Source organism: Streptomyces sp. NPDC056479 (genome assembly GCF_042795335.1).
Classification (GTDB): domain Bacteria; phylum Actinomycetota; class Actinomycetes; order Streptomycetales; family Streptomycetaceae; genus Streptomyces.
This window is the reverse complement of sequence record NZ_JBHTRZ010000007.1, coordinates 57,672-114,201: the sequence shown is the minus strand read 5'-3', so window position 1 is coordinate 114,201 and position 56,530 is coordinate 57,672. Positions and strand designations below refer to the sequence as shown.

General features: G+C 67.2%; 54 protein-coding genes and 1 tRNA gene (2 of these 55 only partly in view). 12 read left to right on the top strand and 43 right to left on the bottom strand.

The features are described 5' to 3' along the window. The 3 genes from ACFQ6S_RS26840 to ACFQ6S_RS26830 all read left to right on the top strand — a co-directional run. Positions 1-914: the 3' portion of a sensor histidine kinase gene (locus ACFQ6S_RS26840; protein ID WP_383414806.1), read on the top strand. Its footprint begins 337 nt before the window's first position; only the last 914 of its 1,251 coding nucleotides appear in the window; its start codon lies off the left edge, out of view; its stop codon occupies positions 912-914. Then, entirely contained in the window at positions 911-1,552 is a 642-nt protein-coding gene (locus ACFQ6S_RS26835) for a response regulator (RefSeq protein WP_383414804.1), read from the top strand. Before ACFQ6S_RS26840 ends, ACFQ6S_RS26835 begins: the two co-directional genes overlap by 4 nt. Before the next feature lie 146 nt (positions 1,553-1,698). Beyond that, the gene (locus ACFQ6S_RS26830; protein ID WP_383414801.1) at positions 1,699-3,525 is read left to right on the top strand and encodes a glycosyl hydrolase family 18 protein; all 1,827 of its coding nucleotides are present in this window, start codon (positions 1,699-1,701) and stop codon (positions 3,523-3,525) included. 73 nt (positions 3,526-3,598) lie between these two features. On the opposite strand, the gene ACFQ6S_RS26825 is transcribed toward ACFQ6S_RS26830, so the two are convergent. The 17 genes from ACFQ6S_RS26825 to rpmE all read right to left on the bottom strand — a co-directional run bounded on the left by ACFQ6S_RS26825 (position 3,599) and on the right by rpmE (position 18,816). Continuing rightward, positions 3,599-4,045: a DUF2550 domain-containing protein gene (locus ACFQ6S_RS26825; RefSeq protein WP_062717680.1), complete on the bottom strand. Its 447-nt coding sequence runs from the start codon at positions 4,043-4,045 to the stop codon at positions 3,599-3,601. A 162-nt stretch (positions 4,046-4,207) separates the two neighbouring features. Continuing rightward, positions 4,208-4,582, bottom strand: a complete 375-nt coding sequence (locus tag ACFQ6S_RS26820) for a F0F1 ATP synthase subunit epsilon (RefSeq protein WP_383414797.1) — start codon at positions 4,580-4,582, stop codon at positions 4,208-4,210. A 130-nt stretch (positions 4,583-4,712) separates the two neighbouring features. Next, positions 4,713-6,149: a F0F1 ATP synthase subunit beta gene (gene atpD / locus ACFQ6S_RS26815; protein WP_383414794.1), complete on the bottom strand. Its 1,437-nt coding sequence runs from the start codon at positions 6,147-6,149 to the stop codon at positions 4,713-4,715. Continuing rightward, the gene (locus ACFQ6S_RS26810) at positions 6,149-7,066 is read right to left on the bottom strand and encodes a F0F1 ATP synthase subunit gamma (protein ID WP_383414791.1); all 918 of its coding nucleotides are present in this window, start codon (positions 7,064-7,066) and stop codon (positions 6,149-6,151) included. Before ACFQ6S_RS26810 ends, atpD begins: the two co-directional genes overlap by 1 nt. A gap of 21 nt (positions 7,067-7,087) precedes the next feature. Next, positions 7,088-8,677, bottom strand: coding sequence for a F0F1 ATP synthase subunit alpha (gene atpA / locus ACFQ6S_RS26805; RefSeq protein WP_383414788.1), 1,590 nt, complete (start codon positions 8,675-8,677; stop codon positions 7,088-7,090). Positions 8,678-8,808: 131 nt separating this feature from the next. Further along, positions 8,809-9,624 carry a F0F1 ATP synthase subunit delta gene (locus tag ACFQ6S_RS26800; protein ID WP_383414786.1) on the bottom strand — a complete coding sequence of 272 codons (816 nt, stop codon included), beginning with the start codon at positions 9,622-9,624 and terminating at the stop codon, positions 8,809-8,811. Further along, a complete protein-coding gene (locus ACFQ6S_RS26795) occupies positions 9,621-10,166 on the bottom strand; it encodes a F0F1 ATP synthase subunit B (RefSeq protein ID WP_383414783.1) in 546 nt (181 codons plus the stop codon). The genes ACFQ6S_RS26800 and ACFQ6S_RS26795 overlap by 4 nt, the downstream gene beginning before the upstream one ends. A 42-nt stretch (positions 10,167-10,208) precedes the next feature. Next, the gene (gene atpE, locus ACFQ6S_RS26790; RefSeq protein ID WP_024884520.1) at positions 10,209-10,439 is read right to left on the bottom strand and encodes an ATP synthase F0 subunit C; all 231 of its coding nucleotides are present in this window, start codon (positions 10,437-10,439) and stop codon (positions 10,209-10,211) included. Positions 10,440-10,515: 76 nt separating this feature from the next. After that, positions 10,516-11,337 (bottom strand): F0F1 ATP synthase subunit A, encoded by an 822-nt coding sequence (gene atpB, locus ACFQ6S_RS26785; RefSeq protein WP_383414779.1) that lies wholly within the window; start codon positions 11,335-11,337, stop codon positions 10,516-10,518. A 225-nt stretch (positions 11,338-11,562) separates the two neighbouring features. Beyond that, positions 11,563-12,009, bottom strand: a complete 447-nt coding sequence (locus ACFQ6S_RS26780) for a hypothetical protein (RefSeq protein WP_383414776.1) — start codon at positions 12,007-12,009, stop codon at positions 11,563-11,565. A gap of 317 nt (positions 12,010-12,326) precedes the next feature. Continuing rightward, the gene (locus ACFQ6S_RS26775) at positions 12,327-13,658 is read right to left on the bottom strand and encodes an MraY family glycosyltransferase (protein ID WP_383414772.1); all 1,332 of its coding nucleotides are present in this window, start codon (positions 13,656-13,658) and stop codon (positions 12,327-12,329) included. 140 nt (positions 13,659-13,798) lie between these two features. Beyond that, positions 13,799-15,037, bottom strand: coding sequence for a serine hydroxymethyltransferase (gene glyA, locus ACFQ6S_RS26770; protein WP_383414770.1), 1,239 nt, complete (start codon positions 15,035-15,037; stop codon positions 13,799-13,801). Between the two features lie 74 nt (positions 15,038-15,111). Continuing rightward, complete coding sequence (locus ACFQ6S_RS26765) at positions 15,112-15,792, bottom strand: protein-tyrosine-phosphatase (protein WP_383414767.1); 681 nt, start codon at positions 15,790-15,792, stop codon at positions 15,112-15,114. Continuing rightward, positions 15,789-16,436 carry an L-threonylcarbamoyladenylate synthase gene (locus ACFQ6S_RS26760; RefSeq protein WP_383414764.1) on the bottom strand — a complete coding sequence of 216 codons (648 nt, stop codon included), beginning with the start codon at positions 16,434-16,436 and terminating at the stop codon, positions 15,789-15,791. Before ACFQ6S_RS26760 ends, ACFQ6S_RS26765 begins: the two co-directional genes overlap by 4 nt. 52 nt (positions 16,437-16,488) lie before the next feature. Beyond that, complete coding sequence (prmC, locus tag ACFQ6S_RS26755) at positions 16,489-17,328, bottom strand: peptide chain release factor N(5)-glutamine methyltransferase (RefSeq protein WP_383415848.1); 840 nt, start codon at positions 17,326-17,328, stop codon at positions 16,489-16,491. Positions 17,329-17,417: 89 nt separating this feature from the next. Continuing rightward, the gene (prfA, locus tag ACFQ6S_RS26750; RefSeq protein WP_383414762.1) at positions 17,418-18,494 is read right to left on the bottom strand and encodes a peptide chain release factor 1; all 1,077 of its coding nucleotides are present in this window, start codon (positions 18,492-18,494) and stop codon (positions 17,418-17,420) included. 103 nt (positions 18,495-18,597) lie between these two features. Next, positions 18,598-18,816: a 50S ribosomal protein L31 gene (gene rpmE, locus ACFQ6S_RS26745; protein ID WP_356589154.1), complete on the bottom strand. Its 219-nt coding sequence runs from the start codon at positions 18,814-18,816 to the stop codon at positions 18,598-18,600. Positions 18,817-18,968: 152 nt separating this feature from the next. Here rpmE and ACFQ6S_RS26740 point away from each other — a divergent pair, with 152 nt between their 5' ends. Next, positions 18,969-19,436, top strand: coding sequence for a hypothetical protein (locus ACFQ6S_RS26740; RefSeq protein ID WP_383414759.1), 468 nt, complete (start codon positions 18,969-18,971; stop codon positions 19,434-19,436). 23 nt (positions 19,437-19,459) lie between these two features. Here the strand turns inward: ACFQ6S_RS26740 and ACFQ6S_RS26735 are convergent, their stop codons facing one another. The 9 genes from ACFQ6S_RS26735 to ACFQ6S_RS26695 form a co-directional block, all read right to left on the bottom strand. Then, positions 19,460-20,596: an LCP family protein gene (locus ACFQ6S_RS26735; RefSeq protein ID WP_383414756.1), complete on the bottom strand. Its 1,137-nt coding sequence runs from the start codon at positions 20,594-20,596 to the stop codon at positions 19,460-19,462. 208 nt (positions 20,597-20,804) lie between these two features. Next, positions 20,805-22,616 (bottom strand): trypsin-like serine protease, encoded by a 1,812-nt coding sequence (locus ACFQ6S_RS26730; protein ID WP_383415845.1) that lies wholly within the window; start codon positions 22,614-22,616, stop codon positions 20,805-20,807. A 135-nt stretch (positions 22,617-22,751) separates the two neighbouring features. After that, positions 22,752-24,785, bottom strand: coding sequence for a transcription termination factor Rho (gene rho, locus ACFQ6S_RS26725; RefSeq protein WP_383414753.1), 2,034 nt, complete (start codon positions 24,783-24,785; stop codon positions 22,752-22,754). 408 nt (positions 24,786-25,193) lie between these two features. Next, entirely contained in the window at positions 25,194-26,111 is a 918-nt protein-coding gene (thrB, locus tag ACFQ6S_RS26720) for a homoserine kinase (RefSeq protein WP_383414750.1), read from the bottom strand. 351 nt (positions 26,112-26,462) lie between these two features. Further along, a complete protein-coding gene (gene thrC, locus ACFQ6S_RS26715) occupies positions 26,463-27,521 on the bottom strand; it encodes a threonine synthase (protein ID WP_383414747.1) in 1,059 nt (352 codons plus the stop codon). Positions 27,522-27,527: 6 nt separating this feature from the next. Beyond that, positions 27,528-28,817 (bottom strand): homoserine dehydrogenase, encoded by a 1,290-nt coding sequence (locus tag ACFQ6S_RS26710; protein ID WP_383415842.1) that lies wholly within the window; start codon positions 28,815-28,817, stop codon positions 27,528-27,530. A gap of 188 nt (positions 28,818-29,005) precedes the next feature. Further along, positions 29,006-30,397, bottom strand: coding sequence for a diaminopimelate decarboxylase (lysA, locus tag ACFQ6S_RS26705; protein WP_383414744.1), 1,392 nt, complete (start codon positions 30,395-30,397; stop codon positions 29,006-29,008). Between the two features lie 17 nt (positions 30,398-30,414). After that, on the bottom strand, positions 30,415-31,488 hold the full coding sequence (gene nrtL / locus ACFQ6S_RS26700) for an ArgS-related anticodon-binding protein NrtL (RefSeq protein WP_383414742.1): 1,074 nt from the start codon (positions 31,486-31,488) through the stop codon (positions 30,415-30,417). Positions 31,489-31,865: 377 nt separating this feature from the next. Continuing rightward, entirely contained in the window at positions 31,866-32,483 is a 618-nt protein-coding gene (locus ACFQ6S_RS26695) for a response regulator (RefSeq protein WP_383414740.1), read from the bottom strand. 72 nt (positions 32,484-32,555) lie between these two features. On the opposite strand from ACFQ6S_RS26695, the gene ACFQ6S_RS26690 reads away from it, so the two are divergent. Then, a tRNA-Arg gene (locus ACFQ6S_RS26690) sits at positions 32,556-32,627 on the top strand. 218 nt (positions 32,628-32,845) lie between these two features. Here ACFQ6S_RS26690 and ACFQ6S_RS26685 read toward each other — a convergent pair. From ACFQ6S_RS26685 to ACFQ6S_RS26625, 13 genes are all read right to left on the bottom strand, one after another. Then, complete coding sequence (locus ACFQ6S_RS26685; protein ID WP_383414738.1) at positions 32,846-34,219, bottom strand: tyrosine-type recombinase/integrase; 1,374 nt, start codon at positions 34,217-34,219, stop codon at positions 32,846-32,848. Then, positions 34,216-34,389: a helix-turn-helix transcriptional regulator gene (locus ACFQ6S_RS26680; protein ID WP_383415839.1), complete on the bottom strand. Its 174-nt coding sequence runs from the start codon at positions 34,387-34,389 to the stop codon at positions 34,216-34,218. The genes ACFQ6S_RS26685 and ACFQ6S_RS26680 overlap by 4 nt, the downstream gene beginning before the upstream one ends. An 11-nt stretch (positions 34,390-34,400) precedes the next feature. After that, positions 34,401-35,783, bottom strand: a complete 1,383-nt coding sequence (repSA, locus tag ACFQ6S_RS26675; protein WP_383414736.1) for a replication initiator protein RepSA — start codon at positions 35,781-35,783, stop codon at positions 34,401-34,403. Beyond that, positions 35,780-36,973, bottom strand: coding sequence for a DNA cytosine methyltransferase (locus tag ACFQ6S_RS26670; RefSeq protein WP_383414733.1), 1,194 nt, complete (start codon positions 36,971-36,973; stop codon positions 35,780-35,782). The genes repSA and ACFQ6S_RS26670 overlap by 4 nt, the downstream gene beginning before the upstream one ends. Further along, positions 36,970-37,173 (bottom strand): hypothetical protein, encoded by a 204-nt coding sequence (locus ACFQ6S_RS26665; RefSeq protein WP_383414730.1) that lies wholly within the window; start codon positions 37,171-37,173, stop codon positions 36,970-36,972. Before ACFQ6S_RS26665 ends, ACFQ6S_RS26670 begins: the two co-directional genes overlap by 4 nt. 88 nt (positions 37,174-37,261) lie before the next feature. After that, positions 37,262-37,576 carry a SpdD-like protein gene (locus tag ACFQ6S_RS26660; protein WP_383414727.1) on the bottom strand — a complete coding sequence of 105 codons (315 nt, stop codon included), beginning with the start codon at positions 37,574-37,576 and terminating at the stop codon, positions 37,262-37,264. A 24-nt stretch (positions 37,577-37,600) separates the two neighbouring features. Then, positions 37,601-37,756 carry a hypothetical protein gene (locus ACFQ6S_RS26655; RefSeq protein WP_250093016.1) on the bottom strand — a complete coding sequence of 52 codons (156 nt, stop codon included), beginning with the start codon at positions 37,754-37,756 and terminating at the stop codon, positions 37,601-37,603. A gap of 4 nt (positions 37,757-37,760) precedes the next feature. Continuing rightward, positions 37,761-37,970, bottom strand: a complete 210-nt coding sequence (locus ACFQ6S_RS26650; RefSeq protein WP_383414724.1) for a mobile element transfer protein — start codon at positions 37,968-37,970, stop codon at positions 37,761-37,763. 19 nt (positions 37,971-37,989) lie between these two features. Next, on the bottom strand, positions 37,990-38,652 hold the full coding sequence (locus ACFQ6S_RS26645) for a DUF2637 domain-containing protein (RefSeq protein ID WP_383414721.1): 663 nt from the start codon (positions 38,650-38,652) through the stop codon (positions 37,990-37,992). 74 nt (positions 38,653-38,726) lie between these two features. Next, a complete protein-coding gene (locus ACFQ6S_RS26640) occupies positions 38,727-38,921 on the bottom strand; it encodes a hypothetical protein (protein ID WP_383414718.1) in 195 nt (64 codons plus the stop codon). Continuing rightward, complete coding sequence (locus ACFQ6S_RS26635) at positions 38,918-39,130, bottom strand: hypothetical protein (protein WP_383414716.1); 213 nt, start codon at positions 39,128-39,130, stop codon at positions 38,918-38,920. The genes ACFQ6S_RS26640 and ACFQ6S_RS26635 overlap by 4 nt, the downstream gene beginning before the upstream one ends. Before the next feature lie 85 nt (positions 39,131-39,215). Further along, positions 39,216-40,559: an FtsK/SpoIIIE domain-containing protein gene (locus tag ACFQ6S_RS26630; RefSeq protein ID WP_383414713.1), complete on the bottom strand. Its 1,344-nt coding sequence runs from the start codon at positions 40,557-40,559 to the stop codon at positions 39,216-39,218. A 14-nt stretch (positions 40,560-40,573) separates the two neighbouring features. Then, positions 40,574-40,933, bottom strand: coding sequence for a hypothetical protein (locus ACFQ6S_RS26625; protein WP_383414710.1), 360 nt, complete (start codon positions 40,931-40,933; stop codon positions 40,574-40,576). A 148-nt stretch (positions 40,934-41,081) separates the two neighbouring features. On the opposite strand from ACFQ6S_RS26625, the gene ACFQ6S_RS26620 reads away from it, so the two are divergent. From ACFQ6S_RS26620 to ACFQ6S_RS26605, 4 genes are all read left to right on the top strand, one after another. Beyond that, complete coding sequence (locus ACFQ6S_RS26620; protein ID WP_383414707.1) at positions 41,082-41,453, top strand: winged helix-turn-helix domain-containing protein; 372 nt, start codon at positions 41,082-41,084, stop codon at positions 41,451-41,453. A gap of 233 nt (positions 41,454-41,686) precedes the next feature. Further along, positions 41,687-42,901, top strand: a complete 1,215-nt coding sequence (locus ACFQ6S_RS26615) for a helix-turn-helix domain-containing protein (protein ID WP_383414704.1) — start codon at positions 41,687-41,689, stop codon at positions 42,899-42,901. Between the two features lie 18 nt (positions 42,902-42,919). Next, on the top strand, positions 42,920-43,405 hold the full coding sequence (locus ACFQ6S_RS26610; RefSeq protein WP_383414702.1) for an NUDIX domain-containing protein: 486 nt from the start codon (positions 42,920-42,922) through the stop codon (positions 43,403-43,405). A 14-nt stretch (positions 43,406-43,419) separates the two neighbouring features. Then, positions 43,420-43,854 (top strand): NUDIX hydrolase, encoded by a 435-nt coding sequence (locus ACFQ6S_RS26605; RefSeq protein WP_383414699.1) that lies wholly within the window; start codon positions 43,420-43,422, stop codon positions 43,852-43,854. A gap of 61 nt (positions 43,855-43,915) precedes the next feature. On the opposite strand, the gene ACFQ6S_RS26600 is transcribed toward ACFQ6S_RS26605, so the two are convergent. Continuing rightward, positions 43,916-45,691, bottom strand: coding sequence for an IS481 family transposase (locus tag ACFQ6S_RS26600; protein ID WP_383415836.1), 1,776 nt, complete (start codon positions 45,689-45,691; stop codon positions 43,916-43,918). Positions 45,692-47,035: 1,344 nt separating this feature from the next. Between ACFQ6S_RS26600 and ACFQ6S_RS26595 the strand changes: the two genes are divergently transcribed. The 3 genes from ACFQ6S_RS26595 (at position 47,036) to ACFQ6S_RS26585 (ending at position 51,070) form a co-directional block, all read left to right on the top strand. Continuing rightward, entirely contained in the window at positions 47,036-48,988 is a 1,953-nt protein-coding gene (locus ACFQ6S_RS26595) for an ATP-binding protein (RefSeq protein ID WP_383414696.1), read from the top strand. Further along, positions 48,981-50,177 (top strand): hypothetical protein, encoded by a 1,197-nt coding sequence (locus ACFQ6S_RS26590; protein WP_383414693.1) that lies wholly within the window; start codon positions 48,981-48,983, stop codon positions 50,175-50,177. Before ACFQ6S_RS26595 ends, ACFQ6S_RS26590 begins: the two co-directional genes overlap by 8 nt. 89 nt (positions 50,178-50,266) lie before the next feature. After that, positions 50,267-51,070, top strand: coding sequence for an HNH endonuclease (locus ACFQ6S_RS26585; protein WP_383414690.1), 804 nt, complete (start codon positions 50,267-50,269; stop codon positions 51,068-51,070). Positions 51,071-51,402: 332 nt separating this feature from the next. Here ACFQ6S_RS26585 and ACFQ6S_RS26580 read toward each other — a convergent pair whose 3' ends face one another. The 3 genes in view from ACFQ6S_RS26580 to ACFQ6S_RS26570 are tightly spaced (each overlapping or abutting the next) and all read right to left on the bottom strand, a layout consistent with a single transcriptional unit that may run on beyond the window. Further along, a complete protein-coding gene (locus tag ACFQ6S_RS26580; RefSeq protein WP_383414687.1) occupies positions 51,403-54,537 on the bottom strand; it encodes a type I restriction endonuclease subunit R in 3,135 nt (1,044 codons plus the stop codon). Beyond that, the gene (locus ACFQ6S_RS26575; protein WP_383414684.1) at positions 54,537-55,805 is read right to left on the bottom strand and encodes a hypothetical protein; all 1,269 of its coding nucleotides are present in this window, start codon (positions 55,803-55,805) and stop codon (positions 54,537-54,539) included. Before ACFQ6S_RS26575 ends, ACFQ6S_RS26580 begins: the two co-directional genes overlap by 1 nt. Next, positions 55,802-56,530, bottom strand: partial view of an N-6 DNA methylase gene (locus tag ACFQ6S_RS26570; RefSeq protein ID WP_383414681.1) — the 3' end only. The gene runs 1,017 nt beyond the window's last position; 729 of the gene's 1,746 nt are visible here — the last part of the coding sequence; its start codon lies beyond the right edge, outside the window — the gene reads right to left on this strand; it ends in the stop codon at positions 55,802-55,804. Before ACFQ6S_RS26570 ends, ACFQ6S_RS26575 begins: the two co-directional genes overlap by 4 nt.

Genomic DNA, 56,530 nt, shown 5'->3' with positions numbered 1-56,530 from the left:
TCACCGACATCGTCTACGCGGCCGTGCTCTACGGCCCGCTCGCCTCGGCCCGCCGTATCCAGTGGATCACCGGCCTGCTCACGGTGGCCGCGACACTGGTGCCGTTCGCGGTGTGGCGTAAACCCGAGGCCCTGCTGATCGGCGTGGTCGTCGGAGTCGTGGCGTACGGGCCCGCCGCCACGGGCTGGATCGTGCGCAACCACCGCGACGCCGCCGAGGCCGCCCGGCTGCGCGCCGAACAGACCGCGCTGCTCGCCGAGATGGACCGTGCGCAGGCCGTGACGTCGGAACGCTCGCGCATGGCACGCGAGTTGCACGACATGGTCGCCAACCACCTCTCCGCCATCGCCATCCACTCCACCGCCGCGCTCTCCCTCGACGACCCGAAGACCTCCCGGGACGCCCTGACGGTCATCCGCGAGAACAGCGTCGAGGGCCTCGCCGAGATGCGCCGGCTCATCGGCATCCTGCGCGACTCCAGCGGCGACGCCGAGCCGGTCGCCGCCCCCACGCTCGACGGCCTGGACGCACTGGTCGAGGGCGCCCGCACCAACGGCCTCGACGTCCACCTCGACGCGGACCACGGCACCGTCCCCACCCCCGTCGAACTCGCCGCCTACCGCATCGTCCAGGAGTCACTGACCAACGCCCTCAAGCACGCCGGGCCGGGCCGGGTCACCGTGTCCCTCGCCCGCCGGAACGGCTCGCTCACCGTCTCCGTGACCAGCCCGTACGGCGACCGTGACGGCCCGCGTGCCCCCGGCTCGGGCGCCGGTCTGGTCGGCATGCGGGAACGGGTGGCGCTGCTGGACGGCATCTTCGAGGCCGGCCCGGAGGACTCGCCCGACGGCAAGGTCTGGTCCGTGCGCGCCGCCCTCCCCGTCAACAACACGGCCGAAGGAGACCCCGCATGATCCGCGTCCTCGTCGCCGAGGACCAGTCCGCCGTCCGCGCCGGGCTGGTCCTCATCCTGCGCAGCGCGCCCGACATCGAGGTCGTCGGCGAGGCTGCGGACGGGGAGCAGGCGGTGGAGCGGGCCCGGGAGCTCAGGCCCGATCTGGTCCTGATGGACATTCAGATGCCGCGCCTGGACGGGGTGTCCGCCACCCGGCAGGTCGTCGGGGAGCGGCTCGCGGATGTGCTCGTGCTGACCACCTTCGACCTCGACGAATATGTGTTCGGGGCGCTGCGGGCGGGCGCGTCCGGATTCCTGCTCAAGAACACCGAGGCCAAGGACCTGCTGGCGGCGGTGCGTACGGTCGCGCGCGGCGAGGGCCTGATCGCCCCGGCCGTCACCCGGCGTCTGATCGCGGAGTTCGCCGCGAAGCCCGTACGGGAGACGACGGCCGACCCGTCCGTCCTGGACAGCCTCACCCGCCGCGAGCGCGAGGTGCTGTCCTGCCTGGGGGAAGGCATGTCCAACGCCGACATCGCGGCCCGGCTGACCATGGCCGAGGCGACCGTGAAGACCCATGTCAGTCGGCTGCTGGGGAAGCTGGAGCTGCGCAGCCGGGTCCAAGCGGCCGTACTGGCGCAGGAGTTGGGGATCTGACGGTCCGAGTCCGGGGCACGCCGGGAGCCAATGGTCAAGTGGTCCAGACCTATTGACCTGTGGTCCAGACCTTTCTATTCTCACCGCACCATGAGTGGGCGTGAGGCTCAGTCATGCCCCCTGACTCCCCAACAAGGAGGCGCAGCATGCGCTTCAGACACAGAGCCGTGGCGGGGTTCGCGACCCTGCTGCTCCCGCTGGCCGGTCTGGTCGGCCTCGCGAGCCCGGCCGAAGCCGCGACATCCGCCACCGCCACCTACGCCAAGACCCAGGACTGGGGCTCCGGCTTCGAGGGCAAGTGGACGGTGAAGAACACCGGCACCACGTCCCTGAGCTCCTGGAACGTGGAGTGGGACTTCCCCTCCGGCACCTCCGTCACCTCCGCCTGGGACGCCGACGTCACCTCCTCCGGCACCCACTGGAGCGCCAAGAACAAGTCCTGGAACGGCACCCTCGCGCCCGGCGCCTCCGTCTCCTTCGGCTTCAACGGCACCGGCTCCGGCTCCCCCGCCAACTGCAGGCTGAACGGCGGCAGTTGTGACGGCGGCACCACCGAACCCGGCGACAGCGCCCCGAGCGCGCCGGGCACCCCCAGCGCCTCCGACATCACCAACACCTCGGTGAAGCTGTCCTGGAGCGCCGCCACCGACGACAAGGGCATCAAGAACTACGACGTCCTGCGCGACGGCGCCAAGGTCGCGACCGTCACGACCACGTCGTACTCCGACTCCGGCCTGACCGCCGGCACCGACTACTCCTACACCGTCCAGGCCCGCGACACCGCCGACCAGACGGGCCCGGTCAGCGGCGCCCGCGCGGTGCGCACCACCGGCGGCACCACCGACCCGCCGCCCACCGGCGACAAGGTCAAGCTCGGCTACTTCACCGAGTGGGGCGTCTACGGCCGCAACTACCACGTCAAGAACCTGGTGAGCTCCGGCTCGGCGTCGAAGATCACCCACATCAACTACGCGTTCGGCAACGTCAAGAACGGTCAGTGCACCGTCGACGACACCTACGCCGCCTACGACAAGGCGTACACCGCCGACCAGTCCGTCAGCGGCACCGCCGACACCTGGGACCAGCCGCTGCGCGGCAACTTCAACCAACTGCGCCAGCTGAAGGCGAAGTACCCGCACATCAAGGTGCTGTACTCCTTCGGCGGCTGGACCTACTCCGGCGGCTTCGGCCAGGCGGCGGCCAACGCGACGGCGTTCGCCAAGTCCTGCAAGGCCGTCGTGGAGGACCCGCGCTGGGCCGATGTCTTCGACGGCATCGACATCGACTGGGAGTACCCCAACGCCTGCGGCCTGACCTGCGACACCTCCGGCCCCGCGGCCTTCAGGACCCTGATGTCCGCGCTGCGCACGGAGTTCGGCTCCAACTACCTGGTCACCGCGGCCATCACCGCCGACGGCTCCTCCGGCGGCAAGATCGACGCGGCCGACTACGGTGGCGCCTCCCAGTACCTCGACTGGTACAACGTGATGACGTACGACTACTTCGGTGCCTTCAACGCGCAGGGCCCGACGGCGCCGCACTCGCCGCTCACGTCGTACGCCGGGATCCCGCAGGCGGGCTTCAACTCGGCCGACGCGATCGCCAAGCTGAAGTCGAAGGGCGTCCCGTCCGCCAAGCTGCTGCTCGGCATCGGCTTCTACGGCCGCGGCTGGACCGGCGTCACCCAGGCCGCCCCCGGCGGCTCGGCGACCGGTGCGGCTCCCGGCACCTACGAGGCCGGCATCGAGGACTACAAGGTCCTGAAGAACTCCTGCCCGGCGAACGGCACCATCGCCGGCACGGCGTACGCGTACTGCGGCAACAACTGGTGGTCCTACGACACCCCGTCGACGATCGCCGGGAAGATGACCTGGGCCAAGAACCAGGGCCTGGGCGGCGCGTTCTTCTGGGAGTTCAGCGGCGACACCGGCAACGGTGAGCTGGTGACGGCCATCAACAACGGGCTCAACTAACAGGCGTACTAAGCGACATTGACGCTCCCCCAGACTTCGTCCAGGGGGACCCTCACCCAGCGAGTGAATGTGGCTACGCCACATTCACTCGCTGTCCGGGCGGGGCTGCCTCAAGCCACGCGAGAAATCCGGTCAGCGCGTCTTCGCTCATGGCGAGTTCGAGGCGCGTGCCCCGGTGCAGACAGGTGAGGATCACCGCGTCGGAGAGCAGCGCCAGCTCCTCCTCGCCGTCGGGCACCCGGCGGCCGGCCACCTCGATCGCGGAGCGCTCCAGGATGCGGCGCGGACGGTAGGCGTAGGAGAAGACGCGGTACCACTCGATACGGTCGCCGTTGTAGCGGGCGACGCCGTAGCTCCAGCCCTTGCCGTTGGTATCGGGTTTCTCCGGCACGTCCCAGCGCAGGGAACAGTCGAAGGTGCCACCGGAGCGCTGGATGAGTCTGCGGCGCAGACCGAAGACGAACAGTCCCAGCACCACCAGGGCGACAACGATTCCGCACACAGTCAGAGCGAGGACCATCGACACCGACCTCCTCGTCTCCTAGGTAACGGAACGGAAAAAACTTCCATATCTGCCTCAGCCGCGACCGGCACCGGATTGCTCCGGTCCCAGCCGCGGCTGAGTGACGTCATCGCGTGCGCTCCCCCAGAGCCTAAAGGGCCCGAGAGGTGACCCCGTGGGTCAGCGCGCCGTCGCCGCCCGCAGACGGACCTCCGCGCGGCGCTCGGCGGAGGCGTCGTCGTCGGACTGCGCGCGCTCCAGCGCCCGCTCCGCGCGCTGGACATCGATCTCGTCCGACAGTTCGGCGATCTCGGCCAGCAGCGACAGCTTGTCGTCCGCGAACGAGATGAAACCGCCGTGCACCGCGGCGATCACGGTTCCACCATCACTCATACGGATGGTCACCGGGCCCGACTCCAGCACACCGAGCAGCGGCTGGTGACCGGGCATGACGCCGATGTCGCCGGACGTGGTCCGCGCGACGACCAGGGTGGCCTGGCCCGACCAGACCTCACGGTCGGCGGCGACCAGCGCGACGTGCAGCTCAGCAGCCAAGGTGGCTCCTCGGGTCACCACCCGGCGGGTTCTGCCGGGTGTTGGTTACAAGTCTAGTAGGCGTGGATGAGGGGGCGGGACGAACCCCCGCCCCCTCATCAGAGCTCAATGGCTCACAAGCACCGGTGCGTCAGGAGACGCCCAGCTCCTTCGCGTTCTTCTTCAGGTCCTCGATACCACCGCAGAGGAAGAAGGCCTGCTCCGGGAAGTGGTCGAAGTCACCGTCGATGATCGCGTTGAACGCGGTGATCGACTCGTCCAGCGGCACGTCCGAACCGTCCACGCCCGTGAACTGCTTGGCGACGTGGGTGTTCTGGGACAGGAAGCGCTCGACACGGCGGGCACGCTGGACGACCAGCTTGTCCTCCTCGCCGAGCTCGTCGATGCCGAGGATGGCGATGATGTCCTGGAGGTCCTTGTACTTCTGCAGGATCCCCTTGACGCGCATGGCGGTGTTGTAGTGGTCCGCCGCGATGTAGCGCGGGTCCAGGATCCGGGACGTGGAGTCCAGCGGGTCCACGGCCGGGTAGATGCCCTTCTCGGAGATCGGACGGGACAGAACCGTCGTCGCGTCGAGGTGGGCGAACGTGGTGGCCGGGGCCGGGTCGGTCAGGTCGTCCGCGGGGACGTAGATCGCCTGCATCGAGGTGATCGAGTGACCACGGGTCGAGGTGATGCGCTCCTGGAGGAGACCCATCTCGTCGGCCAGGTTCGGCTGGTAACCCACCGCGGAGGGCATACGGCCGAGCAGGGTCGAGACCTCGGAACCGGCCTGCGTGAAGCGGAAGATGTTGTCGATGAAGAACAGCACGTCCTGCTTCTGCACATCGCGGAAGTACTCCGCCATGGTCAGACCGGCGAGGGCCACGCGCAGACGGGTGCCCGGGGGCTCGTCCATCTGACCGAAGACCAGGGCGGTCTTGTCGATGACGCCCGACTCGGCCATCTCCTCGATGAGGTCGTTGCCCTCACGGGTGCGCTCACCGACACCGGCGAACACGGAGACACCGTCGTGGTTGTTGGCGACGCGGTAGATCATCTCCTGGATGAGCACCGTCTTGCCGACGCCGGCACCGCCGAACAGACCGATCTTTCCACCCTTGACGTACGGGGTGAGAAGGTCGATGACCTTGACGCCGGTCTCGAACATCTCGGTCTTCGACTCGAGCTCGTCGAAGTTCGGGGCCTTGCGGTGGATGCCCCAGCGCTCGCCGTCGTACTTCTCGTCGACGTTCAGCACCTCACCGAGGGTGTTGAACACCTTGCCCTTGGTGAAGTCGCCGACGGGCACCGTGATGGAGGCACCGGTGTCGGTGACCGGGGCCTGGCGGACCAGACCGTCGGTGGGCTGCATCGAGATCGTGCGGACCAGGCCGTCACCCAGGTGCTGGGCGACCTCCAGGGTCAGCGTCTTCTTCTCGCCGTCCTTGGCCGGGTCGGCCACCTCGACGTGAAGCGCGTTGTAGATCTCCGGCATGGCGTCGACGGGGAATTCCACGTCGACGACCGGGCCGATGACCCGGGCGACGCGGCCCGTGGCAACGGCCGTCTCAACTGTCGTCGTCATTACCTGTCACTCCCCGCGGTCGCGTCGGCCAGGGCTGCGGAGCCACCGACGATCTCGCTGATTTCCTGGGTGATTTCGGCCTGGCGGGCCGCGTTGGCAAGCCGCGAGAGCGTCTCGATGAGCTCTCCCGCGTTGTCGGTTGCCGACTTCATCGCCCGCCGCGTGGCGGCGTGCTTGGAGGCGGCCGACTGGAGCAGCGCGTTGTAGATACGGCTCTCCACGTAGCGCGGCAGCAGGGCGTCGAGGACGTCCTCCGCCGAGGGCTCGAAGTCGAACAGCGGAAGGATCTCGCCCTTGGGGGCAGCCTCCTTCGCGACCTCTTCGAGGCTGAGCGGCAGCAGACGGTCGTCAAGAGCCGTCTGCGTCATCATCGAGACGAACTCGGTGAAGACGATGTGGAGTTCGTCCACGCCGCCCTCGGCCGTGTCCTTCTCGATCGCCTCGATCAGCGGAGCCGCGACCTTCTTGGCGTCCGCGTACGACGGCTCGTCGGTGAAGCCGCTCCACGACTCCGCGATCTTGCGCTCACGGAAGTTGTAGTGGGCGACACCACGGCGGCCGACGATGTAGATCTCGACCTCCTGGCCCTCGCGCTCCAGACGCGCGGTCAGCTGCTCCGCGATCTTGATGGCGTTCGAGTTGAAGGCGCCGGCGAGACCCCGGTCGCTCGTCAGGAGCAGCACCGCGGACCGCGTGACCGTCTCGGCCTGCGTGGTCAGCGGGTGCTTGGTGTTCGAGCCGGTACCGACCGCCGTGACCGCGCGGGTGAGCTCGGTCGCGTACGGCGTGGAGGCCGCCACCTTGCGCTGTGCCTTGACGACACGCGAGGCGGCGATCATCTCCATCGCCTTGGTGATCTTCTTGGTCGCGGTGACGGATCGGATGCGACGCTTGTAGACCCGGAGCTGGGCTCCCATGAGTCAGGTCCCTTCCTTACGTCACTTGGCCGAGGCCGGGGCGTCCTCGCCGAGAAGCTTGCCGTCCGAGGTCTCGAACTGCTTCTTGAAGTCGGCGATCGCGTCGGCAACAGCGGTGAGGGTGTCGTCCGACATCTTGCCGCCCTCCTTGATGGAGGTCATGAGGCCCTGCTCCTTGCGGTGCAGGTACTCCAGGAGCTCCTTCTCGAAGCGGCGGATGTCGGCGACCGGAACGTCGTCCATCTTGCCGGTGGTGGCACCCCAGACCGAGATGACCTGGTCCTCGGTGGCCATCGGCTGGTACTGAGCCTGCTTGAGCAGCTCGACCAGACGCGAACCACGCTCCAGCTGGGCCTTCGACGCGGCGTCCAGGTCGGAACCGAAGGCGGCGAACGCCTCCAGCTCGCGGTACTGGGCCAGGTCCAGACGGAGACGACCGGAGACCTGCTTCATCGCCTTGTGCTGCGCGGAACCACCGACTCGGGAGACGGAGATACCGACGTTCAGCGCGGGGCGCTGACCGGCGTTGAACAGGTCCGACTCCAGGAAGCACTGGCCGTCGGTGATGGAGATGACGTTGGTCGGGATGAACGCCGAGACGTCGTTGGCCTTGGTCTCGACGATCGGCAGACCCGTCATCGAACCGGCGCCCATGTCGTCGGAGAGCTTCGCGCAGCGCTCCAGCAGACGGGAGTGCAGGTAGAAGACGTCACCCGGGTAGGCCTCACGGCCCGGCGGGCGGCGCAGCAGCAGAGACACGGCGCGGTAGGCGTCGGCCTGCTTCGAGAGGTCGTCGAAGATGATGAGGACGTGCTTGCCCTCGTACATCCACTGCTGGCCGATGGCCGAACCGGTATACGGCGCCAGGTACTTGAAGCCGGCCGGGTCGGACGCCGGGGCGGCGACGATGGTCGTGTACTCCAGCGCGCCGTTCTCCTCCAGCGCGCCGCGGACCGACGCGATCGTCGAGCCCTTCTGACCGATGGCGACGTAGATGCAGCGGACCTGCTTGTTCGGGTCGCCGGTGCGCCAGTTGTCGCGCTGGTTGATGATCGTGTCGACGGCCAGGGCGGTCTTGCCGGTCTGGCGGTCACCGATGACCAGCTGACGCTGGCCACGGCCGATCGGGGTCATCGCGTCGACGGCCTTGTAGCCGGTCTCCATCGGCTCGTGCACCGACTTACGGGCCATGACGCCCGGAGCCTGAAGCTCCAGCGCGCGGCGGCCGGACGTCTCGATCTCGCCGAGGCCGTCGATCGGGTTTCCGAGCGGGTCGACGACGCGGCCGAGGTAGCCCTCGCCGACGGCCACGGAGAGGACCTCACCGGTACGAGAGACCGGCTGACCCTCCTCGATGCCGCTGAACTCACCGAGGATGACGGCGCCGATCTCGCGCTCTTCCAGGTTGAGCGCGAGTCCGAGGGTGCCGTCCTCGAACTTCAGCAGTTCGTTGGCCATGGCCGAGGGCAGGCCCTCGACCTTCGCGATGCCGTCGCCGGCAAGGGTGACCGTACCGACCTCCTCGCGCGAGGCCGCGTCCGGCTTGTACGACTGGACAAAGTTCTCCAGCGCGTCCCGGATCTCCTCCGGCCGGATCGTGAGCTCCGCCATCTGGGTTCCCTGCTCTCCTTGTTGGGCCCGAAGTTTCACTTGGGGGGATGGGGACTCCCCCCTGAAAGAGGTGAATCCTCTGCACGGCCCAACATGGGCCGTCGTAAGTACGTACTGCTATGAAGTTGCTGTTAGCCCGCCAGTCGGCGGCCGGCGTCCTCGATGCGGTCCGCGATCGAGCCGTTGATGACCTCGTCGCCGACCTGCACCCGGATGCCACCGACGACCTCGGGGTCCACGTCGAGGTTGAGGTGCATCTGGCGGCCGTAGAGCTTGGCGAGCGCGGCGCCCAGGCGCTGCCTCTGCCCGTCGCTCAGCGGCACCGCCGAGGTGACGACTGCCACCATGCGGTCCCGGCGCTCGGCGGCGAGCTTGGACAGGGACTCCAGTCCCGACTCCAGGCTACGTCCACGCGGCGCGGTCACAAGACGCGTCACCAGACGCTCGGTGGTCGCCTTCGCCCGGCCGCCGAGCAGGCTGCGCAGCAGCTCGCTCTTGGCCGAGGTGGTGGCGGTGCGGTCGGTCAGCGCGGCCCGCAGGTCGGTGCTGGAGGAGACGATCCGGCCGAACCGGAACAGCTCGTCCTCGACGTCGTCGAGCGTGCCCGACTTCTGCGCGGCGGTGAGGTCGGCGGTGCTCGCCAGCTCCTCCAGCGCGTCCACCAGGTCGCGGGACTGCGACCAGCGGGAACGCACCATGCCGGCCAGCAGGTCGGTGGCCTCGCCGCCGACCTGGCCGCCGAGCAGGCGCTGGGCCAGCTCGGCCTTGGCCTCACCGGCCTGCGCCGGGTCGGTGAGGACCCGACGCAGCGACACCTCGCGGTCGAGCAGCGCGGTGACGGCGGCCAGCTCTTCGGCGAGCCGTCCGGCGTCCACGGACGTGTTGTCCGTCAGCGCGTCGAGTCGCTCGCGTGCGGCTGCCAGGGCCTCGCGGCTCGCTCCGTTCATCGTCCCGCCTCGGCCTTCTCCTCGAGGTCGTCGAGGAAGCGGTCGATCACGCGGCTCTGCCGGGCGTGGTCCTCGAGGGACTCACCGACGAGCTTGCCGGCCAGGTCGGTGGCGAGCTTGCCGACGTCCTGACGCAGCGTGGACGACGCGGCCTTGCGGTCGGCCTCGATCTGCGAGTGACCGGCGGCGACGATCTCCTCGCGCTGCCGCTGGCCTTCCGCACGCATCTCGGCGATGAGTGCGGCGCCCTGCTCCTGGGCCTCCTGGCGCAGACGCGCGGCCTCGTGCCGGGCCTCGGCGAGCTGGGCCTTGTACTGCTCCAGAACGCTCTGGGCCTCGGTCTGCGCGGCCTCGGCCTTCTCGATACCGCCCTCGATGGCCTCGCGACGCTCTTCCAGAACCTTGTTGATGTTCGGGAGCAGCTTCTTGGCGAGGAAGCCGAAGACGATGACGAAGGCGATCAGGCCGATGACAAGCTCGGGGATCGGCGGGACGAGGGGGTTCTCGGACTCCTCGACCGCCAGAACGAGCAGCTGGCTCATATCAATGCCTTTCGTCTAGTCGGCTGGTTGTGGATCCGCAGATCACTTGCCGTAGACGAACGGCATGACCAGACCGATGAGGGCGAGCGCCTCACAGAAGGCGAAGCCGAGGATCTGGTTGGCGCGGATCAGGCCGGCAGCTTCGGGCTGACGGGCCAGGGCCTGGGTGCCGTTACCGAAGATGATGCCGACGCCGACGCCGGGACCAATGGCAGCAAGGCCGTAGCCGATGGAGCCGAGCGAGCCGGAAACAGCGGCAAGGGTCTGGGACATGCCAGTTCTTCCTTTTCTGTACGGACCGGTGGGGGTTGGCCACCGGACGTCTGCGGGGGTGGAGAGGGGCGGGCGCTCAGTGGTGCTCGGCGAGCGCGCCCTGAATGAAGGTGCAGGTCAGAAGCACGAAGACGTACGCCTGCAGTGCCTGGATGAACAGCTCGAAGGCCGTCATGACGATGACCATGATGAACGAGACACCCGCATAGGCGATCCCGATGCCGTTCAGCAGGTACCAGCTGGCGATCGTGAAGAGGAGCAGCAGTGTGTGACCGGCGAACATGTTCGCGAAGAGTCGCACCGCGTGCGTGAACGGCCGGACGAGCAGGTTCGAGAAGAACTCGATCAGCATGGCCAGCGGCAGGACCGGGCCGAGCGACTTGTCATAGCCGGTGAAGTTCTTGAGGGCACCAACGAAACCGTGACGCTTGAAGGTCAGCGAGACCCACAGAACATAGACGATCAGCGCCAGGCCTACCGGGTACGAGATGATCGCTGTGACCGGGAACTGGGCGATCGGGATGATCGACCAGAGATTCATCATCCAGACGAAGAAGAACAGCGAGACGATCAGCGGTACGTACTTCTCGCCTTCCTTCTTACCGATCGTCTCGTAGACGATCCCGCGCCGGACAAAGTCATAACCGGCCTCGGCCACCATCTGCAGCTTGCCCGGGACGACTTGCGGCTTGCGGAATGCCGCCCAGAAGAAGCCGATGATGACGACGGAGCCGAGCAGCGCCAGCAACATCGTCTTGTCGAAGTACACGTTGCTGGTTCCGTCGCCCCAGAGGGGCTCGAACAGGAACGAGTGCAGGCCGGGAGCCGGGAAGCCACAGCCGTCGAAGATGTGGCAGTCGGTCTCGAAGGCGAGCACCTGCGTCGGGTCAGCACTCACCGCGGGCTCCTTCAGCGTGGCGCATAGGTACGGCAACCTCGTTGTGTCGGCGCGGCGCGCAGCCGCGGTTCGGCACGGGACTGGTGTTACGGATGTGGGGGCGGCTGTGGGGCATCTCGCCTCGCGATTGAGCAGGCGTCAGCTCAGATGCCCGCGCCCGCGATGCCGCAGTTGGCACCGGACGATAGCAGGACTTCTCGAGCGCCTTTATCCCGCCCCTACCCCTCACGACGAGTGCCCCGTCTTTTCGGACCTGCCGTCCTTCGAGGAGGCGTCCGAATCGGGTTCTACGTAGAGGATCTTGGCCTTCATGTGGGCACGCGTCTGCATGGCGATCCACACGAGGGTGGTGCCGAGCAGCGTGAACGCGAAGACCCGCGGGTTGAACAGCGTCGTGTTCTGGAACGCGGCCATGAAGATGAACAGCAGCAGGATCTGCGCCGCGTACAGCATCAGACCCATTGCCTGGAACAGATGCGGAAGCGATTTGGCAGTGCGCTGAAGAACGTAGAGGCCGAGTCCCATGAACAGGATCACCACCACCGTCGCGACCACCGCCCCGATCGCCCCCTTGCCACCGGCGACCACTCCACTGACGACGGCGGCAATCGCGCCGGCGACGACTGTGGGTACAGCGGCCTGGAGCAGGGTGCGGGCGTCATTGGACGGCATGGCGGCAACTCCGCTTTCACGGTGGGGGCAGGGTGTCGTCATGGACGAGCGTAGTCCCGGGGGATGAGAGAACCTCACGCCGGTGGACCGTCGCACTTCGGTCCTTCGGCTCTGTCCCGGGGTTCTCGTGAACCGTATCACAAACTATTTGATGAGGTCTTTACCTGAGCGATGTGCTCGGTGTCACACATGAGAGTGACAGTGCGCGTCTGTGCAGGAACGCGGCCGACTTGTCTGGTATTGGGATGCTTCGCTCCCCCATGACTTGGCAATGCTCTAGTCAGATTCTTACCTTGGGAGCTCTCTTACCTTGACCGTCAGCGCGAGGTTCCGGCCTTGCGCCGGTCCAGCGGCCGCGAACGGCCGCCGATCGCGGTCGCCCCGTTGACGCGCGAGACACCGGCCGCGACCGGGGTGCGCGGCTCGTCCTCGTCCTCTTCCGACGCGGTCTGCGGTGTGGTGGCGCCGGGCTCGGCGGCTCCGCGCCGGCGATAGCGCGGCGGCACGAAGGCCTCGGCCCAGCGGGGGGTGCGTGGGGTGAAGCGCGGGAGGAGGAGCAGGAGCAGGCCGATGGCGCTGAGGAACACCACGCTCAGCACGATCCACATGGACGCCGAGTTCACTGAGTAGGCGAGCGCACCGAAGGCGATCAGCGCCGACCAGAAGTACATGATCAGCACCGCGCGGCTGTGGGAGTGGCCGATCTCCAGGAGGCGGTGGTGCAGATGGCCGCGGTCGGCGGCGAACGGGGACTGGCCGCGCCAGGTGCGGCGCACGATCGCCAGCACCAGGTCGGCGGCCGGGATCGCGATGATCGTCAGCGGCAGCAGCAGCGGGATGTAGACGGGCACCGTCTGGTGCACGGCCGCCTTCTCGGAGCCGGCGAACAGCTTCAGCGCGTCCGGGTCGACCTGTCCCGTGATGGAGATGGCGCCCGCGGCGAGGACCAGGCCGATCAGCATCGAGCCGGAGTCGCCCATGAAGATCCGCGCCGGGTGCATGTTGTGCGGCAGGAAGCCCAGGCACATGCCCATCAGGATCGCCGAGAACAGGGTGGCCGGGGCGGCGGCCTCGATGCCGTACGACACCCAGACCCGGTAGGCGTAGAGGAAGAACGCCGCCGACGCGATGCACACCACGCCCGCCGCGAGGCCGTCCAGGCCGTCGACGAAGTTGACCGCGTTGATGGTGATGACGACGAGCGCCACCGTCAGCAGGGTGCCCTGCCACTGGGTCAGCGCGACATTGCCGACGGTCGGGATCGGCAGCCACAGGATCGTCAGACCCTGCATGACCATGACGCCGGCGGCGATCATCTGGCCGCCCAGCTTGATCAGGGCGTCGATCTCGAACTTGTCGTCCAGGACGCCGATCAGCCAGATGAGCGCCGCTCCGGAGAGCAGCGCCCGCGGTTCGTTGGACTTCTCGAAGACCGTACTGAGGTTGGTCAGGTGGTCGGCGACCAGCAGGCCGGCGCACAGGCCGAAGAACATCGCGATCCCGCCGAGCCGCGGAGTGGGCTCCCGGTGCACGTCACGTGCCCGGATCTCCGGCATGGCTCCGGCCACGATCGCGAATTTACGTACCGGCCCTGTCAGCAGATACGTCACCGCGGCCGTGATGCAGAGCGTCAGCAGGTATTCACGCACGGGCTTCCCCACAAGTCTCGCTGGCCATCTCAGCCCCACACCCTAGCGACGTACGCATACGCGACGCATATGTGCGGGGACTTCCGGGTAGCGACGATGGTTGCACGTGTGGCTGTGTGCGCAGGGGCGTCTACCCCTCCTCACCCGGGATACGGCGGAAATCTACCGGTGAGCTCCCGCACATCTTCACGGGCCTTCTGACTTTCGGTCTCGCCTCGCAGCACACCCGACAGCGACGCGGCGAGCCACTCCATCTCCTCCTCCCCCATGCCCTGGGTCGTCACGGCGGCCGTGCCGAGGCGCAGGCCGCGGGCGTCGCCGTGCGGGAGGGCGCAGCAGTCCAGCACGATCCCGGCCGCGGCGAGCCGCCCGCGCGCCTCACGGCCGTCGACGCCCAGCGGCGCCGGGTCCGCGGTGATCAGGTGGGTGTCGGTGCCGCCGGTGGTGACGACGAAGCCCTGCGCCTCCAGCGCGGCCGCGAGGATCCGCGCGTTGGCGACCACCTGATGGGCGTACACGGCGAACGCCGGCGTGGCCGCCTCCCCGAAGGCAACGGCCTTGGCGGCGATGGTGTGCATCTGGGCGCCGCCCTGGGTGAACGGGAAAACGGCGCGATCCACGCGCTCGGCGAGGTCGGAGCCGCACAGGATCATGCCGCCGCGTGGACCGCGCAGCACCTTGTGGGTGGTGGCGCAGACCACATCGGCGTACGGCACCGGACTGGGCGCCGCTCCCCCGGCGACGAGCCCCATGGGGTGGGCGGCGTCGGCGATGAGATAGGCGCCCACCTCGTCGGCGATGTCGCGGAAGGCGGCGTAGTCGATGTGGCGCGGGTAGGCGATGGACCCGCACACGACGGCCTTGGGCCGGTGGTTGCGGGCCAGCGTGCGCACCTGGTCGTAGTCGATGAGCCCGGTCTCGGCGTCCACCCCGTAGCCGACGAAGTCGAACCAGCGGCCCGAGAAGTTGGCGGGCGAGCCGTGCGTGAGATGTCCGCCGTACGGCAGCCCGAGCGCGAGCACGCTGTCGCCGGGGCGCAGCAGGGCGGCGTATGCGGCGAGGACGGCCGAAGAGCCCGAGTGGGACTGGACGTTGGCGTGCTCGGCACCGAACAGCGCCTTGGCCCGCTCCACGGCGAGCCGCTCGGCGACGTCGACCATCTCGCAGCCGCCGTGGTAACGGGTGCCCGGATAGCCCTCCGCGTACTTGTTGGCCAGCGGGGAGCCGAGGGCCGCCAGCACGGCGGGCGAGGTGAAGTTCTCCGCGGCGATGAGCTGAAGCGTGGTCGACTGCCGGTCGAGCTCGCCGAGCAGGATGTCGGCGAGCTGGGGGTCCTGCCGGCGCAGGACATCGGCCTCGAGGGTATGGGTGACCGACATGGCGGGCTCCGGGCGTGCGTCGACGGTGACGTACGTCCAATGTAGGCCGGGGACGTCGGGGACGCCCTGTGTTGTTACGTCCTCGCGGGGACGCCCGTGAGCGCCGTCACCACCGGATCCAGTGCCTCGTGTATCTCGTCGCCCACCGACCGGAAGAACGTCAGCGGCGCCCCGTACGGGTCGTACACCTCGTCCGCCTCGGCCGTCGGCGCCAGGAGCCACCCGCGTAGAGCCGCCGCCGCGCGGACCAGGGCGCGTGCGCGCTGGACCACGCCGTCCTCCAGGGGAGGGAGCGTCGTGGGGTCTATGGCGCGGACCAGGCGGGTGAACTCCTTCAGGGTGAAGGTGCGCAGGCCCGCCGAATGGCCCATGGAGATGACCTGGGCGCGGTGGTCGCGGGTGGCCGTGAGGACGAGGTCGGCCATGATGACGTGCTCGTCGAGGAGCTCCCTGCCGACGAAGCCGGAGGCGTCCGCGCCGAAGTCGGCGAGGACCGTCTCCGCGTTGGATTCCATGGAGGCGCCCTCGTGGCCCCAGGTGCCCGCGCTCTCCACGATCAGCGAGCCGCCCAGCACTCCGAGCCGCTGCGTCACGAAATGACGCGTCAGCCGCTCGGTGATCGGCGAGCGGCACACGTTGCCGGTGCTGACGTGGAGGATGCGGAAGCTGTCGCGCGGCAGTCCGACGAATGTGGTCGTGATCTCCGCCGCGCTTTCCCCGTTGCCTATGCCACGCCCCGCGTCAGGGGCTGTCAATTCGCCACCTCGAGGTCGGGTACGACCTTCCGCAGGTCCTCAGCCGTGAGGGCACCCGCGCGGAGCAGCAGCGGCACCTCTCGCGTGACGTCGACGATCGACGACGGGACGTTGCCCGGAGTCGGACCGCCGTCCAGATAGACCGAGACCGAGTCGCCGAGCATCTCCTGCGCGGCGTCGCAGTCCTCCGGCGCCGGGTGCCCGGTGAGGTTCGCCGAGGACACGGCCATCGGGCCGAACTCGGTGAGCAGCTCGATGGCGACCGGGTGCAGTGGCATGCGCACGGCAACCGTGCCCCGGGTGTCACCCAGGTCCCACTGCAGCGACGGCTGGTGCTTGGCCACCAGCGTCAGCGCGCCCGGCCAGAACGCGTCGACCAGCTCCCAGGCCAGCTCGGAGAAGTCGGTGACGAGACCATGGAGCGTGTTCGGGGAGCCGATCAGGACAGGGGTCGGCATATTGCGGCCCCGGCCCTTGGCCTCCAGCAGATCGCCCACGGCCTCCTTGGAGAACGCGTCGGCGCCGATGCCGTACACCGTGTCGGTCGGAAGGACCACGAGTTCGCCACGGCGGACGGCGGACGCGGCCTCACGCAGACCGGTCGTGCGGTCGGTCGCGTCGTTGGTGTCGTATCGCCGTGCCATATCTAGCGGGCCTCCTCGTACACGTACTTCCGGGAAAGAGTCTGGGGCGTGGTCACGGCGTCGCCTTGCGCGCGGTCGCGAACCTCGGGCGGTTGTTCAGGTCGGGGTGGTCGGCCGCGTCGGCCCAGCCACGCTCCTCGGTGAAGATCCACGGCACCTGACCGCCCTGGGTGTCGGCGTGCTCGATGACAACGACGCCGCCGGGGCGCAGGAGACGGTGTGCCGTCCGTTCCAGGCCGCGGATGAGGTCGAGGCCGTCCTCGCCCGAGAACAGGGCGAGTTCGGGATCGTAGTCCCGCGCCTCGGGAGCGACGTACTCCCACTCGGTGAGCGGGATGTAGGGCGGGTTGGAGATGACCAGGTCGACCTGGCCGTCGAGGTCGCGGAAGGCGTCCAGGGCGTTGCCCTGCCGCAGGTCGACGCGCGAGCCCTCCACGTTCTTGCGCGTCCACACCAGGGCGTCCTCGGACAGCTCCACGGCGTGCACGCGCGAGCGCGGGACCTCCTGGGCGAGGGCCAGCGCGATGGCGCCGGAGCCGCTGCACAGGTCGACGATGCAGGGCTCGACGACGTCCATGGCGCGCACCGCGTCTATGGCCCAGCCGACCACGGACTCGGTCTCGGGACGGGGCACGAACACGCCCGGTCCGACTTGGAGTTCGAGATAGCGGAAGTACGCCCGCCCGGTGATGTGCTGGAGCGGCTCACGCTGCTCACGGCGGGCGATGACCTCCCAGTAGCGGGCGTCGAAGTCCGCGTCCTTCACGGAGTGCAGCTCGCCCCGCTTCACGCCGTGCACGAACGCGGCGAGCTCCTCCGCGTCGTTGCGCGGTGAGGGCACGCCGGCGTCCGCCAGCCGCTGGGTGGCCTGTGCCACCTCCGCGAGCAGCACGCTGCGGGGGCTCGGGGTTCGCCCCCCGGTGAATTGCTGCACGCAAGTCCTCCGTGTCGTACTCGTACGTGCGTACGTCCCTTACGTCGTTACGCAGCCGCCAGCTTCGCCGCCGAGTCCGCGTCGACACAGGCCTGGATCACCGCGTCGAGGTCGCCGTCCAGGACCTGGTCCAGGTTGTACGCCTTGAAGCCGACGCGGTGGTCCGAGAGGCGATTCTCCGGGAAGTTGTAGGTACGGATCTTCTCGGAGCGGTCGACGGTGCGGACCTGGCTGCGGCGGGCGTCGGCGGCTTCCCTCTCTGCCTCCTCCTGCGCCGCGGCGAGCAGCCTGGAGCGCAGGATACGCAGTGCCTGCTCCTTGTTCTGAAGCTGGCTCTTCTCGTTCTGGCAGGAGGCGACGACTCCGGTCGGGATGTGCGTGATGCGCACGGCGGAGTCGGTGGTGTTGACCGACTGCCCGCCGGGCCCGGAGGACCGGTAGACGTCGATGCGCAGGTCGTTGGGGTTGATCTCGACGTCGACCTCTTCGGCCTCGGGGGTGACGAGCACACCGGCCGCGGAGGTGTGGATACGGCCCTGGGACTCGGTCGCCGGCACGCGCTGCACGCGGTGCACACCGCCCTCGTACTTCAGCCGGGCCCAGACGCCCTGTCCGGGCTCGGTGGCACCGTTTCCGCCCTTGGTCTTCACCGCGACCTGGACGTCCTTGTAGCCGCCCAGCTCGGACTCGGTGGCGTCGATGATCTCGGTCTTCCAGCCGACGCGCTCGGCGTAGCGGAGGTACATGCGCAGGAGGTCACCGGCGAACAGGGCCGACTCGTCGCCGCCCGCGCCCGCCTTGATCTCCAGGATCACGTCCTTGTCGTCGCTGGGGTCGCGCGGGACGAGCAGCAGACGCAGCTTCTCCGTCAGCTCCTCGCGGGACTTCTCCAGCTCCTTGACCTCGGCGGCGAAGTCGGGGTCGTCGGCGGCGAGTTCCTTCGCCGTGTCGATGTCGTCGCCGGTCTGCTTCCAGGAGCGGTACGTGGCGACGATCGGGGTGAGCTCGGCGTAGCGCTTGTTCAGCTTGCGCGCGTTGGCCTGGTCGGCGAAGACCGACGGGTCGGCGAGCTTCGTTTCCAGGTCGGCGTGCTCACCGACGAGTTCCTCGACGGCCTCGAACATCTCAGGGCTCCTGTACTGCGGATGAAGGGGGAAGGCGGGCGACCAAAAACGCCGGTCCCGGCGCACTCCGAGGAGTGCGGCGTGGACCGGCGCTGGTAGCTCGCTACTTCTTGGCAGCAGCCTTGCCGAAGCGGGCCTCGAAGCGGGCCACACGGCCACCGGTGTCGAGGATCTTCTGCTTACCCGTGTAGAACGGGTGGCACTCGGAGCAGACCTCGGCACGGATGGAACCGCTGGAGATCGTGCTGCGGGTGGTGAACGACGCGCCACAGGTGCAGCTGACCTGGGTCTCGACGTACTCGGGGTGGATGTCGCGCTTCAAGGTGTCTCCTAGTTTCGGGAGGGCGCCGGGTCGCCGCCGCGGGATACGGGAGCGTGAACCGGAGCCGACGTACCAGTCTGCCAGGACTGGCGCCATCCCCCAAAACCGGGGTACGGCATCATCTATTCCCACGAGTGGAATCGGGGGCGGGGATGGGCTACGAACTGCGGGCGGTGATCGCCGGCGAGGAATTGCTGCGGACGATCGCGAGGGACTTGTCCGCCGCGGATACGGCTCTCGGCCAGGGCTTTTCCCTGATGCCGATGACGGACGACCTCTTCGACTCCGTCACGAGCGGCGACAGTGGCCGGGTCCTGGGGTTCTGGGGGCTGCCCGGACGGTTCGACCAGCGGCTCGCCGAGTGGTCGGCCGCCGGGCCCGTCGCCTTCGTGGAAGCCGACTACTTCGGTGGTGTGGGCGAGCAGCGGGCGGCCGTGTGGGACGGCGGCGCCCTCGAGCTGGGGCCACTGGGCATCTCGGAAGGCCAGCGCTTCCCGGCGGACGGCAGCCCGATCTCGCAGGCGTTGCGGCGACTGGGCGTGGCGGCGTCGGGCGGTGGCGACGAATTCGATGCCGTGCGGCTGGGTCGGCATCGGCGCTGCGAGGACTGGGCCGGCTGACCCGGCGCCAGGCCCCCCGTGACTCAGGAGCCCGTCACCACGCCGTTGGCGTCGCCCTTGGCCGTGTCTTCGGTTGCGCTCTTCGGGATCGGCTTGTCGTTCTTCAGGGCCGTCCACACCTGCTTGGCCTTCGCCTCGGCCACGATCACGCGGTTCGGGTCCGCCGGGTCGTACTGGACCGGCATCGTGACCATGTTCATGTTCTTGGAGCTGATGCCCTTGAGGCCATTGGCGAAGGACATGAGCTTGTTGACCGAGCCCAGGTCGGAGTCGGTCGTCACCGTCTTGGTGGCGGTGTTGGCCAGGTCGTACAGCCGCTTGGGGTTGCCGAAGAGGTTGATGTCCTTCATCTGCTCGAGCAGCGCCTTCATGAAGGCCTGCTGGAGCTGGATGCGGCCGAGGTCGGAGCCGTCGCCGACGCCGTGGCGGGTGCGGACCAGGCCGAGCGACTGCTTGCCGTTGAGCTGGTGGGTGCCGGCCTTGAGGTCGAGGTGGCTGTCGGGGTCCTTGATGTCCTTGGTGGTGGTGACCTCGACGCCGCCGAGCTCGTCGATCAGCGTCTGGAAGCCGCTGAAGTCGACCTCGAGATAGTGGTCCATGCGGATGCCGGTGAGGGACTCGACGGTCTTCACCGTGCAGGCGGCCCCGCCCGTGGAGTAGGACTCGTTGAACATCACGTCGGACGCGGCATCGTGCGTGTCGCCGTTGGTGTCGGTGCACTCCGGGCGGTCGATCAGGGTGTCCCGCGGGACGGAGACCACGCTGGCCTTCTTGTGGCCCTCGTAGACGTGCAGGATCATCGCCGTGTCCGAGCGGGCGCTGCCGTCGTCGGCGCCGCCGCCGAGCTCCTTGTTGCCCCCGGAGCGGGTGTCGGAGCCGAGGACGAGGATGTTCTCCGAGCCGTTGTCGACCTTTTTGGGCCGGTCGGTACCGAGGGCCTGGTCGATGTCGACGCTCTTGAGATTGCCGTTGAGCTTGAAGTAGAGATACCCGGCCCCGGTACCGCCCAGGACCACGATCCCGGCGGCGGTCCAGGCCATGACCCGCAGGCCCATGCGCTTCTCGCGGGGCCTGCGGCGGCGGCCCTTGCCGCGGTGGCGTGGACCGTTGGTCCCGTTGTCGCCCGGTATGCCGGGCTCTGGCGTGCTCTCGGCGGACACTCTGCTCCTCGGTTCTCGTCCCGGTCGGTTACCCCCTGCTTTCAGGGTCAGGCATGGCGCAAACGGCCCTTACCGCCCATCGTCACCCCGTCCGGTCAGACGGGGAAACCCGGGAAAGGGTTGCACAACGGACTGTGCCCACCGCCTGGGAGACGATGGGCACAGTCCGTAGTCGGCGATACCGGGTATGCCGGTCTCACCTGCGATTTCAGCCGAAGATGTCGTACTGCTTGAAATCGGTGCCGACGGACTTCGGTGTGGCAAAGATCTCGCTCGTGGCCTTTCCGGTGCCCGGGTACAGATAGAGCGTGCCGGAGGAGTTGCGGGCCAGGAAGTCGGCCTTGCCGTCGCCGGTGACGTCACCGACGGCGTCGAAGCCGGTGTACGTCGACCAGGTGCGCACCTTGATCCGGGTGGCGAAGGCGCCCGTGCCTGCCTTGCCGGTGCCCTTGAACAGGTAGATGTAGCCGCCGGACGAGCTGCGCGCGATCAGGTCGGTCTTGCCGTCGCCGGTGAAGTCGCCGTGGCCGCGCAGGGAGTTGTACTGGTTGAAGCCGGTGCCGGACTTCACCGGGCTGGCGAAGGTGCCGTTGCCCTTGCCCGGGTAGATCCACAGGGCGCCGGCGGAGTCGACCGAGAGCAGGTCGGGCAGGTAGTCGCCGGTGACGTCACCCGGTGCCACGATGCGGGTCCGGGTCTTCCAGTTGCTGAAGATGGTCTTGGTCGCCCAGGAACCGCTGGCCTGCACGTAGTGCGCCCAGAACATCGCCCCGTCGGAGCTGCGCCGGAACACCAGGTCCTGGTAGCCGTCCCGGTCGAGGTCGGTCTGCAGGACGAGGTTCACGCCGTTCCAGTCGCCCCAGGACTCGCGCGCGGCGAACGACGTGCCGTTGGAGTCCTTCGAGTAACCGGTCTTCGTGGAGGCGTTGCGCAGCCACATGTCGGCCCGGTGGTCACCGCTGATGTTGGTGTCGTCGACCCGCGGGTAGGCGGCACCGACATAGCTCGTGACCTTGGCGAAGACGCTGTACGCGCCCTTGGCGACACAGTCCTGGACACCCCAGGAGACGACGCCGGCGATCCGGCCGTTCACCACGAGCGGGCCGCCGGAGTCGCCGTTGCAGGCGGAGACCGTGCCACTGTCGCTGCCGGTGGCCGGCTTGCCCGCGCAGACCATGTGGCCCTTGACGAAGTCGCTGCCGTAGAAGCCCGTGCAGGTGCTGTCGGACTGGATCGGCAGCGTCGCCGACTTCAGCGACTGCGAGATGTCCTGGCTGGTGGAGCTGGTGCGGCCCCAGCCGTAGACCTTGGCGTTCGTCCCGGCGGCGTAGGAGGCGGTGTCGCCGGACGTCGTCATACGGATCGGCGTCGCCTTGACCGGGTTGGCCAGGGTGACGACGGCGATGTCGTTGTCGATCGTCGTCGCGTTGTAGGACGGGTGGTTCCACTGCCGGTGCGGCAGCGAGACGGTGCCGCCGTGCAGGTCGCTGTTGCCGGCCTCGTCGGTCGTGGGCAGCTGGTTGGTGCCGGTGACGACGGCGCCGTAGTTGTACCAGTCGTAGCCCTTCACGCAGTGCGCGGCGGTGAGGATCTTCGTCGGGGCGACGACGGCGCCCCCGCAGAAGAAGCCGAGGTCGTCGGCCTCGTCGGCGGTGCCCTGGTCGTCGTAGTACCAGAGCTGCGCCATCCAGGGCGCCGAGGTGATGCTGGTCGTGGTGCCGCCGATGACCATGGCGCCGGCGGTGGAGTCACCGGAGGAGCCGCTGGTGCTCGCGCCGTACGACGACTTCTTCGCCGTCTCCCCCGCGGTGTCGTCACCGTCGACGGCGCCCGCTACGCGCCGCTCCAGCTCGGCCAGCGAGGCCGAACTGGTGGCGGGCTTCACGGTGGGCTTGGGCAGGGCGGTCGCGGCTCCCGCGGACGAGGTCAGCAGCGCGGCGGCCACGGCCGCGGCGACGCCGGCGGCGGCGACGGGCAGCCCGAAACGTATCCGGCGTCTGTGACGACCGTTGCCGGACATGGTGGTGGTCAAGAAGTCCCCCCAGAGACATCAAGAGTCGGAAGGGGCGCACGGATACGCCCGTTCCTATCAGCGCCAAAAGGCCGCTCCCCGTCACTGTTTGACGGGGAGCGGCCTTTATAGCAGTGCTTCTGCTCAGTCGCCGTTGCCGGGTGCCGGCGTCGTCTTCTGAATCTGCATCAGGAACTCGGCGTTCGACTTCGTCTGCTTCATCTTGTCGAGGAGCAGTTCGACCGCCTGCTGCTGGTCGAGCGCGTGCAGCACCCGGCGCAGCTTCCAGACGATGGCGAGCTCGTCCGGAGCGAGCAGGATCTCTTCCTTACGGGTACCGGACGCGTCCACGTCCACCGCCGGGAAGATGCGCTTGTCGGCGAGCTTCCGGTCGAGCTTGAGCTCGGCGTTGCCGGTGCCCTTGAACTCCTCGAAGATGACCTCGTCCATGCGGGACCCGGTGTCCACCAGCGCGGTGGCGAGGATGGTCAGCGAGCCGCCGTCCTCGATGTTGCGGGCCGCACCGAAGAAGCGCTTCGGCGGGTACAGGGCGGTCGAGTCGACACCACCGGACAGGATGCGGCCGGAGGCCGGGGCGGCGAGGTTGTACGCACGGCCCAGACGCGTGATCGAGTCGAGCAGCACGACGACGTCGTGACCCAGCTCCACCAGTCGCTTGGCGCGCTCGATGGCGAGCTCGGCGACCGTGGTGTGGTCCTCGGCCGGGCGGTCGAAGGTCGAGGAGATGACCTCGCCCTTCACCGACCGCTGCATGTCGGTGACCTCTTCCGGACGCTCGTCGACGAGGACGACCATCAGGTGGCACTCGGGGTTGTTGTGCGTGATCGCGTTGGCGATCGCCTGCATGATCATGGTCTTGCCGGTCTTCGGCGGGGCCACGATCAGACCGCGCTGGCCCTTACCGATCGGCGCGACGAGGTCGATGATGCGGGTGGTGAGGATGCCCGGGTCCGTCTCCAGACGGAGGCGGTCCTGCGGGTAGAGCGGGGTCAGCTTGTTGAACTCCGGGCGGCCACGGCCCTGTTCGGGCGCCATGCCGTTGACGGAGTCGAGACGCACCAGCGCGTTGAACTTCTCGCGCCGCTCGCCTTCCTTGGGCTGACGGACCGCGCCGGTGACGTGGTCACCCTTGCGCAGGCCGTTCTTGCGGACCTGGGCGAGGGAGACGTACACGTCGTTCGGACCCGGCAGGTAGCCGGAGGTCCGGATGAAGGCGTAGTTGTCGAGGATGTCCAGGATGCCGGCGACCGGGATCAGGACGTCGTCCTCGTTGATCTGCGGCTCCTGCACATCGTCACGGCCACGACGGCCACGACGGTCGCGGTAACGCCCGCGACGGCCACGGCGGCCGCCGTCGAAGTCGTCGTCGTCCTGCGGGCCGTTGTCGCGCTGACGGTCCTGACGACCACCGCCCTGCTGCTGGCCCTGCTGACGGTCCTGACGACCGCCGCCCTGCTGGTCGTCGCCCTTGCGACGGTCACCGCGGTCACCGCGGTCACCGCGGTCACGGCCGCGCTCACGGCGGTCACGACGACGGCCCTCGCCGCCGTCGGCGTCGCTCTTGGCGTCGCCCTGCTGGCCCTGCGACTGCGCCGGCGTCTCGGCCTTCGGCTCGCTCTTGGCCTCGGCGGCGACCGTCTCGGTCGCGGCGGCGGGGCTGCCCGCGTCGGCGGTTGCGCGGCGACGGCGGCGCTCGGCCGGCGCGTCATCTCCCCCACGCTCGGCTTCGCTCGCGCGGGAGGGGCCCCCAGCCGGCTGGCCGGGAATCTCGATCTGCTGCTGGGCCACGGCCTTCTCGGCGGGGGCCTCAGCCGTCTTGTCCGCCTTCTTCTCGGCGTCTTCGCCGGTACGAGCCTTGGAGGTGGCGCGGCGCTTGGGCTTGGACTCGGTGGCGGCCTCCGCCTTGGGAGCCGCGGCACCTCCCCCGGCCTGTGCCTCCTTGATGACCTCGATCAGCTGGCTCTTGCGCATGCGCGCCGTGCCCCTGATACCGAGGCCGGATGCGACCTGCTGAAGCTCGGCCAGCACCATGCCCTCGAGGCCGGTACCGCGGCGCCGCCGGGAGCCGGCACCGGTGGCAGGCGCGGAGGCGTCCGTGGCGGGCGCGGCAGCGGTCTCCTCGACACGTGCGCCCATCAGATCGGTGGTGTCGCTCACGAAGGGTCCTTCCCTGGAGCGGACGTCGGCCTGTCTGGCTCGGCGACCGGTTGTGCTGTCCGGCTTAGGTCCTTGGTGTGTGGACCGTGCCGGGGCGGTGGTCCGCCCAAAACGGCGGAGAAATATCTGGTGATGGCGGTTCCCAGAGCCGTGGCACTGAGTGTCGGTGTCACTCGGCTCGGTCGCGCCGGTTCCGGAGCGTGCCCGGCAAGTCGCTCAGCGCCCGCGTACGAGGTACTGCCCGCGTACGTCGTACGGAACACAGTGCGGCTTGGGAGGCTCCCGGAAGAATGTCTGTCCCGGACGGGGACAACAAGCACCTCGCCATGGTGGGGTCGGGTGCAGACTTGAGGTTAACACTACCGGATCCAACAAACATTCCCCCTCTCGAAATCCGGCAACCGCGTGTCAGGTCGCAAGCGGCAACACACTCGCTCCCTGCGCGTCGAGGTCCAGCCGGTTCGCGGCCCAGCCCTCGCCTGCCAGATGGGCCACCTTGTCGGCGCTGTCGGTATCGGCCAGCGCGAGCACGGTGGGTCCTGCTCCTGAAATCACTGCCGGGACTCCATCGGCCCGCAGTCGCTCCACCAGCGCGGCGCTCTCCGGCATGGCCGGTGCGCGGTACTCCTGGTGGAGACGGTCCTCGGTGGCGGGCAGCAGCAGCTCGGGGCGCCTGGTCAGGGCCTCGACGAGCAGGGCCGCACGGCCCGCGTTGGTGGCGGCGTCGACATGCGGGACGGTGCGCGGGAGCAGCCCGCGCGCGGTCTCCGTCAGCACCGGCTTACCGGGCACGAAAACCACCGGAACGATGGAATCGGCAGGCTCCATCCTGATGGCACGCGCGGCGCCGGCCTCCATCCAGGACAGGGTGAATCCGCCGAGCAGACAGGCCGCGACGTTGTCGGGGTGGCCCTCGATCTCGGTGGCGAGTTCGAGCAGGGCGGTGTCGTCGAACCTGGCCTCGCCGCCTATGGTCACGGCGCGCGCGGCGACGATGCCGGCGCAGATGGCGGCCGAGGACGAGCCGAGGCCGCGGCCGTGCGGAATGCGGTTGGCGGAGACGATCTCCAGACCGCGCGGCTGCCCGCCCAGCAGATCGAAGGCGGTGCGCAGGGCCCGTACAAGAAGGTGGTTCTCGTCACGCGGCAGCGTCTCGCTGCCCTCGCCCGCGATGTCGATGTGCAGCCCGGAGTCGGCCACCCGGACGACCACGTCGTCATAGAGCCCCAGCGACAGGCCGAGGGCGTCGAAGCCCGGGCCGAGGTTGGCGCTGGTGGCGGGAACGCGCACCCTCACGGCGGCGGCGCGGAACGCTGGACCGGCCATCGCTCGATGACTCTCCTTGAGCTGCGTGATTGTCGAAGACATTCGATGACGTACGACGGACCCTGGGGCCGCGTCCGGCCGCGAGGCCGGTGGCGGTGCCCCTGCCGCTTGCGGGCCGCGGAGACGGCGCGGCACCGTGCCCCATGCGGAGGCATATGCGGCGGGCGGGTTCGGTACAGCCTATCGAAGGTAGGTTCTGTGGCGACATAGGGCGCACAGGAGGCGCACGATGCGTGTCGTATGCCCCCTGTGCACCCCCTGTCGGGACGTTCCCCAGGTAAGCGCCCTCATACCCGCTGACGCGAGCCCCGTACGACGGGGTGTGGCGCCGCTGCGACGGGCGTGAGGCGGCTACGCCAGCCCGAGCCGCTCGGCCGCCGTCACCGCGTCGACCGGGACGGTGACGGGCTGCGGGGCACCGGCGACCGCCCAGTCGGGGTCCTTGAGGCCGTTGCCGGTGACGGTGCACACGATGCGCTGGCCCGGGTCGACCTTGCCCTGCTCGGCGGCCTTCAGCAGACCGGCGACGGACGCGGCGGACGCGGGCTCCACGAAGACGCCCTCCTGTGCGGCCAACAGCCGGTAGGCGCGCAGGATTTCACGGTCCGTCACCTCGTCGATGAACCCGCCCGACTCGTCCCGTGCGTCGATGGCGTACTGCCAGGAGGCCGGGTTGCCGATGCGGATGGCGGTGGCGATGGTCGACGGATCCTTGACGACCTCGCCGCGCACGATGGGCGCGGAGCCGGAGGCCTGGAAGCCCCACATGCGCGGGGTCCGCTTCGAGACACCGTCGGCGGCGTACTCCTTGTACCCCTTCCAGTACGCGGTGATGTTGCCCGCGTTGCCCACCGGAAGGACGTGTATGTCGGGGGCGTCGCCCAGCATGTCCACGATCTCGAAGGCGGCCGTCTTCTGCCCCTCGATCCGCACCGGGTTGACCGAATTGACCAGCGCCACGGGGTAGTTGTCGCTGAGGTCGCGGGCGAGCGTGAGGCAGTCGTCGAAGTTGCCGTCGACCTGGAGGATCTTCGCGCCGTGCACGAGGGCCTGGCCCATCTTGCCGAGCGCGATCTTGCCCTGCGGGACGAGCACGGCCGACACCATGCCCGCGCGCACGGCGTAGGCGGCGGCGGAGGCGGAGGTGTTGCCGGTGGAGGCGCAGATGACGGCCTTGGCCCCCTCCTCCTTGGCCCTGGTGATGGCCATGGTCATGCCGCGGTCCTTGAAGGACCCGGTGGGGTTGGCGCCTTCCACCTTGAGGTGGACCTCGCAGCCCGTGCGCTCGGAGAGCACCTGCGCGGGCACGAGGGGCGTGCCGCCCTCGCGGAGCGTCACGACCGGCGTGGTGTCGGAGACGGGCAGCCGGTCCCGGTACTCCTCGATGATTCCGCGCCACTGGTGGGTCATTGCTGGTTACTCTCCTTCAACCCGCATGATGCTGGCGACACCCCGCACGGTGTCGAGCTTGCGCAGCGCCTCGACGGTCCCGACGAGGGCCGCGTCCGACGCACGGTGGGTGACGACGACGAGGGAGGCCTCGCCGTCCTTGCCCTGCTGCCGAACCGTATCGATGGACACTCCGTGCTCGGCGAACACGGTCGCCACCTGGGCGAGAACACCCGGTTTGTCGGCGACGTCAAGGCTGATGTGATAGCGCGTGACGACATCGCCCATCGGCGAGACGGGCAGGGCGGCGTACGCCGACTCGCCGGGCCCCGTTGCCCCGCTGAGCCGGTTGCGGCAGACGGCGACGAGGTCGCCGAGCACGGCCGAGGCGGTCGGCGAACCGCCCGCGCCCGGACCGTAGAACATGAGCTGACCCGAGGCGTCCGACTCGACGAACACGGCGTTGTAGGCGCCGCGCACGGAGGCGAGCGGGTGGGTCAGCGGGATCATGGCGGGGTGCACGCGCGCGGTGACGGAGGCCCCGTCCTGGGCCCGCTCGCAGATGGCGAGCAGCTTGATGGTGCAGCCCATCTCCCGGGCGGAGGCGAAGTCGGCAGCGGTCACCTCGGTCATGCCCTCGCGGTAGACGTCGTCGAGACGCACGCGCGTGTGGAAGGCGATACCGGCGAGGATGGCGGCTTTGGCGGCGGCGTCGAAGCCCTCGACGTCGGCCGTCGGGTCGGCCTCTGCGTACCCCAGGGCGGTGGCCTCGTCGAGGGCCTCCTGATAGCCGGCCCCCGTCGAGTCCATCTTGTCGAGGATGAAGTTCGTGGTCCCGTTGACGATGCCGAGCACACGGTTGACCTTGTCGCCGGCGAGCGACTCGCGCAGCGGGCGGATCAGCGGAATGGCACCGGCGACGGCGGCCTCGTAGTAGAGGTCCCTGCCGTGCTGCTCCGCCGCCGCGTGCAGGGCGGCGCCGTCCTGGGCGAGGAGGGCCTTGTTGGCGGAGACGACGGAGGCACCGTGCTCGAAGGCGGTGGTGATGAGCGTACGAGCGGGCTCGATGCCGCCGATGACCTCGACCACGACGTCGATGTCGCCGCGCTTGACGAGGGCGGTGGCATCGGTGGTGATGAGCGCGGGGTCGATGCCTTCACGGGCCTTCGAGGGCCGCCGTACGGCCACGCCCGCGAGCTCCACGGGAGCGCCGATCCTGGCCGCGAGGTCGTCGGCGTGCGTCGTCATGATGCGCGCCACCTCTGAGCCGACAACCCCACAGCCCAGCAGCGCCACCTTCAGCGGACGCGTACGCATCATCCGACCTCGTTTCCTCTTACCGTCTACGGTTGCACCAGTCTCACTCACCGGACGGGACTTTCTGCCCCGAGTCCGGATCGTGAGACATCTATTTCATTTTTACAGGGGCGGCAGACAGGAGATCTTCCGCCCCCGGATATTTCTCCGGATCCTTCTCCGGATCCTTCTCCGGATCCCTTTCCGGCTCAGCCGACGTCGAGACGAAGAAGGTCCTCCTCCGTCTCGCGACGGACGATCACCCGGCTCTCGCCCTCGTGCACGGAGACGACGGGCGGCCGGAGCACATGGTTGTAGTTGCTGGCCATGGAGCGGCAGTAGGCACCCGTCGCCGGTACGGCGATGAGGTCACCCGGTGCCAGGTCGGCGGGCAGGAACGCGTCCTTGACCACGATGTCCCCGCTCTCGCAGTGCTTGCCGACGACCCGCACGAGCATGGGCTCGGCGTCGCTCGTCCGGGAGACGAGGGCGACGCTGTACTCCGCGTCGTACAACGCCGTACGGATGTTGTCGGACATGCCGCCGTCGACGGAGACGTACGTCCGCAGTCCGTCGAGGGGCTTGATGGTGCCGACCTCGTAGAGCGTGAAGGCGGTCGGCCCGGCGATGGCGCGCCCCGGCTCGACGGAGATGCGGGGCGTGCGCAGCTTGGCGGCCTCGCACTCGCGGGTGACGATCTCGGTCAGGGCCTTGGCGATCTCGTGCGGCTCGCGGGGATCGTCGTCGCTGGTGTAGGCGATCCCGAGCCCGCCGCCGAGGTCGATCTCGGGAAGCTCGACGCCGTGCTCGTCACGGATGTCCTTGAGCAGCCCGACCACCCGATGGGCGGCGACTTCGAAGCCCGACATGTCGAAGATCTGCGACCCGATGTGGGAGTGGATCCCGATGACCTCGAGCCCGTCGAGCCGAAGGGCACGGCGGACGGCCTCGGCGGCCTGTCCCCCGGCGAGCGGAATCCCGAACTTCTGGTCCTCGTGGGCGGTCGCGATGAACTCGTGCGTATGCGCTTCGACGCCGACGGTGATACGGATCTGAACCCGCTGGCGCGTGCCGAGTTCCTGGGCGATGTGGGCGACGCGGACGATCTCCTGGAAGGAGTCGAGGACGATACGTCCGACCCCGGAGCCGATGGCCCTGCGGATCTCTTCGACGGACTTGTTGTTGCCGTGGAAGGCGATGCGGTCGGCGGGCATGCCGGCGGAGAGGGCGGTGGCGAGTTCGCCGCCGGAGCAGACGTCGAGATTGAGCCCCTCCTCGTGCAGCCATCGCACGACGGCGCGGGAGAGGAACGCCTTGCCCGCGTAGAAGACGTCGGCGTCGGCCCCGAAGGCACCGCGCCAGGCGCGGGCGCGGGACCTGAAGTCGGCCTCGTCGACGATGTAGGCGGGGGTGCCGTGCTGTGCGGCGAGGGTCTTCACATCGACACCGCCGACGGTGGCCACGCCGTCGCCGTCACGGGTGACGGTCTGGGCCCACACCTTGGGGTCGAGGACATTGAGGTCGGCCGGCGGGCCGGAGTAGTGGCCCTCGGGGAAGACGTCGGCGTGACGGGGCCCGGCGGGATGTGCGGAACGGCTCATGACGGTCGTGGGCTCTCTCAGAGGTGGTCGGGTGCGTCGATGCCGAGCAGGGACAGGCCACCGGCCAGCACCGTCCCGGCGGCTGCGGCAAGGGCGAGCCGGGCACGGTGGGCGGCCGCGGGTTTCTCCGCACCAAGCGGGAGAACGGCGGGCAGCAGCGCAAGCACGGCATCGGCGACGGTGACGAGGTGCCGGGCGAGACGGTCGGGGGCGCGGTGAGCTGCCGCTCGGGCGAGCACGCGGGGGTGGTCGGCGAGGACGATGTCGAGCTCGCGGGTGCCTGCCACGACTCCGGGTTCGGCGGTGAATCCCAGGTCGGCGGCGTTACGGCTGAGGGCCCGGGTGCGGGCGTGGGCGTAACGGACCAGGAAGAGAGGGTTGCTCTCGCGCTGCACGAGGTGCTCGTCGGTGATACGCGGCCGATCATGGCCGGCGGGGTGGAGCAGGGCCCAGCGGGCGGCGTCGCGGCCGAGGGGAAGGGGGTCGGCGGGCGCGGGAACGGGACGCACTGCGTACCGGGAAAACGCGGCCTGCTCCTGCCCGGACCGCTCATCGACTCGTACGCCGAGGATGTCGGCCCACTGCGGCACGATCTCGCCCTCGCACCGGGTACGGACGGCGGCGCCCTGGGACCGCAGGATCCGCGCGACGGTGTCCATCACGACGACGGCGCGCACCTCCCCGGGACACGACAACTCCACCAGTTCCCCGGCGTCCCGGGATTCCGCGGAGGGGCTGGGAGCGCTGGGGGCGTACCCATACCGAGGACCGTCCCGCAGGATCTCCTCGACGAGCCCTGCGGGCGCGCTGCCGCCCAGGCTGATGTTGAGGAAGCCGGGCCCGGTGACGACGACATCGGCGACACCGTCCGCACCGGCGAGGTACGGCCGCAGGATCTCCGCGACGCGCAAGGACGGCTGCCCGGCGGGCCGGGCGAGCTGCAGAGCGACGTTGGTGGCGTAGTCACCACACCCACCGCCCCCAGGAACCGTCACGACGACACGCTCCGGCACGGACACCGACAGCTCCCCCTCGTCGACAGCACGACGCACCGCGCGCAGCACGGTGCGGGAGAGCTCGACGGGGGTCACGGGACAAGCGTAGGGGAGGAGGGGGGTGGGTATGCGAATGGGCTTGGGTGGGGTCCGGGATGTGGACGGAGGTGGGGGCGAGGGTGAGGGTGAGGGCGGGAGCCTTGGCTGGTCGGCTCTTTGGCTGGTGCTGCCTGTCTGCCTGCTGCCTGCTGCCTGCTGCCTGCTGCCTGCTGCCTGCTGCCACGGGGAGATCGATGAGGGTGACTGAGGCTTGAGGCCCGACCTCGAATGGGGCTGCGGCTGCCAACGGGGCTCAGGGACGCCAGCGGCCGGGCGCTCCGGGCGGGTTGGCCGTGCAACATCAACTGCAGGCGCCCGGTACCGCCACACGTCAGCCTCGGCAGACGCTGCGAACGGAACCTACCTGCCGGGCCTCAGCCGCCGGTCCGCCCGGCGGCCTCTCCGGCTCCGGCACTGGCGACGCTCCCGAGAACGGCGGCATCATCGGCACCCCTGCCCTCGGACCCTCCTTCAAATCCCGCGTGCTCCTCACCCTCCCCGCTCTCCCCGCTCTGCTTCCGCTCGATCAACCGCCGTACGAGGCTGACGAGTTCGGTGGGCTCGAAGGGCTTGGCGAGGAAGGCGTCGACACCGATGTCGAGGCCGCCGTCGACCTCGTACTGGGTGCAAGCACTGACGATGGCGAGGGGAAGATCACGAGTACGGGGATCGGCCCGTAGGCGCGCGGCCGTGCGCAGCCCGTCCAGCCGCGGCATGACCACGTCCAGAGTGATCACATCGGGCCGCACCTGATGGACGACATCCAGACACTCGGCACCATCGGCCGCGGTCACCACCTCGAGCCCCTCCAGCTCGAGATTGACCCTGATCAGCTGCCGGATGACCTTGTTGTCGTCCACGACAAGGACCCGGCCGGAAGCGCCTGGCACAACTCGAGAGTAGGTCCGGACCGGCCACCGCGTCCGGGTTTTCCCGACTTCCACCCCCTGCGAGCGAGCCACCGCAGGTCGCACCGGGTGCCACCACCCCATAAACCCGTTCATGAACACCCCACCGAAGCTGGTAGGGTTCTACCCGTCGCCGCCAAGCAAGGCGCCCGACACGCCCCCGTAGCTCAGGGGATAGAGCAACGGCCTCCGGAGCCGTGTGCGCAGGTTCGAATCCTGCCGGGGGCACCCTTTATGAGGTGCCCAAAGACCCCGCCATCAGCGCTTTAGCTGAGGACGGGGTCTTCGCGTATGTGCAGCCGTATGCCGCCCGGAGCGACCGTATGTCGGGGTCCGTGGACTATTTGTGGACACGATCTTGAGGCATCGTCCCTGGTCAGCGCCAGGAACGGCGAAGGCCCCCGGACGAATCCAGGGGCCTAAAGCGTAGCTCGGCGCGTGTGGGATCACTCGTACTCGCGCAGCAGCTCTTCGATCTTGCGGTTGGCGATCTCCTGCCGCCCGTCGATGCACTTCGCGTAGCGGCTCAGCAGAACCTCAACGCTGTTGCCCGCGCGCTCGGCTACCTCAGTCGCGTCGACCCCGGAATTGAGCCACGTCGACAGCGCCGAGTGCCGAAGGTCGTACGGTCGGGCGGCCAGCGGGGAAGCCACAACGGCCGGCGGGAGAGCCAGCGCTCGAGCCTCCTGCCAGACCCGAAAGTACGTCGACGAGCCGACCACTCCCCCGCGCTCGTTGGTGAACAGCCGTCCGTCATCCGCTACACCGAAGGTGTCGATGTGATCCCTCAGGATCGCGACGAGATGAGGCGGAATCGGCACGGGCCGGACCTCTTCCACGGGCCTGTTCTTGAGGCCGCGATCGTCGTGCGTCTCGCCCGAATCGGTCCACCGCTTGCCGACGCTCGGACGAGTGCTATTCAGCAGAACCGTTCCCCAGCCATTTTCCGACAGCTTCAGGTCCGCTTCCTTCAGGCCGACAGCTTCGGCCGGACGGAACGCGCCGTAGTACATGCAGGCAAAGAGACCGACAAGCCGACGGCCACGCGCCCGGCCATAGCCACCGATGTAAGAGACTGCGGCCAGCATGGCCCGAGCCTGTTCGGGGTTCGCGACCACGCGGGGGTCAACTTCCTTGACGACCTTCGGCTTCTTCCAGCGAACCGAGGTGATCGGATTCTCTTTGAATTCGCCGAGGTCCACCGCGTAGTGCATCGCGTTGACGAGCGTCCGCCGCTTGCGTCGTACGGTTTCCGCAGCCGCCGCGGTCCCGTCGAGCTTCAGCTTCAACGAGTCCAGCACGGCCCTGCCGATCGATGCGTCGCCGAGGTCCGAGAGCGGGCGCGAAGCCTTGGCCACCCAGTGCAGCGTGTTCGCTATCTCTGTCGGCAACTCGCGGTCGTCAGGACCGGGCAGGACGAAGGCCCAGTTCCGGAGAGCCTTCCTCAGCGGTTCGTCAGCCGGCCGTCCTGGACGATCGTCGAGGAGAGCCACGGTCACGGCGGTCAGCGATTCGTTGATCCCGTCGCGCGTGTTCGGCGCAGCATGCGGCCACTTCATGGCGAGGTACTTCAACGCGAAGGCGTACCAACTCATCGAGGGCGACTTTTCAACCATCGAATCCGGAAGCCCGGTCACCGTGTCGAAGTCCTCGCCGTCACGCATGGCGCGAAGAAGCTTGGAACGGTAGTTGTCGGCTAGTCCCTTGGTGCGGAACTGCTCGGAGAACACGTTCCCGGCGACAATCCACCTGACGTCATAGGAAGGTTTCTTGGTGTTCCGCTTCCGTACGCCCCAGACCTTCACGTCGAGTGACTTCATGCCGCCCCCCTTTCCCGACTGTTTAGCCAAGCCGTGAAGTCACTCCTCCAGACCCTCAGTTCGCCATTGGGCAGCTTGAAGGCCTGTGGAGCCTGCCCGAGTTCGCGCCAGCGGTAGAAGGTCCGGCGTGAGATGCCCTTGAGCTCAGCGAGGATCTCCGGAACGGTCATCAACTCGTCTTTCACGTCGGTTCTCCCTCCATAGCTTCGCGTGCGGTTTCGCGGTTGAGTTGGAGGCCACGGGCGATGGATGCGGCCAGGACTGATTCGCCGGGGGTGTGGCCGTGGCCGGCGTACTGCCAGGAGGCGAGGACGAGCACGGTGTCCGGTTCGTGGCCGTCGAGGCCGAGGGCTTCGCGTTCCTGGGCGGCGCGGTAGTCGGCGCGGATCTGGCGCAGGACGCCGAGGGTGGTGGAGTAGCGGCGGGACTTGGAGCTGAAGTGGCCGCGGAAGCCGAGCATGTGCGCCCACGCGGTCAGTCGGCGGTCCGGGTAGGCCGCATCGAGGTCAAAGCAGGCTTCGATGAGGCGGCGGGGGTGGTCGGGCAAGCCAAGGAGGATGACGGCTTCGCGATTGCCGATGCGCCGGTCGACGGTGCCGGTGTTCTCGGCGGCTTTGGTGGCGTACTTGGCGACGTAGGAAGCCACGGCCTGTTCGGTGATCTCGGAGCCATCGCCGAAGGCCCTGATCCGCCGGACGTCGAGCTGTCGACCCCAGCGCAGCTTCCACCCGTGGGGGATGCCAGCAGCTGCACACGCAGGTACCTCGACGGTGACGTACGGATGCACAACGGCAGCCCGGATGGCCCGAGTGAGCAGTTCCGTGCTCGCCCATGAGGGTGGTGCAGTGTCGGGCCCGTCGGGTCCGTCGATGCGGATCACGGCGTGGAAGTGGACGGCGCCGCGCTTTTGGAACTCTGCGACCTTGCCGTACGACAGGCGGGCGACCTCTTTGAACGCCTTCTGTGTGATGCCGACCTGGGCGGCGATCTCGCGGCGCAGCCGGTTGACGAAGCGGTGCCACAGGTCGCCGGCGTGGTTGTTGAACAGCACCGCCCCGGCGTAGTCGTACGAAGCGGGATCGAGCGGTGTGCCGAGTGCCGGGTCGTCGTCGCGGTGGGCGGTGCCGCAGCGGCAGGCGCCGTGCGTGGGGCGGTTATGGACGGGGCCGAAGGACGGCGCGGTGAGGGTGGCGAAGACGCGGGGCCGGTGCCGGATCGTGGCGGGGATCTCGTGCCGGGTGTCGCCGACGAGCCCGGCACGCATGAGGTGGAAGGTGTCGCCGGCGTACGTCCAGGCGCAGGACGGGCAGCGAGAGGCACGGCGGTTGCCGCAGGCGATGCGCAGCCGGCCGCCCGGTTCGGTGTCGGTATTGTAGTTCCGCAGCCTCTCGCCAGTGGCCTTGTCTTTGGTGATGGACCAGCCGGTGAGGTGGATCGGGTCGGAGCAGCCGCCGGTGCGGCGGATCTGTTCCTGCCAGCGGTCGAAGCCGGCCTGGCCAGCCACCCTCAGCACGTCGGTGAGGGTGGCTGCATCGAGGCCCGCCAGGGTGGCGGTGTCACTCACGCGGCCACCTCCAGCGTGGCAGGCACCAGGGGGTGCAGGGCGGCGGCCGCGAGCAGCGGCGGAACGGCGTTGCCGATCTGCTCGAACTGCCGGGTCTTGGTGCCCTGGAAGGGGTAGCCGGCGGGGAAGGTCTGGAGAACGGCGGCTTCCTGGACGGTGATGCGGACGGATTCCGGCCCCGCGGAGCCGTCCTTGTGCCATGACACGTCGTTACTCGCCCGTGCGAAGAGCAGGGTGGCGGCGGGTTCGTCGACGCGGCGGACGGTGGCGTTGCGGCGGTTGCTGTGCCGCAGGACCCACTGACCTCCTGCCTTCGCCGTGAACGTAGGTGCGGGCGCACTGTGCGGGTCGGTGGTCTGCCGGCTGCCGTCGGGCAGCTGATTGCGGTTGGTGTGCAGCACCCACGAGCCGCGCCGCTGTGCGTCCATGAGCGCCTTACGGGCCGAGGTGGGGAACGGCTCCGGTCCGCCGTTCTTGCCGCCGCCGGCGGTGACGGTGGGGACGGGGCGGTCGGTGGCGCCCCAGCCGAGGGCGTCGGCCATGGTGACCCACGGTGCCAGAGCGGGACCGAACAGGGTGTCCGGGCCGGGGTCTTTGGCGTGGGTTGGCTCAGGCGGCGTCGCAGTGCGGGTGCGGGAGGCGAGCAGGAAGGCACGGCGGCGGGTCTGCGGGACGCCGTAGTCGGCGGCGTTGAGAACGCCGGTCCATGCCGAGTAGCCGAGGGCGCGCAGGATGCCCGCGATGTGTGCGAACAGGGGCGCCACGGCCGGGACTTCCTCTAAGGCGATCCAGTCGGGGCGCAAGGCGAGGGCGTAGCGCAGCGGCTCGACGACGAGGAGGGAGCGCGGGTCGGTGCAGGCAGCCCGGAGTTCAGCGCGGGTGTCGCTCCCGCGGGCGAGGTCGTCAAGGCCCTGGTGGCACAGGTCGATGTCGTCGTTTCCGGCGCGCAGGCCGGCGGCGCTGAAGGTCTGGCAGGGCGGGGAGGCGATCAGCCCGGAGACCTTCCCGCGCAGCGGTGCGGTGGGGTAGGCGGCGACATCGGCGCGGATCGTGGTGTGCCCGGCGGCGGCACGGGTGGCGCACGCGGACAGGTCGATCTCGATACCGACATCCCGCAGGCCGAGGGCACGCAGGCCCTCCGACCAGCCACCGGGACCGGCAAACAGGTCGAGGACGCGGGAGTGGTTCATGCGGCAACCGCCCAGTCCATCGGGCGAGGGCGGCGAACCGGCGCGGTTCCGGTGCCGTGGCAAGCCGGGCAGTGGGCGGTGATGGTGCGCAGGTGGCCGTGGCGGTCGCGTCCGCCGAGGGTGACCTTGACGGAGGCGAAGCCGTCGCAGTCCGGGCAGATCCGGGCCTCGGTAGTGGTGGCCGGGGTGGTGCCGGTCATGATGGAGGTTCCCTCCGGTTCAGTGGATCGGAAAGGGACGGCGCCCGGAGCGGACGAGACTTGGCGGTTGACGCCGCTCCGGGGCCGGTCAGCGTCGCTTGGCGTCGGAGGCGAGCAGGGAGCGCAGGACGACGGCGCACACGGCGACCGAGGCGCCGGTGATGGCGACCGCGAGGAGCATGGAGACCAGGACGGCGCCGACGACGAGGACCACGGCGGTGCCGCCGCCGACGAGGGCGATCACGGTGCCTGGGGTGAGCTGGACCACCGGCCGGGATGGCGCCAGCGCCACCGGGGCGGGCGGAGTCTGGGCGGCCGGGATGGCGCCAGTCGGCTCGACCACGGCGGGCGGGGCGGTGTGGCCGGTCGGGGCAGGCATGGTCGGGATCTTGGGACGGAGCATCGGTCAACTCCTCTCCGGAGGTGGTTACTTGACGAACGGGTCGATGGTCGGGGCGAGCAGGCTGCCGGCGAGGATGTAGCCGCCGATCAGCAGGACGAGCACGAGCCACAGCGGCGGGCGGACGAGCTTGACGCCGACTACGGCCAGGCAGGCGATGAAGAACCACAGCGGCACGGACATGGCGTTAGCTCCCTCGGTTCTCGTACTTGCTCTTGATCCGGCAGCGGTGGCCCTTGGCCGCGACGCAGACGGCGCCGTAGCTGGTGTATTCGGCCGACCAGCCGCACTGATCTGCGGTACAGGAGGCGACGTAGCCCTTGTCGCCATCCCGGGTGAGGGCGCGGCCGATCTCGACGGGGCCATAGCGCACCAGGCGCTGGAAGAGGAAACCCATGCTTCAAGTCCTTTCTGGATCAGGCGAGTTGCGCGGCGATGGCGTCCGCCATGGCGTGTGGGACGTTGAGGCGGGCGCGCAGGGTGTCGAGGTCGATCGGTGAGCCGGTGCGGGCCTGGTGGTCGTCGGCGAGCCGGCGGGCATGCGCCACGAGCGCCGGCGGGACCTCGACAGCCGGAGCGACGGGGGCTTCGGGCAAGGCCGGGGCCGGTTCCGCGGCGGGGATCGGCTCGGGTTCGGCGACCGGCTCAGGGGCGCGCGTCACCGTGGCCGGCTCAGGAGCGTCCGAGGCGTGGTCGTGGTCGCCGGGTGCCGTACGGGGCGACGGACTGTGGGCGAGCAGGGTGCCGCCGAGGAAGGCGAGCGCGGGCCAGCCGGCGACGCCGAGGCGAAGCAGGGCGGGCGGATGTTCCATATCGAGGAAGCCGGCGGTGGCGACGTTCGCGCCGAGCGAGGCGACCAGGGCGACCAGGAACCAACACCAGGCCAGCCGGGACGGGCCGTCAGCACGCAGCCGGCGCCACGCGGCCACGAGCAGCAAGTCGACGGAGATCGGGTATGCCCAGGCTTTCCAGCCGGTCTGTCCGGCAGCGGCGGCGAGGTCGTGCAGGTGGGCGAAAGACAGCGCACCGGCGATCACGGCCTGTACGAGGACGGCGTCCGGACGGATCGTGCGGCTCATGGGGTTCACCTCCTTCGAGGGGGTTGGGCCAGGGCGGGGCGGGGATCAAGTCCTGCCGCCCAGCCCCGGCGGGTTCAGTCGGTGGGAGCTTCGCCGGAACCCCAGCAGGTCAGGCAGAGGCCGGTCTGGTGGTCGTCGGTGATGCGGCCCTTGCGGGTGCCGACCTTGACGGCTTCGGTGCACTCACCGTTGCCGCCGCAGTCCGGGCACTTAGAAGGCCTCGGCAGAGGCGTCTTGCGGCGGGTGGCCGGCTTCTTCGCGGCGGTCACGGCGTCCACCCCTCGCCGGGGTACTCCGGGCCGTCGGTGGGGTCGTAGCCGGGCGGGAACGTGCCGGGCGGAGGCTCCGGCAGCGACGCGGCCAGGCACGGGCCGACGGCCTCGACGAAGTCCAGGTCGGCACCCGGGGTGTCGGCGTAGAGGGCGAGTCGACCGAGCATCGCCACGGTGAGGACGAAGTCCTCGCAGTTCGGGCACATGGCGGGTGATCTCCTTCTTCGGGCATGGCTCGGGTAGGGACCTGGCGCGATGCGGTCACGCCGACCGGGATGGGGCGGGGAGGGATCAGGCGGCTTCGGTGAACGGTTCGACCGCGGGCGCTTGGACCGGGTCGAGGTCGAGCACCGGGCGAAAGCGGGCCAACTCCGGGATGTCCGGGGTGAGGTCGGCGTGCCTGTTGCAGGCGGTTACGGCTTCCCGCATGGAGGTGTGCGGGGCACGGATGCGGGTCCAGTCGCCGTTGGAGTGGCCGACCACGGCTATGCCGGGCCGGTCGTTGCGGATCTGCGTGGCGGCGAACACCGCGTGCGGGGACACGTCGCCGAACGCCATCTTCGCGGACGATTCGTCGTTGACCCGATGCGCCATCCGCCCGGTGAGCTGGGCGCGCAGCATCGTGATGCCGTCGCCGAGTTCGGAGCCGAAGCGCTGGCCGTAGATGTCGAGGAAGATGCCGGCGGCGCGGCCGAGCTGGGCCAGGCGGACCAGGGCGACGATGATGCGCTCGCGGCGCTTCTTCTCCGCTGTGGTGGTGAACAGGGCGAGTTCGGCGATCTCGTCGATGGTGAGCACCACCGGCACCGGCCGCAGGTACTCGGGCAAACCCCAGATGTTCGCGGTGATCTCCGCATCCGGGGTGTCGGCGCTGATCCGCTGTTCCCGACGGATCACCTGATACGTCGCCTCCATCCGCGCCACCAGCGCTTCCAGCAGGTCGGCCGCAGCCTCGGGGTTGTCCGCGAGCGCGGAGAACCGGCGGGCCAGCGGGGAGAGTTCCACGCCGCTCTTGCAGTCGATGCCGACCAGCGCGACGTGCTGCGCGGCGAGTTCCTTGATGACACGGCGTTGCGTGACGGACTTGCCGGAGCCGACCGCGCCGAGGGTGACCGAGTGCGGCACCTCCTTGTAGTCGCGGTAGTGGACCGAGCCGTCCTCACGCAGCGCGACTGGGATGCGCAGTTCGCTCCGCTCGGTCCGGGCTGGCATCTGCACGCGTTTGAGCACGTCGTAGCCGGTCGTCGCGATCTCGACGACTCCGGGCTTGATCTCGCGTGAGGTGACCTGGTGGACGCCGAAGGCGTGCCGCAGCCGGTCGACGGCGGCCGAGTAGTCGAAGGTGTCCTGTCCCGGCATCATCCGGATCCGCAGCCGCAAGCCCGTCCGGGTCGGCTTGATCCACATCAGGCGGGGGACACGCTGCCGCGGAGTGTGCCATTTGAAGAGCCGGGCCAGCCAGAGCCGGAATCGGGAGGCCGGGACCGTCAGGTCACAGGCGTCCATGACCGACGCGTAGCGGATACGGACCTTAGCCGTGGCGTAGACGACACCGAAGGTCATCCAGAACCAGGCGGGGTAGCGCCACCGAAGCAGCAGCGCCAACCCGGCAACGTCCAGCACAACGGCGATCATTAACCACTTCACGGTCAGGCCGCCTTCAGGTTCTTCGAGCCGCCGGCATCCACGGCAGTGACCGCGACCGCACGGAAGCTGATGCCGTGCCGCTTCTGGCCGTTGAACTCGTTCTCCCACGGCCGCGCCACCAGACCGGTCAACGCCACCTGGGTACCCATCGCCAGCTCACCGGAGATGGCCGACTCCCCCACCGTGACCTTGACGACCTCGGCGTTGCCGTTCATCACGAACAGCACGTCCAGCGTCACCAGAAGCTCACCGGTCTGCCTGTCCGCAGCCCGCTCCTGGGTCTTCTGGTTCGCGTACTTCGGCTGAGGCGGTTGAGCCACCATCAACGTCGCGCCGGCGGTTTCCACGGGGATCTGCTGCATGTTGGAACTCCTTGTCGACTTGACGTACTTAGTACGTCATCTCTTGCTTCGAGCATGGACCTGTATCACTTGGTGTGTCAAGTGGTTAGGTGTCGACTCCTGTCCGAGCAATGTGCTGCACTAGGTACGACAACCACTGAGAGGGGCTATGGCCGACTTCACGACGGGGCGAGCCGCGTACTTGCAGATTGCCGACGAGTTCAAGCGCAAGATCCGAGACGGGAAACTCACTCCAGGGGACAAGCTGCCGTCAGAGTCCGAGTTGATGGCCAAGCACAGCGTGTCCCGCACGGTGGCCCGGCAGGCGATCGCTCGGCTCCGCGAGGACGGCTACGCGGTGTCTCACCAGGGAAAGGGCAGCTTTGCTGCACTGCCCGGCGAAGGTGGCGCGATGAAGCGCAGCCCTGAGTTCGAGCAGATTACCGAGTATCTGTCGGAGGTCCGCCGGGACGTACGCCGTCTTGCGGAACGGATGGATCAACTTGAGGACCTCGTACGGCAGCAGGGTCAAGGGCGGTGACCACCTCATCGGCACGGCGCGCCAGTTCCGCCACCTGGTTGCCAAGCTCCTTTATCTGATTGATCAGTTCCAGCCGTTCTGCTCGGGTCAGCGCCATCGTGGCCCCTCGTTGCAGTCTCGGTTTCGCAGCTCCTCGGGTTGTCAGCAACGCTAGGGCCGGTCCAGCTCAGCACCCCGGAAAATCTCTCCGGGGTCGCGCGGAGGGATAGGGGGACGCTCTTCCCATGCGAGGAATGACGACGAACCTGACGATCGGTGAGCGAGTCGCTTGGTACCGCCGCAGGCGCGGCATACCGCAGGAAGTGCTGGCGGGGCTCGTCGGCCGTACGGTCGATTGGCTGAGCAAGGCTGAGAACAACCGTCTTGAGCTAGACCGCCTCTCGGTCATCAAGTCCCTGGCAGACGCGCTTGACGTGTCTCTCGGAGACCTGCTCGCCGAACCAACCCTCATGGACTGGACCCAGGACAGCGGCACGCGCACGGTGCCGGCGCTTCGGTCGGCGCTGATGAACTACCGCCAACTCACACCGCTGTTGGGGCTCCCGACTGAGGGCGAGCCCACGCAACTGGAGGAACTCCGAAGCAGCGTCGCCGAGGTGATGGACGCCTACCAGGCTTCCCGCTATGGCTTCGCGACCCGCCGCCTGCCGCTGCTGCTTACCGATGCACTCATTGCTGCGCAGGCGTACGAGGGCACCGATCGCGAGCAGGCCAACGAGCTGTTGGCCCTGACCTACCAGAGCGCCGCCATGGTGCTCGGCAAGGTGGGCGAGGTCGACCTCGCGTGGATTGCAGCTGATCGCGGTTTGGGCGCGGCACAGCAATCCGGCAACCCTGCGGTGACCGGATCGCTCTTCCGATCCGTGGCTCACTGCCTTCTCACGACCGGCCGCTTCGACGCTGCCGTACAGCTGGTAGGCGACGCAGCCGACTACCTTCGGCCCGGGCTCGCCGGCGCCAGCCCTGATCTCCTGTCGATCTACGGAACGCTGTTCCTCGCCGGCTCGATGGCAGGGGCACGAGCAGACGACCGCTCGACCGTGCGCGAGTGCCTCGCCGAGGCCGAGCAGGCTGCCCGCCAGCTCGGGCGAGACGCGAACCACATGTGGACCGCCTTCGGCCCGACCAATGTCGTCATCCACCGCGTGGCCACCGCGGGCGAGATGGGCGACATGCAGGTCGCAATCGACCTGGGCCCACAGATCGACACCCGCAGCCTCCCGACGGAGCGGCGGACGCGGCACAACATCGAGGTTGCTCGCGCGCTCAGTGCACACAACCGCATCGACGACGCACTCGCAATGATCCTTCAGGCCGAGTCTTGGGCCCCCGAGCAGGTACGCAGCCATTACCTGGCCCGCGAGCTGGTTCTCACGTGGGTCCGCAACTACCGAGGGCAGCCGAGCCAGGCCATGGCAGGGCTGGCCGATCGGCTCCACGTGGTCTAGGTAGGTACGCTCGGCTGCATGGCAGCGAACGAGCACGAAGCGAAGATGGCGCATCCGCGCATGGCCGCGGGTGCGCTCTTCTTTGATCTAGACGGGCGCATCCTCATGGTGGAGCCCACCTACAAGGACTACTGGGACATCCCTGGTGGCTACGTCGAAACCGGCGAATCACCGCTGCAAGCTGCCAGCCGAGAGGTACGCGAGGAGCTGGGGATCACACCCGCACTCGGCCGCCTGCTGGCCGTCGACTGGGCACCCAACGGCGCCGAGGGCGACAAGGTGCTGTACCTGTTCGACGGCGGCGAGCTCACGCCGGAGACAGTGAAGAGCATCCATCTCCAGGCCGACGAGCTCAAGGCCGTCAGGTTCGTACCGCCGAACGAGATCGTAGACCGCACCATCCCGCGACTGGCCCGCCGGATCCTCGCCGCGATCGAGGCACGGGCCGAGAGCGCACCCGTTTACCTCGAGCACGGCCAGGCGCCGTCCAACCGAGCCGCATAGCAGCGGTGCGGGAAATGCAGGCGAGTCCGAAACACTCGGTTTCGGTCGCAGGAATCACGGTTCGCGGGGACGGCAGGATCCTCGCCATCCGCAGGGCGGACAACGGCGCCTGGGAGCCACCCGGCGGAGTCCTGGAACTCCACGAAGACCCACAGACAGGCGTCGTACGCGAGGTCCTCGAAGAGACCGGCATCAAGGTCAACGTCCGCCAACTCACGGGCGTCTACAAGAACATGAACCTTGGCGTCGTTGCCCTGGTCTTCCGCTGCGAGCCAACGGCCGGCGCGGAGCGCACGTCTGGTGAAACAAACGCCGTTGAGTGGCTCACGCCCGACGAAGTCCGCGAGCGCATGTCCGAGGCCTTCGCGCTAAGGGTCCTGGATGCCCTGGATGGCATCGGCCCCCACGTGCGGAGCCACGACGGTGTACGTCTCATCACCGCACCCTGATCGCTGTCGAGTCTCAGTTGATGGTTGACGGGTCGGCGTCGGGTGATGCTTGACGTCTGCCCTAGACGATCTTCCGGCGGTTGTGTTCGCCGGACTTGCGGACGACCACCTCCTTCCTGGTGACGCGGGGGACGGTGGTGATCAGCTCGGTTCCGTGGAAGACGCGGATGGTGTCCTCGCTCAAGTGGGCGGTGACGACCTGGCGGGCGTGACCGCGGCCGAGCTGGATGCGCTGGCCTGCGACCACGAAGCCGCCGGTGCTGCTGACGGTGCGCTCGGCGACCTGCTCGCCGGGCGGTGGCAGCAGTGGTGGTGGTCCGGCCGGGCGGCCGCCTTGCAGCCGGCGGATGGCTGACGGCGGCAGTGGGCTGGGCAGGGTGGCCTTGAGGATGCGCTGTTCGTCGAGGACCTGGAGCACTCGCCCGTCGAGGCGCAGGGTGACCCGCTGCCCGGCGAACGGCCAGCCGATCAGGACCTTGTCGCCGCCCAGGCCGACGTAGCCGACCGCGTTGACGGTGCGGTCCACCTCCACCACCTTGGCGGAGTCGACGGCCGGGCCGGGATCATCTGGCCAGGGCCCGGCCGGGCGGGCGTCGCCACTGGCCAGCAGGGCTTTGAGGTCCCGGCCGGACAGCTTCGAGGGCAGCGTCTTGTGCCGTGCCCCGCCGATGAGCACGTGCAGCCGGTTCACGTCGATGCGCAACGTCACCCGAGTGCCGGCCAGGGCCGGGCCGAACCAGATCTGCTGCCCGCGCAGGCTCAGGTTGCCCGAGGCGGGAACCTGCCGCTCCACCTCGATCGCACCGATCTCCCCCTCGGCCAACGGCCAGGCCAGCGGCGCCGGTTCAGGCGGTGGAGTCGGCGGATCCTGCTGGGTGACCAGGTCGAGGCGGGCGGGCAGAACCAGCGGCAACGCTTCTTGCCCGGTCCGCGGCTGGGGCACGAATCTGCTCGCCGGGACGGCCATGTCCAGGGATTGGTGCGGCCGCATCCGGTTGTAGTCCTCCAGCCACACATCCACCGCCGACTGCGCGGCTGCAAGATCGGTGAACGGCACGGAGCCGTCGAGGAGTTCGCGTCTGAGTGTCTGATGGAACCGCTCGATCTTCCCGGTGGTGGTCGGGGACTGCGGCTTGGTGAGGCGGTGGGTGATGCCGTTCTCCCGGCAGATCCGGTCGAACATCGTCTCTCCGGGCCGCCCGGAGCCGAACCGGGCGGTGAACTGCTTGCCGTTGTCCGTCAGCACCTCCTCGGGCACTCCGAACCGCATCAGGGCCTCGCCGAAGGCCCGACAGACCGCGCGGGCGGTGGCCCGCTCGACCACCTTCGCGATCACCATGAACCGTGAGTGGTCGTCGATCCCGGTGACCATCTTGCACTCGCCGCCGCCCGCCAGCAGGATGCCGCCGACGATGTCCATCTGCCACAGTTCCATCGCCGCAGACCGTTCCCACCTGCGGTAATCCGACCGGCGCCGCTTACGGACCCCGGGCTCGACCAGAGCGTTGCGGACCAGGACCCGGTAGACCGTCGCCCGCGACGGAACCGGCGCGATGCCCCGCCGCTCCAGCTCGTGCACCAGGCGGCGCGGGCCCCAGCCGGGATGCCGGCGCCGTAACTCGCAGACCACCGCTTCCACCTCCGCCGCGATCCGATGCGGACACGAGGCCGGCCGATGCGACCGGTCCGCCAAGCCCGGCAGACCCGACTGCTCGTACTTGCGCACCCACGCATGCACCGACTGCCTCGACACCCCATACCGGGCTGCGACTTGAGTGACCGGAACCCCCGCGGCGACCTCCATCACCGCGTGATACCGCTGCTCGACCACGCTCAACTCCACCAGCACGGCCCCGGCCCTCCCCATGCGCCACATCCAGGCGCACAGCCAAGCCGAGGCAAGCGGTGTCAAGCATCAAGTGAGGCCACAGCGTCAAGCATCAACCGAGACAAGACACCGCACCCTGATCGCTGCGCGGACAGAGTTTCCCTACTTCATCAAGGCTCGCCGCGCTCGCTCGTCGGCGGTCGACGGCGCTTACCGATCATCGCCAACCCGACCGCCGCAGACTCCGCCCAGGCGCATCAATGGCCGCTTTCGGCCCGCATGCCACCCCCACCCCGATCCGGCATCAGGAAGGTGAAGAGCAACAGCAGCTAGACCCCAACGCCCCGTTCAGGGGTCACGCCGCACCCCTTTCCACCCGGTTGCCTACAGAAGTAGGTCGGATCAAACCGAGGGCCGCGCCAAGCGCGGCGGCGCCGGTCGGTCGCCGCCGCGCCGCCTCAATGTCTTCGCCACCGGCGCACGTCGCCGCCCGCCCGTCGCCGCACGCAGCGGCCATATTCCTACACGGGCACAGGGACAAGCAGTAATCCACAACGGTGCAGGTCAAAGACGCTTTGTGCTACCGAAAGAGGCCGGATCGCGGTGGCGGTGGCATACGGGCCGACGCTGCCAGATCCGCGGGCGTCCGTACGCCCCGCAGATCCCGCACCGAGCTGCCGGCCGAACGGCGAACGCGGCCATGACGTGGGAGAAACCCCGTCGTGGCTGGGGCGGTCGGCTCCACGACTTTAGCCAGCCACTTTGGCGCGAGCCTCGAAGATCATGGCCCCAACGTCGTGCTTTAACGGGCAGGTCAACAGACTGCCCGACGCTCCGGAAGCTTACGGGGCCATGATCACTCGCGCCAAAGCAGCTCCCGGCCAAAGTCGCTACGCCAACCTTGTACCGCAAGAGCACAGGGAGTGGTACAAGAGATCTTCCGTGGCCTACTAGCCGCGGGCTTGGGGGCAACATGAAGTGTCAGTGCAGCCACTACCGTCTCGGGTGCAACAACTCGGATGTCTGGAGATGCAGCGCCATTGCTGGGCCTCAGGCATGGCCGAGGCGAAGCGGCGTGACAGATGACGACAGCTACTCCCCGATCCAAGGTTGCCTCACCGATTCACCGTTCGGCGGCCCCGTTCTTGGCTTTCGCCATCACACAACATTGCAAGTGATTACACTGATCCCGCCGGCGCGAAGCCCCGTAGTAACTAATAATACCAAGCCGGGACCATCGAATGAATGTACGTCGGCCAGGCCTAGACCGTGGCGGCACGACAGGACGACGTGTGCACACAGGAGCAAGAGCTCAGAACGCCTGACTCTGCAGAGAGGAGGCAAGAACCGTCGATGAGTCAATTGCGACATACGCACGACCAGGAGATTGCCAATCAGCTTCGCCAGGTAACCAGTCAGATGGAATCTATCGAGTCCACGCTGACTACGAATGACCGCGTCATCGCTCGCGTTACTGACGGCATCTACCGTCAGCCTGGGTCGGCAGTTCGGGAACTCATCGCGAATGCCTATGACGCCGATGCTACATGGGTGTCAATTAAAACAGACGCACCCAATTTTAGCCGCATCACGGTTGAGGACAATGGCAGCGGGATGACCCCTGAGGCAGTTATCCATTTGCTCCACAACATCGGCGGTAGCGCCAAGCGCACAGAGCAGGGTCAGGAACTTGGTATTTCCTCACCGGGCGACCCCACCACCAGCCCTAAAGGCCGCAAGCTCATCGGCAAACTCGGGATTGGCATATTCTCCGTTTCGCAACTCACCCACAGCTTTCAAATCATCACGAAGACGGCGAATGATCGGCATCGCACGGTCGTCCTCGTAAACCTGAGTCAGTTTGCCGACAAGCCCGTTGAAAGTGACGATTCTGAATTCCAGGCGGGACGCTACCAAGTCTGGCGAGAGCCCACTGAAGACGTCAACGCACATGGCACAACCATCGTTCTCACGGCTATTCGCCCTCAGACCAGGGATACCCTACGTAGCGAGCAGTTGTGGGGTGCTATCGATAACCATGTTGCTGGAGGAGCAGAGGCAAAGACTCGCTCCGCCATTCCCGCTTATCATATTGGCCATCTTGATTCACATGGCCTCCACGTTGAATACCAGAAACACAAGCTGCGCAGCCTTCCATGGGACGATCGAGACACCCCCGAGGAGGCATTTGCGAAAATGGTTGATAAGGTCTGGAAAGCCGCGCAAGGACGCACGTCCGTAAAGCTAACGGACATCTTTGACGCATATCTCCAGATGCTCTGGAACCTCTCGCTCGCACTCCCCTTTCCCTATGTTGGCAAGAGCGTCCTGGATGAAAGCGTTGCAGACGACTGGGCCTACTTTTACAAGCTATCGAATAGCCCCAAGGGAGCAGCCCAGCAACTCCAGAGCGCCGACCCGGGTATTACTGTCCGGGAACTTGCCGAGCTACCTCCCGCCCAAGTTACTCACCATGATTTCAAAGTTCTCATCGATGGCGTGCAACTCAGTCGACCCCTAAAATTCCGCAATCTACCCACAACGCAGCATGTCCTAAAGAAGCCAATGGTCTTCGTTGGCTCACAACGACAGGAATTCAAGGGAATCAGCCAAGATGTTAGCGCCGGACCACTGGAATTTGAGGCTTACCTATTCTGGACACCAAAGATCGCACCGACTGAAAATCAAGGCGTCCTGGTCCGCATCCATGGAGCAAGTGGCACGCTATTTGACTCTACTTTCTTTAACTACCAGGTTGCGGAACTGACACGGCTTCGCCAGATCACCTGTGAAATTTTCGTGAAGCAGGGACTCGAAGCCGCTCTCAACATCGACCGCGAGAGCTTCAACACCGCTCACCCACACACAGTCGTCCTCACGCGCTGGCTCCATAACTCCCTGCGCCAGCTTGCCAATACACAGAAGCGACAAGCACAGCAACTCCGACAGGAGGCTCGGGGTTCAGCAAAGCGGGACACAGAAAGCCGTATCAGTCGCATTGTAGATTCTGCTAACTCGCTACGAACTGACGGTGAAGGCGTAGTCCCTCACATTCGATTCACGCGTGGCGATGAAAAAGCCGCGGCAAGACCTGAGGGAATTACTCAATCGTTCGACCTGGATCGCATTATCGAGGAGATCCCGGAGACCTCCCTCCCTTCACCGAACCCGAGCAATCTACGCAAGCTTGAAGCGATCACTAAGATCCTATCCGTTTATGGGGTTCTCGAACAGCTAACCCCCAAGGAACAAGACAATCTGCTTGGATCCATCCTCGGCATCATGGAGGCTGAAAACCTTGTCTGAAGAGGCGACAGGCTCCGACGAGTCCGATGACCTCCTAGCTCTCCTCGGCGAGGGGCCGGTTCCCTTTCCAGAGAGAACGGAACGCAAGTTTCAGCCTTGGCACCGGCCGCGGAAGCAGTACGTGCGAAGAGTTCAATGGTGCCGCGAGATCGGATTTCTTGCGCGCGATCTACAACTTGCCGATCGAGAACTTCGCTACTTGACCCTGCCCGGAAATGATCTTCTGGATATACGTCATATTGCGGAGAACATTTGCTCTCCACACGATGTCAAGCTGCGATATCTTGGCTTTAATTCGGCTGCGGCTCCAACGGCAGCTGACCAGCCTGAACTGAACGCTGCCCAGTTTTCCATCAATAGGCTGGATTGCATTCAACCTCAGTCAGAGGTTTTCCCTGGAGATTTTCGCTCTGTAGGGGAAGTACGCTCAGTCCCATGGCAACGCATGAGACGCGAAGGACCGTTCCATGCGATCAACATCGATCTATGTGGCGGATTCGCAGTTCACGAAAAGGGGGAGGGAGCGCCTAACTATTTTGCCGCATTGCAGGAAATTCTACACAACCAAGAAAGCTCTGATGAAGAATTTCTTCTCTTCATCACAACCCGAATGGATGATGATAATGTCGACTCTGAGGCAATGAAGACTCTGCTTCGGTTGGCTCAAGATATCCACGATACATGCCAGAAGTATTCGGCTGCATTCGCTGCTGCTTGGGGACTTCAAGAAAGTAGCGGACCTGTACGCATGCCGGAAATTGTGGGCACAGGCGAAGCTTTCATGCTAGGTCTAACGCAGTGGATTATCGCGAGTGGGGTGAGTTTCGGCCTGAAAGCATACGTACGGAGCTTTATGACATACCGTACAGGTTCGGGTGATGGCGAAGACGACATCGTCTCATTGGCCATCCGCTTCAAGCCAGACCCTATTACCCGCCCCGATGCTTACGGCCTCGCTAGGACCTCTACCTCGGCGCCATCCGCGGCCGATAAACTATGCGATCAGTCAGCTATTGTTCCCCGCCGAGTCCGCGAACGCGCGCGCGTAGACGAGATTCTTCGGAATCAAGCCGATGAGTTCGAGAGATGTATTGCTGAGTCTTCTGCGCTCCTTAATGCTGCCGGGTATGACGCGAGCCTGTACCGCGATTGGCTTACACAAGTAGACGGTCTAAATATGGCTAAGTAGTCTGGAAGAGGCCGAGATCGCTAAGCCCGCGCATCAGAGGACGCGAAGTCTCTAGTCGAAGATCTGCTGAGCCGGCCATACTGTCCCGCATGCCTACGGATGTCAACGAGCGCGATGAGTCGAGAGCTCCCGACGGAACTCTGTGGTGGGAGCTCTCGATCCGGCCGGGAACCAGGAAGCAGCGTTTCGGCCAAGAGTGCCGATTGGCGGCTTGGCTTTGGTTCAGGAAGGACGTAGGCGATACGTTCACGATGCGAGAGCTCCGGGCCGCTCTGGGCCCTGACATAGCCCAGAGCTCGGAGCACTTGAATCGCAGGCTGCGCGAGCTCCGGAAGTGCGACTGGGTCATTCCGTCGCAACGAAATGACGCCACTCTCGCTCAGGACGAGTACCGTCTAGAAGCCAAGGGGGGAAAGCTGTGGATCGACAGTGAGCGAGCGAAGTACGAGAAGTTCGCCCCGAGTGCTAGGGTTCGACGGTTCGTCATGGAGCGTGACGGCTCTCGTTGCAGGATCTGCGGAGCGGGCGTCGACGAAGACTACCCTGGCGAGCCGGGAACGAAGGTCAGACTTACAATCGGCCATCTCGTGCCGCAGGAGCGACTTAAGTCCCGCGGGGCCCGAGACGACATCGACAACTGGCGCGTTGAGTGCTCTCGCTGCAACGAAACGGTTCGGGACGAAGTGCCTGACCCCGAGCAGTATGACGAGGTCCTCGCGGGGTTGAAGCGGCTCACCAACAAGGAGGCGGGTGAGCTTCTCAACTGGATGCGGAAGGGCGAACGCCCCCGGTCAAGGGTCGATCACGCTTACGACCGCGCGCGCAAGCTGTCTCATGGAGATCGGAGTGCGCTGGTTAATTACCTCGCCAAGCGGCTCGGTGAGACTAGCTGATCTGGGAACGCTCGTCGAGTAGTCGCTCGCTTCCTCGACCAGCCCAGTCACAGTTCAGACGAGATCACCAGCCCCTCTCCTATTGAGGTTGTCCCGCTCTCTCACCGAGTCCAGACCCGCTGCTTCGGCCTGGATGGCCTCCAGCCGGACCCTCTTCAGAATCCGATCGCCTGGTCTGTCAGGAACCCTCCCTCGTCCTCCAGTTGGTCCCATCCATAGCGGTGGAGTTGGCCGACCGAGGACAACTCGGCCTGCTTGATGACGGGGGATCCTGCTTATCCTCACCTCCGCAGCGGGATGGTCTGCAGGGGCGGGACATACGTGTGCCGTATCTAGGTATCCACCTGGTGATCGACCGCTGCTTCGTAGAAGGCATCCGCGAGGGCGACGATGATCGAGTTGATACCCGGCCCGTCGGTGAAGAAGTAGTCAGCCATGGTGTTGTGGGCGTCCTGGTTGTCTGCGACCGCCTCCGTAACGGCTGCTTGGAAGTCTGGCGACTCCAAGAACTGCTTTTTGGAGTTCACCTTGGTCTGGTTGATCAGGTTCGGGTCGGCGAGCAATCGCTGGACGAGCCCTTGCACGAACTCTCGTACCTGGTACTCGGCGAAGGATTCGGCGCCGAATAGGTCGTTCATCTTGTCTATGACGACTTGGAGTGCAACGTACTTCGGATCCTTCTTCGTGCCCGTGCCGGCGGCGCTGATGCCCTTCAGTTGTCCGTCGCCCACGAGTGAGATGTCGACCGGGTTCGCCTTGTTGTGCTTGACCCCGACCAGGACAACGTCGGAGAGGTCTACATCGGCGGCCCAGGCGGACTCGGCGATGACATTCTCCAGCAGGCGCAGGAAGATGGAGAGCATCTCCATGTAGGGGTCGCCGTAGTCGACGACCTGGGACATGAAGTCGTAGAGACGTACGTAGGTGGAGACATCCTTGCGGAAGAGGTCGAGCGCGTTGAGGGCAACCTTGTCCTCTTCCTCGATCGCTCGCGCGTAGCGGCGCCGAAAGTCGTGCTGCGCTGGGCTGATCGCCCCCGAGAGTGCGTTGTTACCCTTCCGGGTCACCCACAGTTCGGCGACCTTGCGGACGTTGTCGTCGGTGTAGATTCCGGCCTGGGCGAGCTTGTTAGCCAGGTGGATGACGATATACGGGTCGGTCTCGGTCTCCACGGTGGCACTCTTGAAGTACGGCTCGAAGGCTGCCTTGATGTCTTCGGGCTTGTTGGCGAAGTCGATGACGAACGTCTTGCGCTTCTGCTCCCCACCGGCGGTGCGATGGGTGCGGTTGAGCCTCGAGAGCGTCTGCACCGCAGTGAGCCCCGGCAGCTTCTTGTCGATGTACATTGCCGAGAGGAGGGGCTGGTCAAAGCCGGTCTGGAACTTGTTGGCGACCAGCATGATTTTGTACGTGTCGCCCTTGAACGCGGCTGCAAGATCAGCCCCGGCACCGGGGTTCATGTTGGCCTCGGTGAACTCGTCATCCTCCGATGGTTGCGGGCCCCAGTTGCTGTGCCAGGTCTCGTCCTCGGTCATCGTCACCCCGCCCGAGAAGGCGACCAGCGTGCGGTAGTTGTACGAGGCATCCGAGGCGCTGCGCTTCGCGATATAGGCGTCGATGGCCCGCTTGTATTTCACGGCGGACCTGCGTGTGCCGGTCACCACCATCGCCTTCGCCTTGCCTTCGAGGAGATAGGCGACGTTGGCGTGGAAGTGCTCGACGATGATCTGCACCTTCTGACTGATGTTCGTCGGGTGGAGCTGCACCCACCGCATCAGCCCCTTGCGGGCCGCGGCCTCCTCGACCTCCCCTCCGTCACCGCTCTCAGCCTTACCGGCGATCTTCAGCGCGGTGTCATAGGACTGGTAGCCCTTGAGCACGTCGAGGATGTAGCCCTCCTCGATCGCCTGCTTCATCGAGTACAGGTGGAACTCGCGCGGCTTTCCGTCGGCCCCCTTGCGGCCGAACAGCTCCAGCGTCTTGTTCTTCGGCGTCGCGGTGAAGGCGAAGTAGGATATGTTCTCCGACTCTGCCCGCTCGGTCATCTCCGAGGCCAAGATCGACTCCACATCGATCTCGCCGCCCTCCTCGATCTCCTTGATCTCCTCGGCCGTCAGCACCTGCTTCAGCTTTGAGGACATCTGGCCCGACTGAGAGGAGTGCGCTTCATCGGCGATGACGGCGAACTTCTTGCCCTTCAGGCCAGCGTGGGTCCGGATCTCGCTCAGCGCATGCGGGAAGGTCTGCACCGTCACCGCGATGATTAGCTCACCGTTCTTCAGTGCCTGCGCCAACAGACCCGACTTCGACTTTGCGCCGGCCTTGCGGACGTCCTCGGGGCTGATAGTCGTGACGATCTTGCCGGTGCCGTCGATCTGCCGGATCGCATCCTGCAGCTGGGTGTCGAGCACGGTGCGGTCCACGATCACGATGACCGAGTCGAAGAGCTTCCGATCATCGACATGGAGCCGCGCCAGCCGGTGGGCCGTCCAGGCGATGGTATTCGTCTTCCCCGACCCGGCCGAGTGCTCAATCAAGTACCGCTGCCCGACACCCTCCTCTTTCACCGCATCGACGATGTTTGTGACAGCCTCCCACTGGTGGAACCGAGGGAAGAGCATGCTTGTACGCCGCACCGACGTGCCGGTGGTGACGTCCCACTCTTCCTTGGTCTGCACGATCATCAGCCGCCCGATGATGTTCAGCCAGGCGTGTTTCTCCCAGAGGCGTTCCCACAGATACGCCGTCGACGACCGTCCGTCCGCGCCGGGCGGGTTGCCGGCACCGCTGTCGAAGCCGATGTTGAACGGCAGAAAGTGGGTCTTCTCCCCCTCCAGCCTCGTGGTCATCGCCGCCAGGTCATTCGAGACCGCGAAGTGCACCAGCGCCCGGTGACCGAATGACAGCAATGGCTCCGGCCGCCCGTTCGTCAACGGATTGCGATCCTGCTTGTACTGGTTGACTGCCTCGTCCAACGACTGGGTGAAGTCGGTCTTCAGCTCCACCGTGGCCACCGGGAGCCCGTTGACGAAGAACACCAGATCGATACTGCGCTGGTCGGCGGTCGAGAAGTGCACCTGTCGCACCACCCGCACCCGCATCGCCTCGTAGTGCGCCGTCGTGGTCTCGTTGAGCGACGTTTCCGGACGGAACTGCGCCATCTTCAACCGACCACCGCCGATGTACTGCACCCCGTTACGCAGGATGTTCAGCGTCCCACCGCCATGTTCCAGCGGCCGGTCGAGCGCCGCGGTCAACACGTCGAGGAACTTCGCCTGCGAGCCCGCCGCCTTTAACGCCTTCTGGTACGCCGACTTCTGGGTCTTCTCCAGCCACGCGAATAGGTCATTGGGGAACAGTGCCCGCTCGCGGTCATATCCCGTGTCATTGGCCGAGTACAGCCAGCCATGGTCCCGCAGGAACTCGCAGATCTCCGTCTCGAAGACCACCTCGTGGTGGTCAGCCATCACGCCACCTCTCGTACGTCGATCTGCCCCGTCACCGCCGCCGTGATCAACGCCGACCGACGCTCGCGGGCGAGCTCGATGAACTGCTCGGCCTCCACGATCAGTCGGTCGATCCCTGTTGTCTGTTCGTCCAGTCTTGTGATGAGTCGGCGCTGTTCTTCAATGGGAGGAACTGGCATCGGGAGGTTCACGATGTCGGCCTGACTGACGTTCAGCATCGAGTGACTCGCGCCCGTGGCCTCCAACTCGATCAGATCGCGCCACCTGCGGCTCCCGAGGACAGCCGCTACAAACCGAGGGAGTGCCTGGTGCTCGTCGAGCGTGAACGCGTAGAGCTTGTCGCAGAGCATGAGTCGCGGAAAGTCACCGTCGACCACCGCGGCGCTCCCGACCAATTCGCGTGTGTTGGCACGCGACACGATGAGGTCACCCCGCCGTACCACGATGCCTGGTCGCGGAGTTTCCTCACTCGGCAGCTCCTTGTTCTCCATGGGCCGGAATCGACCACCGTTTGCAGCCCCTGCCTTGAGGACGGCCCACATCTCAACACCATCGGCGGCCCAGGCGTAGCACTGCGGGCTCCAGCCCTGACGTACCGACTGGATGATGTGCTTCAGCCGTGGCCCACTCGTCTGGACGTCGGAGACCGCTACTTCAACCGCCGCTAGCCGACGCTCGCGGAGCAGCTCGATCAGCCGCTGTTGCTCCTCGATGAGTGTGTCGATGCGGGCTGTCTCATGGCCGAGGTAGTCGGCGATAGCTCGCTGCTCCTCCAGGGGAGGCACCGGCAGCGGGAGATTGTCCAAGTCTGGCTGCTGCACTCGACGGTCAAACGTCGTCTGCGCTCGCGTGTACAGAAGGTATTGGTCAAGGTATGGCTGCGATCGCAGCAGGTGATGAACGAACCGCGGAAGCAAGGCGCCGCGCGACCTGAAGACGCGGTAGTCGGGGCTGACCGCTCCTGCCCGCAGGGACACGCCGATGCCGCCGCCGATCAGCCACATCGGGTTAACCACAAGGTCGTCGATTTCGGCGACGAGGTACTTCGGCAGGCTGGCTTCGTCGGGCTCCTGACGCCCCCCCATCTCAGCTCGCGCGACGACTTCGCCTGTCGAGCGCAACGACAACATCTCATGTGCGAGGTCGACATTTCGTCGATCGAGTCGTTCGAACAACCCCTTGAAGCGAACGACGTCCCACGACTCGGGCCGGTTCTCAAGCAACTCGGAGACGGCACGGTGTGCACCGATCAGCGTCAGAGAGCTCACCCCTCGACCTCCCGCAGTAGGTCGAGGATCTTGGTGACCTGCTTCTCCAGGTCGGCATCGATCTCGGCGAGCAGACGAGGTGGAATGTACCTGTAGAAGTGGCGGGTAAAGGGAATCTCGTAGCCGGTCTTGGTCTTGGCCCAGTCGATCCAGGCGTCAGGAACGTGCGGCTTCACCTCCGCGTCGAAGTACGTCTGGATGACTTCGTGAGTCCCTGCCGCGCCGACGGTTGAGCCGCCGTAGGTGTAGGGCACGTTTTCGGTGTCACGCTTTTTCGAGTCGGGTTTCGGGTTGCCCTTGCGGTCGACGACAGGTTTCCCGTCCGCATCGAGCAGGGGCCGCTCGACGGTGATGGTCCAGTAGCCGAACTCGTCGTTGCGCAGCACCTTGGAGAGGTCGGGATCGGCGTCCTCGAAGTCGGCATATAGCCTCACGATCTTGGCGCGGTCATCGTCGCTGATCTGGCGTCCCTTGGACCCGAGATTTTTGCGCATCTTGGTCCAGAACGACGTGCCGTCGATGAGCTGGATCTTGCCCTGACGGTCGGGGTGCTTGGTGTTGTCAAGGATCCAGATGTAGGTTGCAATGCCGGTGTTGAAGAACATGTTGGTCGGCAGGGCGACAATCGCCTCGACGAGGTCGTTCTCCAGCAGCCACTTGCGGATGTTAGAGGGGCCGGATTCAGCGGCGCCGTTGAAGAGCGGCGAGCCGTTCATAATGATGCC

What these genes read in the sequence shown, in the direction of transcription:
- ACFQ6S_RS26835 (WP_383414804.1), top strand. Translation starts at nt 911, where the DNA reads ATGATCCGCGTCCTCGTCGCCGAGGACCAGTCCGCCGTCCGCGCCGGG.
- ACFQ6S_RS26830 (WP_383414801.1), top strand. Translation starts at nt 1,699, where the DNA reads ATGCGCTTCAGACACAGAGCCGTGGCGGGGTTCGCGACCCTGCTGCTC.
- ACFQ6S_RS26825 (WP_062717680.1), bottom strand. Translation starts at nt 4,045, where the DNA reads ATGGTCCTCGCTCTGACTGTGTGCGGAATCGTTGTCGCCCTGGTGGTG.
- atpD (WP_383414794.1), bottom strand. Translation starts at nt 6,149, where the DNA reads ATGACGACGACAGTTGAGACGGCCGTTGCCACGGGCCGCGTCGCCCGG.
- ACFQ6S_RS26810 (WP_383414791.1), bottom strand. Translation starts at nt 7,066, where the DNA reads ATGGGAGCCCAGCTCCGGGTCTACAAGCGTCGCATCCGATCCGTCACC.
- atpA (WP_383414788.1), bottom strand. Translation starts at nt 8,677, where the DNA reads ATGGCGGAGCTCACGATCCGGCCGGAGGAGATCCGGGACGCGCTGGAG.
- ACFQ6S_RS26800 (WP_383414786.1), bottom strand. Translation starts at nt 9,624, where the DNA reads ATGAACGGAGCGAGCCGCGAGGCCCTGGCAGCCGCACGCGAGCGACTC.
- ACFQ6S_RS26795 (WP_383414783.1), bottom strand. Translation starts at nt 10,166, where the DNA reads ATGAGCCAGCTGCTCGTTCTGGCGGTCGAGGAGTCCGAGAACCCCCTC.
- atpE (WP_024884520.1), bottom strand. Translation starts at nt 10,439, where the DNA reads ATGTCCCAGACCCTTGCCGCTGTTTCCGGCTCGCTCGGCTCCATCGGC.
- ACFQ6S_RS26780 (WP_383414776.1), bottom strand. Translation starts at nt 12,009, where the DNA reads ATGCCGTCCAATGACGCCCGCACCCTGCTCCAGGCCGCTGTACCCACA.
- glyA (WP_383414770.1), bottom strand. Translation starts at nt 15,037, where the DNA reads ATGTCGGTCACCCATACCCTCGAGGCCGATGTCCTGCGCCGGCAGGAC.
- ACFQ6S_RS26760 (WP_383414764.1), bottom strand. Translation starts at nt 16,436, where the DNA reads ATGGCACGGCGATACGACACCAACGACGCGACCGACCGCACGACCGGT.
- prfA (WP_383414762.1), bottom strand. Translation starts at nt 18,494, where the DNA reads ATGTTCGAGGCCGTCGAGGAACTCGTCGGTGAGCACGCCGACCTGGAA.
- ACFQ6S_RS26740 (WP_383414759.1), top strand. Translation starts at nt 18,969, where the DNA reads ATGGGCTACGAACTGCGGGCGGTGATCGCCGGCGAGGAATTGCTGCGG.
- ACFQ6S_RS26730 (WP_383415845.1), bottom strand. Translation starts at nt 22,616, where the DNA reads ATGTCCGGCAACGGTCGTCACAGACGCCGGATACGTTTCGGGCTGCCC.
- thrB (WP_383414750.1), bottom strand. Translation starts at nt 26,111, where the DNA reads ATGGCCGGTCCAGCGTTCCGCGCCGCCGCCGTGAGGGTGCGCGTTCCC.
- thrC (WP_383414747.1), bottom strand. Translation starts at nt 27,521, where the DNA reads ATGACCCACCAGTGGCGCGGAATCATCGAGGAGTACCGGGACCGGCTG.
- ACFQ6S_RS26710 (WP_383415842.1), bottom strand. Translation starts at nt 28,817, where the DNA reads ATGCGTACGCGTCCGCTGAAGGTGGCGCTGCTGGGCTGTGGGGTTGTC.
- lysA (WP_383414744.1), bottom strand. Translation starts at nt 30,397, where the DNA reads ATGAGCCGTTCCGCACATCCCGCCGGGCCCCGTCACGCCGACGTCTTC.
- ACFQ6S_RS26695 (WP_383414740.1), bottom strand. Translation starts at nt 32,483, where the DNA reads ATGGGGTGGTGGCACCCGGTGCGACCTGCGGTGGCTCGCTCGCAGGGG.
- ACFQ6S_RS26685 (WP_383414738.1), bottom strand. Translation starts at nt 34,219, where the DNA reads ATGAAGTCACTCGACGTGAAGGTCTGGGGCGTACGGAAGCGGAACACC.
- ACFQ6S_RS26680 (WP_383415839.1), bottom strand. Translation starts at nt 34,389, where the DNA reads ATGACCGTTCCGGAGATCCTCGCTGAGCTCAAGGGCATCTCACGCCGG.
- ACFQ6S_RS26670 (WP_383414733.1), bottom strand. Translation starts at nt 36,973, where the DNA reads ATGAACCACTCCCGCGTCCTCGACCTGTTTGCCGGTCCCGGTGGCTGG.
- ACFQ6S_RS26665 (WP_383414730.1), bottom strand. Translation starts at nt 37,173, where the DNA reads ATGACCGGCACCACCCCGGCCACCACTACCGAGGCCCGGATCTGCCCG.
- ACFQ6S_RS26660 (WP_383414727.1), bottom strand. Translation starts at nt 37,576, where the DNA reads ATGCTCCGTCCCAAGATCCCGACCATGCCTGCCCCGACCGGCCACACC.
- ACFQ6S_RS26655 (WP_250093016.1), bottom strand. Translation starts at nt 37,756, where the DNA reads ATGTCCGTGCCGCTGTGGTTCTTCATCGCCTGCCTGGCCGTAGTCGGC.
- ACFQ6S_RS26650 (WP_383414724.1), bottom strand. Translation starts at nt 37,970, where the DNA reads ATGGGTTTCCTCTTCCAGCGCCTGGTGCGCTATGGCCCCGTCGAGATC.
- ACFQ6S_RS26645 (WP_383414721.1), bottom strand. Translation starts at nt 38,652, where the DNA reads ATGAGCCGCACGATCCGTCCGGACGCCGTCCTCGTACAGGCCGTGATC.
- ACFQ6S_RS26635 (WP_383414716.1), bottom strand. Translation starts at nt 39,130, where the DNA reads ATGTGCCCGAACTGCGAGGACTTCGTCCTCACCGTGGCGATGCTCGGT.
- ACFQ6S_RS26630 (WP_383414713.1), bottom strand. Translation starts at nt 40,559, where the DNA reads ATGATCGCCGTTGTGCTGGACGTTGCCGGGTTGGCGCTGCTGCTTCGG.
- ACFQ6S_RS26625 (WP_383414710.1), bottom strand. Translation starts at nt 40,933, where the DNA reads ATGCAGCAGATCCCCGTGGAAACCGCCGGCGCGACGTTGATGGTGGCT.
- ACFQ6S_RS26620 (WP_383414707.1), top strand. Translation starts at nt 41,082, where the DNA reads ATGGCCGACTTCACGACGGGGCGAGCCGCGTACTTGCAGATTGCCGAC.
- ACFQ6S_RS26615 (WP_383414704.1), top strand. Translation starts at nt 41,687, where the DNA reads ATGACGACGAACCTGACGATCGGTGAGCGAGTCGCTTGGTACCGCCGC.
- ACFQ6S_RS26610 (WP_383414702.1), top strand. Translation starts at nt 42,920, where the DNA reads ATGGCAGCGAACGAGCACGAAGCGAAGATGGCGCATCCGCGCATGGCC.
- ACFQ6S_RS26605 (WP_383414699.1), top strand. Translation starts at nt 43,420, where the DNA reads ATGCAGGCGAGTCCGAAACACTCGGTTTCGGTCGCAGGAATCACGGTT.
- ACFQ6S_RS26595 (WP_383414696.1), top strand. Translation starts at nt 47,036, where the DNA reads ATGAGTCAATTGCGACATACGCACGACCAGGAGATTGCCAATCAGCTT.
- ACFQ6S_RS26585 (WP_383414690.1), top strand. Translation starts at nt 50,267, where the DNA reads ATGCCTACGGATGTCAACGAGCGCGATGAGTCGAGAGCTCCCGACGGA.
- ACFQ6S_RS26580 (WP_383414687.1), bottom strand. Translation starts at nt 54,537, where the DNA reads ATGGCTGACCACCACGAGGTGGTCTTCGAGACGGAGATCTGCGAGTTC.